Origin of the sequence: Thauera aromatica, assembly GCF_023093595.1 — a bacterium.
Taxonomy (GTDB): domain Bacteria; phylum Pseudomonadota; class Gammaproteobacteria; order Burkholderiales; family Rhodocyclaceae; genus Thauera; species Thauera aromatica_A.
Genome location: NZ_JALLIK010000082.1, coordinates 1 through 40,678, shown reverse-complemented (window position 1 = coordinate 40,678; position 40,678 = coordinate 1). Strand labels below are relative to the sequence as shown.

At 67.3% G+C, this 40,678-nt stretch carries 43 protein-coding genes; 27 read left to right on the top strand and 16 right to left on the bottom strand.

Annotated features, from left to right (window positions below; all coding sequences use genetic code 11):
• Positions 1 to 575, bottom strand: a 575-nt coding sequence (locus tag MXC99_RS03655) for a hypothetical protein (RefSeq protein ID WP_247724237.1), incomplete at its 3' end; no start/stop codon positions are given.
• 17 nt (positions 576 to 592) lie between these two features.
• Entirely contained in the window at positions 593 to 1,249 is a 657-nt protein-coding gene (locus MXC99_RS03650; RefSeq protein WP_247724236.1) for a hypothetical protein, read from the bottom strand.
• Positions 1,250 to 1,392: 143 nt separating this feature from the next.
• Between MXC99_RS03650 and MXC99_RS03645 the strand changes: the two genes are divergently transcribed.
• Positions 1,393 to 1,632 carry a helix-turn-helix domain-containing protein gene (locus MXC99_RS03645; RefSeq protein ID WP_011806687.1) on the top strand — a complete coding sequence of 80 codons (240 nt, stop codon included), beginning with the start codon at positions 1,393 to 1,395 and terminating at the stop codon, positions 1,630 to 1,632.
• 459 nt (positions 1,633 to 2,091) lie between these two features.
• On the opposite strand, the gene MXC99_RS03640 is transcribed toward MXC99_RS03645, so the two are convergent.
• Entirely contained in the window at positions 2,092 to 3,114 is a 1,023-nt protein-coding gene (locus MXC99_RS03640) for a replication protein RepA (protein WP_247724235.1), read from the bottom strand.
• 38 nt (positions 3,115 to 3,152) lie between these two features.
• Positions 3,153 to 3,365 (bottom strand): helix-turn-helix transcriptional regulator, encoded by a 213-nt coding sequence (locus MXC99_RS03635; RefSeq protein WP_017245590.1) that lies wholly within the window; start codon positions 3,363 to 3,365, stop codon positions 3,153 to 3,155.
• 374 nt (positions 3,366 to 3,739) lie between these two features.
• Here MXC99_RS03635 and MXC99_RS03630 point away from each other — a divergent pair, with 374 nt between their 5' ends.
• Entirely contained in the window at positions 3,740 to 6,013 is a 2,274-nt protein-coding gene (locus tag MXC99_RS03630) for a diguanylate cyclase (protein ID WP_247724234.1), read from the top strand.
• A 17-nt stretch (positions 6,014 to 6,030) separates the two neighbouring features.
• On the opposite strand, the gene MXC99_RS03625 is transcribed toward MXC99_RS03630, so the two are convergent.
• Both MXC99_RS03625 and MXC99_RS03620 read right to left on the bottom strand, forming a co-directional pair.
• Positions 6,031 to 6,570 (bottom strand): response regulator transcription factor, encoded by a 540-nt coding sequence (locus MXC99_RS03625; RefSeq protein ID WP_247724233.1) that lies wholly within the window; start codon positions 6,568 to 6,570, stop codon positions 6,031 to 6,033.
• Complete coding sequence (locus MXC99_RS03620) at positions 6,567 to 7,880, bottom strand: ATP-binding protein (protein WP_247724232.1); 1,314 nt, start codon at positions 7,878 to 7,880, stop codon at positions 6,567 to 6,569. Before MXC99_RS03620 ends, MXC99_RS03625 begins: the two co-directional genes overlap by 4 nt.
• A 234-nt stretch (positions 7,881 to 8,114) precedes the next feature.
• Here MXC99_RS03620 and nosZ point away from each other — a divergent pair, with 234 nt between their 5' ends.
• From nosZ to MXC99_RS03570, 10 genes are all read left to right on the top strand, one after another.
• Positions 8,115 to 10,058 (top strand): TAT-dependent nitrous-oxide reductase, encoded by a 1,944-nt coding sequence (gene nosZ / locus MXC99_RS03615; protein WP_247724231.1) that lies wholly within the window; start codon positions 8,115 to 8,117, stop codon positions 10,056 to 10,058.
• A gap of 160 nt (positions 10,059 to 10,218) precedes the next feature.
• Positions 10,219 to 12,402, top strand: coding sequence for a NosR/NirI family protein (locus tag MXC99_RS03610; protein ID WP_247724230.1), 2,184 nt, complete (start codon positions 10,219 to 10,221; stop codon positions 12,400 to 12,402).
• An 18-nt stretch (positions 12,403 to 12,420) separates the two neighbouring features.
• Positions 12,421 to 12,849: a transcription regulator gene (locus MXC99_RS03605; protein ID WP_247724229.1), complete on the top strand. Its 429-nt coding sequence runs from the start codon at positions 12,421 to 12,423 to the stop codon at positions 12,847 to 12,849.
• An 8-nt stretch (positions 12,850 to 12,857) separates the two neighbouring features.
• Positions 12,858 to 14,159: a nitrous oxide reductase family maturation protein NosD gene (locus tag MXC99_RS03600; protein WP_247724228.1), complete on the top strand. Its 1,302-nt coding sequence runs from the start codon at positions 12,858 to 12,860 to the stop codon at positions 14,157 to 14,159.
• Positions 14,131 to 15,081: an ABC transporter ATP-binding protein gene (locus MXC99_RS03595; RefSeq protein WP_247724227.1), complete on the top strand. Its 951-nt coding sequence runs from the start codon at positions 14,131 to 14,133 to the stop codon at positions 15,079 to 15,081. The genes MXC99_RS03600 and MXC99_RS03595 overlap by 29 nt, the downstream gene beginning before the upstream one ends.
• Before the next feature lie 11 nt (positions 15,082 to 15,092).
• A complete protein-coding gene (locus tag MXC99_RS03590) occupies positions 15,093 to 15,908 on the top strand; it encodes an ABC transporter permease (protein ID WP_043742279.1) in 816 nt (271 codons plus the stop codon).
• Positions 15,909 to 15,941: 33 nt separating this feature from the next.
• A complete protein-coding gene (locus tag MXC99_RS03585; protein ID WP_247724226.1) occupies positions 15,942 to 16,481 on the top strand; it encodes a nitrous oxide reductase accessory protein NosL in 540 nt (179 codons plus the stop codon).
• 5 nt (positions 16,482 to 16,486) lie between these two features.
• The gene (locus MXC99_RS03580; RefSeq protein ID WP_247724225.1) at positions 16,487 to 16,759 is read left to right on the top strand and encodes a hypothetical protein; all 273 of its coding nucleotides are present in this window, start codon (positions 16,487 to 16,489) and stop codon (positions 16,757 to 16,759) included.
• Positions 16,756 to 17,127 carry a hypothetical protein gene (locus MXC99_RS03575; protein ID WP_247724224.1) on the top strand — a complete coding sequence of 124 codons (372 nt, stop codon included), beginning with the start codon at positions 16,756 to 16,758 and terminating at the stop codon, positions 17,125 to 17,127. Before MXC99_RS03580 ends, MXC99_RS03575 begins: the two co-directional genes overlap by 4 nt.
• Positions 17,124 to 17,756, top strand: a complete 633-nt coding sequence (locus MXC99_RS03570; RefSeq protein ID WP_247724223.1) for a nitrous oxide reductase accessory protein NosL — start codon at positions 17,124 to 17,126, stop codon at positions 17,754 to 17,756. The genes MXC99_RS03575 and MXC99_RS03570 overlap by 4 nt, the downstream gene beginning before the upstream one ends.
• A 112-nt stretch (positions 17,757 to 17,868) precedes the next feature.
• Here the strand turns inward: MXC99_RS03570 and MXC99_RS03565 are convergent, their stop codons facing one another.
• On the bottom strand, positions 17,869 to 18,273 hold the full coding sequence (locus MXC99_RS03565; protein ID WP_247724222.1) for a c-type cytochrome: 405 nt from the start codon (positions 18,271 to 18,273) through the stop codon (positions 17,869 to 17,871).
• Between the two features lie 140 nt (positions 18,274 to 18,413).
• Between MXC99_RS03565 and gluQRS the strand changes: the two genes are divergently transcribed.
• Both gluQRS and MXC99_RS03555 read left to right on the top strand, forming a co-directional pair.
• Positions 18,414 to 19,328 (top strand): tRNA glutamyl-Q(34) synthetase GluQRS, encoded by a 915-nt coding sequence (gene gluQRS / locus MXC99_RS03560; protein WP_247724221.1) that lies wholly within the window; start codon positions 18,414 to 18,416, stop codon positions 19,326 to 19,328.
• Between the two features lie 65 nt (positions 19,329 to 19,393).
• Positions 19,394 to 19,819 carry a CoA-binding protein gene (locus tag MXC99_RS03555; RefSeq protein WP_247724220.1) on the top strand — a complete coding sequence of 142 codons (426 nt, stop codon included), beginning with the start codon at positions 19,394 to 19,396 and terminating at the stop codon, positions 19,817 to 19,819.
• A 5-nt stretch (positions 19,820 to 19,824) separates the two neighbouring features.
• On the opposite strand, the gene clsB is transcribed toward MXC99_RS03555, so the two are convergent.
• From clsB to MXC99_RS03535, 4 genes are all read right to left on the bottom strand, one after another.
• On the bottom strand, positions 19,825 to 20,979 hold the full coding sequence (clsB, locus tag MXC99_RS03550; RefSeq protein ID WP_247724219.1) for a cardiolipin synthase ClsB: 1,155 nt from the start codon (positions 20,977 to 20,979) through the stop codon (positions 19,825 to 19,827).
• On the bottom strand, positions 20,979 to 21,728 hold the full coding sequence (locus MXC99_RS03545) for an endonuclease/exonuclease/phosphatase family protein (protein WP_247724218.1): 750 nt from the start codon (positions 21,726 to 21,728) through the stop codon (positions 20,979 to 20,981). The genes clsB and MXC99_RS03545 overlap by 1 nt, the downstream gene beginning before the upstream one ends.
• Before the next feature lie 27 nt (positions 21,729 to 21,755).
• Positions 21,756 to 22,856 (bottom strand): quinolinate synthase NadA, encoded by a 1,101-nt coding sequence (gene nadA, locus MXC99_RS03540; protein WP_247724217.1) that lies wholly within the window; start codon positions 22,854 to 22,856, stop codon positions 21,756 to 21,758.
• Between the two features lie 98 nt (positions 22,857 to 22,954).
• Positions 22,955 to 23,407, bottom strand: coding sequence for a rhodanese-like domain-containing protein (locus MXC99_RS03535; RefSeq protein WP_247724216.1), 453 nt, complete (start codon positions 23,405 to 23,407; stop codon positions 22,955 to 22,957).
• A gap of 61 nt (positions 23,408 to 23,468) precedes the next feature.
• On the opposite strand from MXC99_RS03535, the gene MXC99_RS03530 reads away from it, so the two are divergent.
• The 12 genes from MXC99_RS03530 to MXC99_RS03475 all read left to right on the top strand — a co-directional run bounded on the left by MXC99_RS03530 (position 23,469) and on the right by MXC99_RS03475 (position 35,214).
• Positions 23,469 to 24,650 carry a cation diffusion facilitator family transporter gene (locus tag MXC99_RS03530; RefSeq protein ID WP_247724215.1) on the top strand — a complete coding sequence of 394 codons (1,182 nt, stop codon included), beginning with the start codon at positions 23,469 to 23,471 and terminating at the stop codon, positions 24,648 to 24,650.
• A gap of 221 nt (positions 24,651 to 24,871) precedes the next feature.
• Entirely contained in the window at positions 24,872 to 26,281 is a 1,410-nt protein-coding gene (gene glnA, locus MXC99_RS03525; RefSeq protein WP_075147033.1) for a type I glutamate--ammonia ligase, read from the top strand.
• A gap of 136 nt (positions 26,282 to 26,417) precedes the next feature.
• Positions 26,418 to 26,891 carry a DUF4124 domain-containing protein gene (locus tag MXC99_RS03520; RefSeq protein ID WP_247724214.1) on the top strand — a complete coding sequence of 158 codons (474 nt, stop codon included), beginning with the start codon at positions 26,418 to 26,420 and terminating at the stop codon, positions 26,889 to 26,891.
• Between the two features lie 54 nt (positions 26,892 to 26,945).
• A complete protein-coding gene (gene glnL / locus MXC99_RS03515; RefSeq protein ID WP_247724213.1) occupies positions 26,946 to 28,007 on the top strand; it encodes a nitrogen regulation protein NR(II) in 1,062 nt (353 codons plus the stop codon).
• 67 nt (positions 28,008 to 28,074) lie between these two features.
• On the top strand, positions 28,075 to 29,493 hold the full coding sequence (ntrC, locus tag MXC99_RS03510; protein WP_247724212.1) for a nitrogen regulation protein NR(I): 1,419 nt from the start codon (positions 28,075 to 28,077) through the stop codon (positions 29,491 to 29,493).
• Positions 29,494 to 29,667: 174 nt separating this feature from the next.
• Positions 29,668 to 30,504, top strand: a complete 837-nt coding sequence (locus tag MXC99_RS03505; RefSeq protein WP_247724211.1) for a biotin--[acetyl-CoA-carboxylase] ligase — start codon at positions 29,668 to 29,670, stop codon at positions 30,502 to 30,504.
• Positions 30,501 to 31,232, top strand: coding sequence for a type III pantothenate kinase (locus MXC99_RS03500; protein ID WP_247724210.1), 732 nt, complete (start codon positions 30,501 to 30,503; stop codon positions 31,230 to 31,232). Before MXC99_RS03505 ends, MXC99_RS03500 begins: the two co-directional genes overlap by 4 nt.
• Positions 31,233 to 31,264: 32 nt before the next feature.
• Positions 31,265 to 32,629 (top strand): TrpB-like pyridoxal phosphate-dependent enzyme, encoded by a 1,365-nt coding sequence (locus MXC99_RS03495; RefSeq protein ID WP_247724209.1) that lies wholly within the window; start codon positions 31,265 to 31,267, stop codon positions 32,627 to 32,629.
• A 45-nt stretch (positions 32,630 to 32,674) separates the two neighbouring features.
• Positions 32,675 to 33,451, top strand: coding sequence for an SPOR domain-containing protein (locus MXC99_RS03490; RefSeq protein ID WP_247724208.1), 777 nt, complete (start codon positions 32,675 to 32,677; stop codon positions 33,449 to 33,451).
• Positions 33,452 to 33,467: 16 nt separating this feature from the next.
• Positions 33,468 to 34,091, top strand: a complete 624-nt coding sequence (gene coaE / locus MXC99_RS03485; protein WP_247724207.1) for a dephospho-CoA kinase — start codon at positions 33,468 to 33,470, stop codon at positions 34,089 to 34,091.
• A gap of 87 nt (positions 34,092 to 34,178) precedes the next feature.
• Entirely contained in the window at positions 34,179 to 34,934 is a 756-nt protein-coding gene (gene zapD / locus MXC99_RS03480; RefSeq protein WP_247724206.1) for a cell division protein ZapD, read from the top strand.
• Positions 34,935 to 34,998: 64 nt separating this feature from the next.
• Entirely contained in the window at positions 34,999 to 35,214 is a 216-nt protein-coding gene (locus tag MXC99_RS03475; RefSeq protein WP_247724205.1) for a DNA gyrase inhibitor YacG, read from the top strand.
• Positions 35,215 to 35,224: 10 nt separating this feature from the next.
• Here MXC99_RS03475 and MXC99_RS03470 read toward each other — a convergent pair whose 3' ends face one another.
• The 3 genes from MXC99_RS03470 to MXC99_RS16905 are packed head-to-tail and all read right to left on the bottom strand — an operon-like array spanning position 35,225 to position 37,171.
• Entirely contained in the window at positions 35,225 to 36,172 is a 948-nt protein-coding gene (locus tag MXC99_RS03470) for a Nudix family hydrolase (protein WP_247724204.1), read from the bottom strand.
• On the bottom strand, positions 36,169 to 37,047 hold the full coding sequence (locus tag MXC99_RS03465; protein WP_247724203.1) for an ATP-binding protein: 879 nt from the start codon (positions 37,045 to 37,047) through the stop codon (positions 36,169 to 36,171). Before MXC99_RS03465 ends, MXC99_RS03470 begins: the two co-directional genes overlap by 4 nt.
• Complete coding sequence (locus tag MXC99_RS16905; RefSeq protein ID WP_282100127.1) at positions 37,040 to 37,171, bottom strand: hypothetical protein; 132 nt, start codon at positions 37,169 to 37,171, stop codon at positions 37,040 to 37,042. Before MXC99_RS16905 ends, MXC99_RS03465 begins: the two co-directional genes overlap by 8 nt.
• Positions 37,172 to 37,247: 76 nt before the next feature.
• Between MXC99_RS16905 and mltA the strand changes: the two genes are divergently transcribed.
• Positions 37,248 to 38,489 (top strand): murein transglycosylase A, encoded by a 1,242-nt coding sequence (gene mltA, locus MXC99_RS03460; protein ID WP_247724202.1) that lies wholly within the window; start codon positions 37,248 to 37,250, stop codon positions 38,487 to 38,489.
• 111 nt (positions 38,490 to 38,600) lie between these two features.
• On the opposite strand, the gene MXC99_RS03455 is transcribed toward mltA, so the two are convergent.
• Together MXC99_RS03455 and MXC99_RS03450 are read right to left on the bottom strand one after the other, a co-directional pair.
• Positions 38,601 to 39,311 (bottom strand): DsbC family protein, encoded by a 711-nt coding sequence (locus tag MXC99_RS03455; protein WP_247724238.1) that lies wholly within the window; start codon positions 39,309 to 39,311, stop codon positions 38,601 to 38,603.
• 39 nt (positions 39,312 to 39,350) lie between these two features.
• Positions 39,351 to 40,514, bottom strand: coding sequence for a UbiH/UbiF family hydroxylase (locus MXC99_RS03450; RefSeq protein WP_247724201.1), 1,164 nt, complete (start codon positions 40,512 to 40,514; stop codon positions 39,351 to 39,353).
• Positions 40,515 to 40,678 lie beyond the last annotated feature (164 nt).

The window sequence follows — 40,678 nt, the reverse complement described above, 5'->3', positions numbered from 1 at the left end:
TTACAAACGTGCCACCACAGCACTTTTGCGATCATGGCCTTCAAACCCGCGCCGGAACTGGAGTCACTTTCCGAAAAGGCGCGAAAATCGGGGTTAAGTGTCGAACCCCGGTGGCCACTGGTTTTGCCGGAGATGGAAAAGCTCTTCCAGGTCAGCACGAAGTTGTTTGACTGTTTCGGCAGCTCCGGCGCGCAAAGCGACAGATTGCTGAAGCGCTCGGAGCGCTTGGCGTCATGCCAGAGCACTGCGTCAAAGCGAATGCAATCACTGGCTTTGAGCGTGAGGCTACGGGTCAGGGTCATCTGATCCGCCGGAATTTGCAGATTGCTGATCACCACCTTGGGCCACTCCGGGGCGCGACCGTCGGTAGACAGATTCTGGCGCAAGGCGTTATGCAGTGGAGTGCCCAGCAAGCTGTTGCGGTTTGCCGCGCTTGCGGGCGTAGCAACTTGCGACAGACTGGTTCCAATGGAGTGTCCTATTCCGTTCAGGGAGTCCAGCGCCCCCTGCATGTCGGTTGTGGCACAACCTGTCAATACAAAAGGCAGAAGCAGCAAGCTCCGGTAGTGTTTCATCGCAGTTCCTCGCGAGGTTATCCGTTGAAGATGGCATTGAGCCGGGCACACCAGGTTTCCGCCGCCCGACGGCTCATGGGAAAACTGAGCAGTGGTCGTTGCGGGTCGGCGGTTTGCAACTCGATGGCGAAGTTTTTGGCGCGTACCGTGCGCTCGAAGGTCGGCACGCTCATGCCGCTGGCGTTGACCTGACGGCTACCGCCGTTCATCTCCATGCTCTCGATCTCGCGCCAGGTCATCCGCCAACCAAGCAGCCAGGAGAAATCGTGGATGCGCCAGGCTTCATCCACAATTGAACAGACAGCCAGTTTGCGATGTTGCCGGTCAAACACCAGAAAGGCCGGCGCGGGGTAGCCCAAGAGATGCCCAGCATCGAATGACAGCCCCTGCTGTGCGTTGAGCTTGGCTACAAGTGCCTGACAGCGGGCCTGCAAGCGCGCCAGAAAGCGGAAGGACAGCGTGAAGACCACCAGTGAAATCAGCAGATAAAGCATCAGCTCACTGGTCAGCAGCCCCCAAAGAGATGTCTGTGACAGGCGCGCAGGCCCCACGCCGACCATCGCCAGTACAAGAATCAGCGTAAGACCAGCGGCAGCGAGACCTGAAAGCCCAGCCACCGGAACAGCAAGCCCCGCAGCCGCTCCCATCCCAGCAGTCTTCCAGACACTTGTCATAGGTCATCATCTCCATTTTGTTACTCATAGAGCTCATTCTATGGCGCTTGAATTAAATTGTCACTTATAGTGCGGGTGCTTATAAGGCGTAGCCCTATAGAGGGGGTACTCATAGAGTCATTTCTCTTTAAGAAGAGAGAAATATGGCCCTTGATCCCCGACTACGCTTCGGCCTGAAGCTGATAGAAATCAGAAAGACCAGAGGGTGGTCGCAAGAACGCCTGGCACTGGAAAGTGGCTTGGCACGCAGCTATCTGGGGGGTGTTGAGCGTGGGCAGCGCAACATCGCATTGCTCAACATCTTCAAGCTGGCCGAGGCGCTGGGGGTGGAGCCTTCAGTACTGCTGGAGGCACCGGCTGCCGGACAGGAGCCTGCACCGTAACATCGTAACGCTACGGTATCGTAACGTTACGATGTCATCTGAAAGGGGCGAGTGGGCTCCGGGCAGGCCCACCGAAGGCATATTGGAAACAGCCGACGCCAAGTAGCCCTGCTATTTTTAAATAACGAGTAGCCGCGCAGCGACCGGAGGGAGCGAAGGATTGCCCACAGCCGAAGAGCGGCAGCTACTAGGTTTTTTTATAAATACTAGAAAAGCCTAAAAGCAGAACTACTAGGGGCGGTCTCTCCATTTCGCTGAATCCCCGTCCCAGTGGGGTTTACACGCGATTCCGCACGTCGGCCTTGACTAGCGATGTCACGTAAAACGGCTAGCGATGTCACGTACCGATGACTAGCAATGTCACGTGGACAACTTGCAGAAATGGCACCAAAGCCAGCTCTGGCAAGGGTTTCCGTCTTGCTAGTGATGTCACGTGGACAACCTGAAAAGCCCACAGGCTTATCCCCTCCTCTTGGTCGCTGCGATATGTAGGCGTGCAGGGGTGAGGATCAGCTGGTCTTTCGTTTCCTCGATGTGGTTCCGAGCCTCGGGATAGAACAGCAGCGCTTCATTTAGCCGGAGGCGGAAATTGGTCTTGAAGTTAGCCAGCCCCTTGGGAGTATTTGCATAGCCAGAGCCGAACTGCATCATCAGGCCAGTCCATGGCACGTGAACAAGCCGTTTGCCTCCTTTGCTTGCCCCAACATTCAGGGTGAACATGCGATAGACCAACCATGTGTAGATGTCCATCGCTAGAGGCGACTTTCTGAGCGCGCGTAGCGCCTCCATCTTGATTGGTACCGGGGCATTGATCAGACGTTTGAAAAAGTCTGTGCTCAAGGTGATCGAGCCTTCCCATGCCCCTCGTCGCACCGTATCGCGAGAGCTCCAGAAGACGAACGCCTCCTCCGCGATGAGGATGTTTCTGACATGCAGCGCATCTCCATCTGCACCACCGACGGTAATCATCGAATGCACCAGCCGCAAGCTCTGGTCACGCACTCGCGCGATGTACCGGCCATCATTGTGCAGATCGAGGCTTTGCAAGAATGCCGCCTGGGAACGTCCAAGCGATAGATCGGGACTACCTGTGCGAACGGCTTCAGTACACATCCACGCCAGCAGCAGGCGCGGCAGCCCGCCATACGGTACGCCATAGTCGGGGTTGGCTACGATGGAAAGGCTCAGCTTGCCCGTGCCGCGTTTGAAATGGTTGGTCTTGGGGTCTGTATGAGGAAGCGTGGCCTGCGCTAGAAAGTGTGCGATGTAGCCTGTAGCGCCTGCGTTGCGGGCCTGCTCGATCTCCAACTCCACGGCTTCGTCGATCAGGTGACGCACCCGTGGAGTCAATGCATGGGCAGCGTCGTGCTGCTCCGCCTGTTTCGTCACTTCGGCAGCTTTCTGCTTGATCCACGGCAGCGGATCGCGCTTGGGCGTGGCTTCTGCCAAGCCAGTGTCCAGCAAACTGCCCATGCTGCGCATCGTCGAATCCTGACCCTTGGCCTGCGAGATCGCGGCGATCAGGGATGGACAGCGTTGTTGCTGGCGGTACGGGCGGCTGCGGCCTTCTGTCCGAGCCAGGTATCAATTTCGTGTTCCAGCCATCCGACAACCCGCTTGTTGATCTGGATGCATACTGGGAATGTCGGATCATCGCGTGTGATCCGCCAGAGCGTTACGTCATTGATGCCGCCAAGCTTTTCGCAGACGGCCTTGCGGCGTAGAATTTTCATCGTCCCCACCTCCTGCACATTGAAAGTCGATGCAGGAAGTTTCAGGCGACGACCCGGCAGCGGTCACGGACTCTCAGAAGGGAATTTTTGCAGGAAAAAATCCGACAGCAGCGATGCGGGTCAGGCAAGTGATGCGCGGGCCTCACTCCAGGTAGCTGCGGTCAAAGTGTATATGGAAGTGACTACAAGATGAGCAAAAACAGAGGCAATGCCGCTTCTATGGACGCTTTACGGCCAGATTTTAGGTTTAACGTGTGACTTTTTAGTTTCAACGTCCGAGCCCCGGAGGCGCCCCTCCGAAACCCCGCGGATCCCGCCGATCCCGGGGTTTTTATTTCTGTCCGGCGCCATTCTCGGCCCCCCGCATCCCGCGGATGCCCCCGTATCCGGGCACTTCCTGGCCGAAGTCCATCGACGCCGCGCGGCAGAGGGCAAGGAGATGGCCTGCGAGCCCCGGACAGCGGCGGGCGCGGGGCGAAGCGTGCGGGGTACGCGTCGGGACGCCTCCCGGCCAGGATCGCCCGTTTCGCCAAGTTATTCACGGGATCGCGTATCGGATCTGGATACACTGTCGTCCTGCATACAGGATCGCGCCCGCCTCCATGCCGTTCTATCAGAACATCAAATTCCGCCTGATGGGCCTCGGTCTCTTGCTCATCGCCATCGGCGTCTCGGCGCGCCACCTTGTTTTCCTGCCGGCGGTGCAGGAGCGCGTGCAGGAAGTCGTGGCGGGCGCGCATGTATCGATCGCTACTTACATCGCCCACGACATCGATCACAGCATCCGGATACGCCGCGACCTGATCCGCGAGCTGGCGGACACCCTGCCGTCTTCACTGCTGGCGCAGCCGGAAGACCTGGCCCAGTGGCTCGGAACACGGGAGCGCCTGAATCCGCTCTTCGACCGCGGCATCCTGGTGCTGCGGCCCGACGGCCACCTGCTGGCACGCTCGCCGCTGGCCGGCGGCGGGGATCCGGCCGCCCCGTTCGATGCCGGCGGGCTCGCCGCGGCACTCCAGTCGGAGCAGGCGGTGATTGGCAAACCCCGGCGCGATGACGCCGGCGGCACCTCCGTCCTGACCGGGGTGGCCGCGGTGCGTGGCGCAGACAAGCGCGTGCTGGCCGTCCTCGCGGGCGTGGTCAGCCTCGAGGCTCCCGGCTTCCTCGACGATTTGCAGCAAACCCGGCTGGGAGCCAGCGGCGGCTTCTTGCTGATATCGCCGGCCGACAAGTTGTTCATCACCGCCAGCGACCCGGCACTGGCACTGCAGCCGACGCCGCCTCCCGGCGCCGATCCACTGCTCGATCACGCCATGGCGGGTTATCGGGGCACGGGCATCACCTCGCGCAGCAACGGCGCCGATGCCCTTTTTTCGATCGCCGCGGTACCCAGCACAGGGTGGCTCGTCGTCGCCAGCGCACCGGCGGTGGAAGTGTTCCAGCCGGTCGAGGAACTGCGCCGCCTGCTCTGGCGCAACACCTTCGCAACCGTCGCCGGGATGCTCATCCTGTTGTCGCTGTTGCTGCCGCGCATGCTCCGGCCGCTGACCGACGCCGCCCGTTCGATCCGCGAAATGGCCGACGGCGGACGCGAACTGGCACCGCTGCCCATCCCCCGTCATGACGAGGTGGGCGCGCTGGTGCTCGGCTTCAACAAGCTGGTGGCGAAGCTGCGCGAAAAGGAACAGGCGCTCCTGCAGACGATGGCAAAGCTCGACCGGCTCGCCGGCACCGATGCGCTGACCGGGGCCTGGAACCGGCGCCAGTTTTACGAGGCCGTGGAGCACGAGCTCGAGCGCTTCAGGCGTTACCGCCGGCCGCTCGCGCTGGTGATGCTCGACGTGGACCTGTTCAAAACGGTCAACGACCGCTATGGCCACGCCACCGGAGATCTCGTCTTGCAGCAGATCGCGCACTGCATCCGCGGCACGCTGCGCAAGCCGGACTCGCTGACCCGCTGGGGCGGAGAGGAGTTCCTCGTGCTCTTGCCCGACACCGGGCTCGCGAGCGCGGCCGCGCTCGCCGAACGCATGCGGGCCTCGATTGCGGCACATCATGTCGACGGTGTCGGCTGCGTGACCGCGAGCTTCGGTGTCGCCGAACTGGGCGAGTCCGAATCCCGCGATGAATGGGTGGCGCGCGCCGATGCCGCGCTATACCGTGCCAAGCAGGGCGGAAGAAACCGGGTCGAGGCCGACCACACGGGAAGGCCCGCAGCGGGTGCGCAGGCGGGCCTAGTGCAGCTGAGCTGGGACACGTCCTTCGAGAGCGGCAACGGGATACTGGATGCCGAGCACCGGGACCTCTTCGACGACGTCAACCGGCTGCTGACGACCCTGCTTTCCGGAGCGTGCGGCGCAGAAATTCAGCCGGCGATCGATGCCCTGCTCGGGAAGCTGAAGCGTCATTTCCATGACGAAGAGCTGTTCCTGCAGGCCGCGGGCTATCCCGAACTGGGCGCACATGCCGTACTCCACCGCGCCCTCACCCAGCGTGCAGAAGCGCTGGTCGACCGCTTCCGCAGCCACCAGGCTGGAGCGAGAGCGCTGTTCACGTTCCTCGCACACGACGTGGTCGCGGAACACATCGTGCTTGAAGACCGTAAATATTTCCCCCACCTGGCGGCGAACGCGGGCACGCACGCGTAAGCGCCGGGCGCCTGCGCTCAGGAGGCCGGCGGTCGCGCCAGCTTGCGCTGCAGGGTGCGCCGGTGCATCTGCAGCGCGCGCGCGGTGGCCGAGATGTTGCCGTCGTGCGCGGCGAGGACGCGCTGGATGTGTTCCCATTCGAGGCGATCGACCGACATCGGCAGATCGGGAACGGCGCTCTCGGCAGCGTCCTCCCCGACCTCCAGCGCCTGGATGATGGCATCGACCGCAGCGGGCTTGGCGAGGTACTGGACCGCCCCCAGCTTCACCGCATCGACCGCGGTGGCGATGCTGGCATAGCCGGTGAGGACCAGAATGCGGGCTCCGGGGCTGGCTGCGAGCAGCGGCCGGATCAGCTTCAGCCCGGACGCTCCGCCGATGTTCAGGTCGAGGACGATGAACTCTGGAGCATGGTCGTGGGCAAGCTCCAGCGCCCCTTCACTGTCGGTGGCGCCATAGGTATCGAAGCCGCGCTGGGCGAGCGCACGGACCAGCACGCGGTTGAAGGCGGGGTCGTCATCGACGACCAGCAGGCGGGGGGTGTGATCGCGGTTCACGTGCGGGCACTCCGGGCCGGAATACGCAGGCAGGCGATGGTGCCACCACCAGGCCGCGGGCGGAACTCCAGCCACCCTCCATGGGACTCGAGCGCGGCCTGGGCCAGGATCAGGCCCACGCCCATTCCCTCACCATGAGCGCCGGGCGGGACGGCGCGCGCCGCCTGCACCGGCTCGATGCCAGGACCGCGGTCGGCCACCTCCACCACCACATCCGCCCCCTCGACGCATATCCGCAGCTCGACCGCTGCATCCCGCACGGCCGATCGGGCATTGGCGTTGGCGGCGTTATCGACCAGATTGTGCAGTGCTTCGCCGAGCGACGCATCGGCCACGATCGCACTCCGGACACCGTCCTCATCGGCTTCGACCGTCACCGCGGCGCCGGGGCGCAGCCGTTGCCAGCGGCCGACGATCTGCTCCACCCAGGCCTGTACGCCGACCACCCCCCCTTCCTGCGCGCGCGGCTGCCCCGCCTCGCGCGCCAGACCGTTGAGGATGTCCCGGCAGTGGCCGACCTGCGCACGCATCAACTCGAGATCTTCGCGCACTTCGGCGGCCAGGTCGGAGCGGCGCAGGAGCTCATCGGACAGGATGCACAACGTACCCAGCGGCGTACCGAGGCGATGGGCCGCGCCCGCCGCCAGCGTGCCCAGGCCGACGACATAGGCGTCGCGGGCGCGCGCCGCATTGGCCACGGCCAGTTCGTCCTCGCGACGGGCAAGCTCCGTGTTCAGGCGGACGATGAACCACACCATGGTGGCCGCAGAAAAACCGAAGCTGATCCACATCCCGGCCAGGTGCCAGTGCATGGCCAGTTCGGCGTCGGCGAGCACGACCGGCTGGTGAAACGTCCACAGCAACGAGTAGACCCCGACGGCGAGCCCCGCCAGCAGCCAGGCCTGTGCTGCCGGCAGGATGGAAGCACCGACCGCCACCACCGGCAGCAACAGCGCGATCGCCGGATTGGTCACGCCTCCGGCGAAGTAGAGGAAGCCCCCCCAGGCCGCCAGATCGATCACCAGCTGCAGGAAGGCCCCCCAGCGTCCCACCAGCCAGCGTGCCGCACCGGCCTGTAAGGCCAGGTTCACCGCGAGCAGGGACAGGGTGACGCCGGCCAGCGGCGCCCTCGCCTGCGCCGGCGCCAGCCACGGAAAGATGATGAAGGCGACCGCCGCCATCGCCAGCAGGGACGCCCAGCGCAGTTGCAGCAGGCGGTTCCGGTCGGTGCGCACTGCGCTGGAAGACGGCTCCGGCGACGCCGCGGCGGGCACCTCGGGGATCGGATCGGGTTGCGGGAAAAATTTCATCCGGGGTATGAACACACAGTAAAAAACCCTGTAGCCGCAAAGACCTGGGTTCGATGTTTGCGTTATATCAATGTTTACCCAACTGCATCTTCCTAGAATCCAGGCTGCGACAAAATGCCACAGGACAATTTGCCACAGGTACACTGCGCGGACAGTTCGGCGCGAGGGGCGCAAAAACCGCGATCCCCCTGGGCGAGACACCGATTACACGTAGAACACGGGAGCGATCAAATCATGGATGAAGCGAAGATGAATACGGCCGAGGCGATGCCCGATCCGAGCCGGCGCAAGTTTCTGAACACCGCGGCGCTGGCCGGCCTGGCTGGCGCGGGCCTGTCGGTCGGCTTGTCGGCCTGCAACAACGAGTCGGGTTCGAAGCCGGCCGCTCCCGCCGCTGCCCCCGCTGCTGCTCCCGCCGCCGCGCACCGGGAGCCCCACCTGAAGCCGGGCGAGCTCGACACCTACTACGGCCTGTGGTCGGGCGGCCACACCGGCGACTTCCGCGTCCTCGGCCTGCCTTCCGGGCGCGAACTGCATCGCGTGCCGTGCTTCAACGCCGACCCTCTGATCGGCTGGGGCATCACCAACGAGTCCAAGGCGGTGATGGGCACCAAGGCCGACGGCAGCCTGAAATACACCGTCGCCGACACCCACCACACCCACGCCTCGTACAAGGACGGCAACTACGACGGCCGCTACGCCTGGATCAACGACAAGATCAACAGCCGCATCGCCCGCATCCGTCTCGATTACTTCATCTGCGACAAGATCACCGAACTGCCCAACGTGCAGGGCTTCCACGGCATCTTCCCGGACAAGCGCGACCCGGTCGACCCGGCGATCAACTACACCACGCGCGTGTTCTGCGGCGCCGAATTCCACACGCCCCTGCCCAACGACGGCCGCGACCTCGACAGCCTGGACAAATACCGCACGCTGTTCTCCTGCGTCGACGCCGAATCCATGGAAGTGCGCTGGCAGGTGCTGATCGACGGCAACTGCGACCTCGTCGCCACCTCGTTCGACGGCAAGCTCGCCGCGACCAACCAGTACAACACCGAAGGTGGCGCGCGCTACGAGGACATGATGTCGGCCGAGCGCGACGCCTGCCTGTTCTTCAACATCGCCCGCATCGAGCAGGCGGTCAAGGACGGCAAGTTCAAGACCTACGGCAGCTCCAAGGTGCCGGTCGTCGACGGCACCAAGGCCGCCAACGCCGACCCGAAGACCGCGCTCACCGCCTACGTCACCGTGCCGAAGAACCCGCACGGGGTGAACGCCTCGCCCGACGGCAAGTACTTCATCTGCGCCGGCAAGCTCTCGCCCACCGGCACCGTCATCGAACTGGCGAAAGTGCTCGACTGGTTCGACGGCAAGCTCGACGAGCTCGACAAGGCGATCGTCGCCGAAGTCGAAATCGGCCTCGGCCCCCTGCACACCGCCTTCGACGGCCGCGGCAACGCCTACACCACGCTGTTCCTCGACAGCCAGATCGTCAAGTGGAACGTGGAAGCAGCGATCAAATTCCACGCCGGCGACAAGAACGCCCAGTACGTCGTCGACCGCCTTGATGTCCATTACCAGCCCGGCCACATCAACGCCTCGCAGTCGGAAACCATGTTCGCCGACGGCCAGTGGCTGGCGGTGGGTTGCAAGTTCTCCAAGGACCGCTTCCTGCCGGTCGGCCCGCTGCACGCCGAGACCGAGCAGCTGGTCGACATCTCGGGCGAGAAGATGGTGCTCGTGGCCGACCACCCGGTCCGCCCCGAACCGCACGACTTCATCATCTTCAAGCGCGAGCTGCTGCAGCCCAAGCAGGTCTACGATCTCAACGAGTTCCCGCTCGCGGTCAAGGATCCGAAGGAAGCCGGGGTGTTCCGCGACGGCAACAAGGTCACGGTCAAGATCACCTCGATGGCCCCGGCGTTCGAGCCCCGCGAGTTCCGGCTCAAGGTCGGCGATGAAGTCACCCTGATCATGACCAACCTCGACAAGATCGAGGACCTGACCCACGGTTTCGCCATTCCGAAGTACAACATCAACTTCATCTGCAACCCGCAGGAAACCAAGTCGGTCACCTTCAAAGTCGACAAGCCGGGCATTTTCTGGTGCTACTGCACCCACTTCTGCCACGCCCTGCACCTCGAAATGCGCTCGCGCATGATCGTCGAAGCCTAAGCCGGCCCGCTTCCCGGTCCGCCGAGCACACAAGGGGCGCAAGCCCCTTGTGTGCTTTGTACTTATGGCCTTACCGCGACAGGGGTGAATTGATCGCGAACAATTACAATGGCTCCCCTTGTTTCTTAGACTCCATCATACTTTCCTTATGGAGTGCATCATGAAGCTGTTCACCGCCTTGCGAGGCGCCGCCTGCGCGGCCGTCCTCGCCCTCGTCGCGGTGGCGACCCCCTCCGTTCACGCCCAAAGCGCCTACGCGGCCAAACTGCCACCGGAGCTGAACACGGCTCCCGCGCTGTGCGACTACGTCCCCTGCGGCGAAGTCCTGCCCGGCGCCACCCATTTCTCCGAACGCAAGGGCCAGCCGCGCTACGTCGAGGGCTATGCGGATGAAAACGGCACGCGCACGCTGCTCGGCTACGTGATGCTGTCGACCGACATCACCGACACCCCGGCCTACTCGGGCAAGCCGGTGGTCACGCTGATCGGCATGAACACCGAAGGCCGCTTCGTCGGCGTCAAGATCCTCAAGCACTCCGAGCCGATCCTGCTGCTCGGCATTCCCGAATCGTCCCTGATCAAGTTCAACGAGCAGTACCTGGGCAAGTTCGTCGGCGACAACATCGAGATCGGCCGCTCCCGCCCCGAAGAGGACATCATCGGCCTGGACGCCATTTCCGGCGCCACGGTGACCGTCATCGCCCAGAACCAGGTGATGATGACTTCGGGTGCGGCGGTCGCCCGCCAGGTCGGCATCCTCGAACCGACCATCCGCCCGCAGGCGCGCTTCGCCGATGCCGGTCGCCAGCTCGACTGGGCCACGCTGGTCGACGAAGGCGCCGTCCAGCGCCTGACCGTCAGGCCCGAACAGGTTGGCCTCGAGCGCAGCGCGACGCCGTTCATCGAGTTGTGGTTCGGCTACCTGAACCATCCGGAAATCGGCCGTGCGATCCTCGGCGAAGCCGGCTGGCGCTCGCTGATGTCGCGCCTGGCCGAAGGCGAGCATGCCCTGTTCGTGATCCGCACCGGCGGCCGGGAGTCGTTCAAGGGCTCGGGCTTCGTGCGCGGCGGCATCTACGACCGCGTCCAGATCCGCCAGGGCCAGGACGCATTCACCTTCCGCGACCTCGACTACCTCAACCTCTACGGCGTCAGCGCCGCCGGCGCCCCCGCCTTCAGCGAGTCGGGCATCTTCATCGTGCGCTCTGCAGCCTTCTCCGGCGCCTTCCCGTGGAAGTTCATCTTCCTCGGCAACCGCGTCGACCGCGAGACCGGCGCGCGCACCTTCGTGAACTTCGACACCGAGTACTGGCTCGCCGACCGCTACCTGGAAGGCGGCCGCCCCGAAGTGAACAAACCCGATGCCCCCTGGGTGCGGGTATGGAAGACGCGCGCGGTGGAAATCGCCCTGTTCGCCGCCCTGCTCGTAGCGGTCGCCGCCATCTATGCGAACCGAGACACGCTCACCCGGCGCTCGACGCGCAAGAACAAATGGCCGGTCAACGTCTTCAAGTACGGCGCCTGGATCATCAGCATCGGCTTCGTCGGCTTCGGCCTGCTCGCCCAGCCCTCGATCACCCAGGTGCTGACCTGGTTCCACTCGCTGCTGTTCCAGTGGCAGTGGGAGCTGTTCCTGACCGACCCGTTCATCTTCCTGTTCTGGATCTTCATCATCGTCACCGTGTTCATCTGGGGGCGCGGGCTGTTCTGCGGCTGGCTGTGCCCGTTCGGCTCGCTGTCGGAGATGATCTACAAGGTCTCGCGCGCGATCGGCCTGCAGCGCTTCCAGTTCGCACTGCCGATGAAATGGCACAACCGCCTGAAATGGGTGAAGTACGGCGTGTTCTTCGGCCTGCTCGCGGTGTCGATGTTCTCGATCGGGCTGGCGGAGAAGCTCGCCGAAATCGAGCCGTTCAAGACCACCTTCCTCGTCGGCCTGTTCAACCGCAGCTGGCCCTACACCCTGTTCGCCGCCGGCCTGCTCGGCCTGTCGATCTTCATCGAGCGTCCGTTCTGCAAGTATCTGTGCCCGCTCGGCGCCGCGCTGGCGATGCCCTCGACCTTCCGCTGGTTCGGTCTGCGCCGCAAGCAGGAATGCGACAGCTGCAAGGCTTGCGCGAAGGGCTGCGGCTCGCTCGCGATCGACGACAAGGGCCGCATCGACCACCGCGAATGCATGCTGTGCATGGACTGCATGGTGCTGTACACCGACAACCATGTCTGCCCGCCGCTGGCCGACGAGCGCAAGCGCCGCGCCAAGGCCGGCCAGCCCCTGACGCCGATCGGGGCCGATGGCTACTACATCCCGATCACGCCCGTGCCCGCGCGGGCACCGAACGCCTGATCCGGCAAGGAGAGAATCATGGTCGATCCGCGCATGCTGACCGAACCGGTCCACCCCCCTTACGCAGCCGAAGGCAGCCTGCTCAAGCGTCTCGCCGCCGAAGCCTGGGACCACCTGTGGCCGTGGAGCCGCAGCGCCTTCCAGCGCCAGCGCGCGGTACAGGCCGCAAGTCTGGCGCTCGCCGCGGCGGCGAGCGTGGCCTGGATCCTCGCGGCGATGGGCCAGCTCAGCGCCGGCGCCATCATCGGCTGGTGGTTCGGCTGGAGCGTGTTCGAAGTGCTGGTGCGCCTGGGCGCCAAGCCCTACGTCAAGGAAGGCCCGTGGTGGGGGCGGCGCTACCGCCGCGCCAGCCGCATGGACATGGTGTGCTACGTCGGCTTCAAGAACCTGCTGATCGGCGCGGCGCTGTTCATCGGCCTGAAATCGGCCGGCCTGCTGCTGCTCTGAGCTCGGTGATGCCCCTGAACCACGCCCGGCGCCTGCGCGCACTGGCGGCCACCCTGCTTCTCGCGGTGCTCGGCCTCGTCGCCGGCGGCGACGCCCAGGCCGCGACGCTGCGCGTCGCCGCGGGGGAGTCGATCCAGGCCGCGATCGACCGCGCCCGGCCCGGCGACGTGGTCGAGATCGAGCGCGCACGCTACGCCGAGAACCTCCTCATCGCCCAGCCGCTGACCCTGCGCGGGCTCGACCGGCCGACGATCTCGGGCGGCTTCAAGGGCGACACGATCCGCATCACCGCCGAGGACGTCACCATCGAAGGCCTGATCGTGACCGACTCGGGCGACAGCCTGCGCGACCAGAACGCCGGCATCTACGTCTTTCCCGGCTCGCACCGCACCGTGGTGCGCAACTGCGACCTCGCCTACAACCTGTTCGGTCTCTGGATCGAGAAGGCCAACGACGTGCGCATCGAAGGCAACCTGATCACCGGCAAGCGCGACTACCAGTCCTCGCAGCGCGGCAACGGCATCCAGCTCTACAACACCCACCGCGCGCAGATCCTCGGCAACAACATCAGCTTCGTGCGCGACGCGCTCTACGTCGATGTCTCGCACGACGCCGTGTTCCGCGCCAACCGCCTGCACCACAGCCGCTACGGCACGCACTACATGAACGCCTACGACAACGTCTGGGAAGGCAACGACACCTGGATGAACCGCGGCGGGCTGGCGCTGATGGAAGTGCGCCGCCTCACCGTGCGCAACAACCGCGCCTGGGCCAATTCGGATCACGGCATCATGCTGCGCACGATCCAGGACTCGACCATCGAAGGCAACGTCGTCGCCGGCAACCAGCGCGGCTTCTTCATCTACGACGCCGAATACAACACCCTGCGCGGCAACACCGTGGTCGACAACGTCGTCGGCGTGCACCTGTGGGCGGGCTCGAAGAACAACGAAGTCGAAGGCAACGACTTCATCCTCAACCGCGAGCAGGTGCGCTACGTCGGCGCCCGCGACCTGCCCTGGGGCGAGCAGGCGGGCAACTACTGGAGCAACTACCTGGGCTGGGACCGCGACGGCGACGGCGCCGGCGACGTGCGCTACGAGGCCAACGACCTCGTCGACCGCCTGTCCTGGCGCCACCCGCTGATGAAGCTGCTGCTCGCCAGCCCGGCGGTGCAGACCCTGCGCCTGGTGGGCCAGCAGTTCCCGCTCCTGCGCGCGCCGAGCATCGTCGACCCGAATCCGCGCATGCAGCCGCACAACCCCGACTGGAGCCAATGGCGTGGCCGACACTTCCCCCGCCCCCAATGACGCCGCCGCGCCGCTGATCGCGGTGCGCGGCGTGCACAAGCACTACGGTCCGATCCGCGCCGTCGACGGCGTCGACCTGGAAATCCGCCGCGGCGAGCTGTTCGGCCTGATCGGCCACAACGGCGCCGGCAAGAGCACGCTGTTCAAGATGATGCTCGGCCTCATCCCCGCGACCGCGGGCGAGATCCGCATCGACGGCGCCCGCGTCGGCGGCGGCACCGGCGGCGAATTCCGCGCGGTGCGGCGCAAGCTCGGCTACCTGCCGGAGAACGTCGTCCTCTACGACAACCTCACCGGGCTGGAGACGCTGCAGTTCTTCGCCCGCCTGAAGGGAGTGCCCGCGGTGCGCAACGGCGAACTACTCGAGCGCGTCGGCCTCGCCCACGCCGCCCGCCGGCGCGTCCGCGAGTATTCGAAGGGCATGCGCCAGCGCCTCGGCTTCGCCCAGGCCCTGCTCGGCGACCCCAAGCTGCTGTTCCTCGACGAACCCACCACCGGCCTCGACCCGGAGGCGATCCGCGGCTTTTATACGATCCTGCGCCAGCTGAAGAGCGAAGGCGTGACCATCGTCATCACCTCGCACATCCTCGCCGAGATCCAGGAGCGCGTGGACCGGCTGGCGATCATGGCCGCCGGCAAGGTGCAGGCCAGCGGCACCGTGCAGGCGCTGCGCGAGCAGATGGACCTGCCGCTGTGGTTCGCCGTGCGCGTGGCGCCGGCCGACTTCGCCGCGGTGCGCGCCGCGCTCGGCCACCTGCCGGTGGGCGCGGTCGAGGCGCGCGACGACCACGTCGCGGTGCAATGCCGGCGCGAAACCAAGATGGCGGTGATCGTCGCACTCGCCGGCCTGGGCGGCACGGTGCTCGATCTCACCGTCCACGAACCTTCGCTCGAAGACGTGTTCTTCGGCTTTTCCGACTGAAAGGAGCAGGCATGGAGTTCGCGCAGATCGCCGCCATCGCCGGCAAGGAATTCTGGGACCGCATCCGCAACCGCTGGGTGCTGGCGGTGGCGCTGGTGTTCACCGCGTTCGCGCTGTCGATCGCCTACTTCGGCGCGGCCCAGCAGGGCGCGGTGGGTTTCCGCTCGATCGAAGTCACGATCGCCAGCCTGGTCAGCCTGGTGATCTACCTGATCCCGCTGATCGCGCTGCTGCTGGGGTTCGACGCCATCGTCGGCGAGCGCGAGCGCGGCTCGCTCGAACTCCTGCTGTCGATGCCGATCACCCGCGGCGAGCTGCTGCTGGGCAAGTACCTCGGGCTCGCCGCGGCGCTCGCCTTCTCCACCGTGGCGGGCTTCGGCCTCGTCGGCCTGGTGCTCTCCGCCCAGCTCGATCTGGCCGCGCTGTTCCATTACTTCGGCTTCATGGCGAGCTCGGTACTGCTCGGCTGCGCCTTCCTGAGCCTGGCGGTGATGCTGTCGGTGTTCGCTGCCGACCGCACCCGCGCTTCGGGGCTGGCGATCGCGCTGTGGTTCTTCTTCGTCCTCGTGTTCGACCTGCTGCTGCTCGGCGCGCTGGTGCTGAGCGGCGGGCAGTGGGGCGGCGAGGCCCTGCCCTACCTGCTGTTGCTCAATCCGGCCGACGTATTCCGCATCCTCAACATCTTCAGCCTCGACGACGTGCGCACCCTATATGGGCTGTCCACCGTGTTCCCGCCGGCGCTGGCCCGCCCCGGGCTGCTCGGCGCGGTCATGGCGGGCTGGATCGTCGGCCCGCTCGCACTCGCCGCCTGGCGCTTCCGCCGCTGAGCCCCCACCCCACGAGAAACGGAGAACCTCTTCATGTGCACTCATCAGCGCTGCCTTTCCCGCCGCCGCTTCCTGCTCGCTGCCGCGGCGAGCGGCCTGCTCGCCGCCTGCGGCCAGGGCGACGGCGGCAAAGCCGCGGTCGTCGCACGCGAAATCGAGCCCGGCACCAGTTGCGCCCTCGACGGCATGCTGCTCGCCGACTACCCCGGCCCCAAGGCGCAGATCCACTACGCCGGGGTAGCCGAGCCGGACTGGTTCTGCGACACCGTCGAGATGTTCAATATCTACCTCAATCCGGAACAGGCGCGGGCCATCGCAGCGATCTTCGTCCAGGACATGGGCCAGGCCGAGTGGAACGCCCCGCAGGGCCACTGGATCGACGCCAAGGCCGCATTCTACGTTTTCGGCTCGAAGCGCCTGGGCTCGATGGGCCCGACCGCCGCCTCTTTCGCCAACGAGGCCGATGCGAAAGCCTTCGCCGCCGAACACGGCGGCACCGTCCTGCGTTTCGATGAGGTCACCCCCGACCAGGTCGTCCTCGACGGCGGCGCCCTCCACGACCAGAGGATGTAAGGACCATGAACTCCATCTACGACGCCCTTTCACCGGACACCGCCGCCGAAGTGCAGCAGCTCGCGCGCCTGATCTACGAGACGCGGGAAAACCGCCGCGCGGTGCTCGCCGCCGCCGGTGCGAGCGATCCCGCACAACTGATCGAGCGCATCGCCGCCGGCGAGCTGGCCGAGCACCCCGCCTACGAGCACTACCTCGCCGCCCGCATCCTCGCCGACACGCACCAGGCCGCACGCCAGGCCATGGCCCAGCGCCTACAGGAGGTCAACGGCCGATGAACCTGCATCCCCTGCTCGCCGAGCACATTGCCGCCGACTGCGCCGAGGCGCTCGCCTGCCCGCCGCGGCTGACCCAGGACGCCCTCGTTCTGGACCTGAACAACGGCGTGTCGCTGACCATCCGCTATGCCGCGGCCGATGCCTATTCACTGCGCTGGCGCATCGACCCGGCGCCGGAAGGGGTGGAGCTGGGCATCGACACTGCACCGACCCATCCCGCGCTGGCAACGGTGCCGAACCATTTCCACCGTGCCGACGGCAGCGTCGTCGCCGATCCGGTCACGCGCACCGACGCCCCCCCGGAGGACAACCTGCGCCGGCTCGTCGTCGCCCTGCTGCGCGATCCGCAGCTCGGCGGCGGCCAGTGAGCGCCAGCAACCCGATGCGCAGGCTGCTGCTCGCCGGCGCCGTGCTCGCGGCGGGGGCCGGTGCCACGCTGTTCTGGCAGCACGGCCAGCGCGAGGCGAACGCCGTCGAGCCGCCGATCGACGATATCTGCGTGGTTCCGCCGACAACCCGGCCTTCCGCCCACGCCTACGACCCGGCCTCCGGGCGCGGCATCCATGAAGCGCGCCCGATCCCGACCGATGCCCGCTGCGCGGTGTGCGGCATGTATCCCGCGCGCTTCCCGCGCTGGGCGGCGCAGCTGATCTTCGCCGACGGCACCGCCCATTTCTTCGACTCTCCAGTCGATCTGTTCATCTTCCTCGCCGATCCCCGCCGTTTCGGCTCGACGCGCGACGCCGGGGAAGGCGCCGCACGCTACGTCGCGAACTTCGACGATGGCCGCTGGCTGGATGCGCGGACGGCGAGCTTCGTCCTCGGCTCCAGCATCCGCGGCCCGATGCGCGGCCCCGACCTGCCCGCGTTCGCCGACGCGGCCGCCGCCCAGGCCTTCATTGCCAGACACGGCGGCCGCCTGCTGCACTTCGACGAGGTCGATCTCGCGGTCGTCGACGGGCTGCGCAGCGCCAACCACGCCCATCACACCCACTGAAAGGCGGACACGGAGCCGCGCCGCGACGCCAGTGCCGTTGTTGCCCTGGCCGTCAACGCGAACAGGGCCCCGCAGGGCCCTGTTCGCGCTACAGACGGGAAACGCGTCCGGCTTACTTCGACTTCGCCACCATGTAGTCGACCGCGGCCTTGACTTCGTCGTCGCTCAGCGAGGTGCCGCCACCGCGTGCCGGCATCATTCCCTTCGCGCCGGTGAAGCCCTCGAGCGCATGCTTGTAGAGCGTTTCCTCGCCCTGGGCAATGCGCGGCGCCCACTCGTCCTTGTTGCCGGGCATCGGCGCACCGGCCACACCGGCGGCGTGGCACAGGGCACAGACTTTCTTGTACACCCCTTCGCCGACGGCATTGGCCGGGGCGGCAGGAGCGGCCGGCGCGGCCGCGACCGGCGCGGGGGCGGGAGCGGCGGCAGGCGCGGCAGGCGCACCCGAATCGGAACCACCACATGCGGCCAGCAGGACCGAAACCGCCGCGGCGAGGAGGAAGGGGGATTTGTTCATGGATAATCTCCGTTTTATCATGTCCAATCGCCGCGTGGGCACGGCGAATCTTTCGGACACTAGCAATTATCGGCGGCAATTGACTTGATGGGAATCAAATAGATCGTGTCGTGACTCGACCCCGATCACGCCATACGGATATGACTTCCAGCCCCCGCCTGTATGCTGGCCGCTTCGCTCCCTCACCCACCGGGGCGCTGCACTTCGGCTCTCTGGTGGCCGCCGTCGGCAGTTTTCTCGAGGCCCGCAGCCATCAAGGGCGCTGGCTGCTGCGCATCGAGGATATCGACACGCCGCGCTGCGTCCTGGGCGCCGCCGAGGGCATCCTCGCCACGCTCGAGCGCTTCGGCTTCGAATGGGACGAGGCCCCGATCTGGCAAAGCCGCCGCGGCGAAGCCTACGAAGCCGCCCTCGAGCAGCTGAAGGCACGCGGATTCGCCTATCCCTGCGCCTGCACCCGGCGCGATCTGGCCGCCGCCCCGGCCGCACGCGACGGCTCGCGCCGCTATCCCGGCACCTGCCGCGACGGCCTGCCGCCCGGACGCAGCGCGCGCGCCTGGCGCGTGCGCGCCGATGGACGGATCCACTTCATCGACGCGGTGCAAGGCCCGCAGGAGCTCGATCTCGCCGCCGACGCCGGGGACTACATCGTCCGGCGTGCGGACGGGTTGTTCGCCTACCAGCTCGCGGTCGTGGTCGATGACGCCGCTGCCGGCATCACCAACGTGGTGCGCGGCGCCGACCTGCTCGATTCGACCGCCCGCCAGATCCATCTCCAGAGCCTGCTCGGCGCACCGCGGCCGGAGTACGCCCACCTGCCGCTGGCGACCAACATCGCGGGCGAAAAGCTCTCCAAACAGACGCTGGCGCGCGCCATCGGCGACCGTCCTCCAGCCGCCGCCCTGGTGGCCGCACTGCGCTTTCTCGGCCAGAATCCCCCCGACACCCTCGCCCATGCCTCCCTGACCGAGCTCTGGCAGTGGGCGCGAGCCCATTGGTCACTTTCTGCCGTGCCGCGCTGCCGCCAGGCGGTCGCCAACGGTTTTTTTCGCTGACCCTGCCCTGCCGCGACCGGAGAACGTGCCGCCAGGACACCCCCCTTCGCCCGAGGACTCCCACGATGCACCCGAACGACATCAGCGCCGATCCCGCAGCCATCCGCCGCCTGCTCCAGGACAGCCGCAACATCGCGGTCGTCGGCCTTTCGCCCAAGCCCGCGCGGCCAAGCAACGAAGTGGCGCACTATCTGCGCGCCGCCGGCTACACCATCCTCCCGGTCAATCCGCTCCACGATGAAGTCATGGGCGAACGATGCTATCCGAGCCTGCGCGACGTTCCTCAGCCGATCGACATCGTCGACATCTTCCGCAAGCCCGAAGAAGTGATGCCGATCGTCGACGAGGCGATCGCCGTCGGCGCCCGCAGCGTCTGGTTCCAGCTCGGCGTGATCGCCCCGGAAGCGGCGGCCAGGGCCGCAGCCGCCGGCCTCGAAGTGGTGATGGATCGGTGCACCAAGATCGAGCATGCGCGCCTGCTCGCGCGCTGAACGCCTCAGTGCCGGCCGCGATAGCCGGCGATCCCGATCCCCAGCCGCAGCAGCTGGTAGGACAGCCAACTCAGGGCCCGGCGCAGGATCGGCTGGCGGCGCCAGTCGGCGGCGTTCAGCTCCCGGGCACCGGAGCGGATCGCCGCCTCCAGGCTCGCATGCAGCGCGCTGGCAAAGGCGACGTCATCGACCACGACGTTCGCTTCACGCGCCATCAGCAGGCTGAAAGGGTCGATGTTGCTCGAGCCCACGGTCGCCCAGTGGCCGTCGACCACCGCGACTTTGGCGTGCAGGTGGCTGCGGTGGTACTCGAACAGGCGGATGCCGCGCTCAAGGAAGAACGGGTACAGGGCACGGGTCGCGTAGGCCTGCATCGGGTGATCGGACACCCCTTGCAGCAGCAGAGTGATGCGCACTCCGCGCGCCGCCGCCTCGGCGAGCGTCTGGCGAAAACGCCGGCCGGGGAAGAAATAGGCGTTGGCAATGACGATTTCCTTTTCTGCGCCGGCGATCGCCTCGAGGTAGGCGTCTTCGATCGCGCGCCGGTAGCGCAGATTGTCGCGCAGCACGAAAGCGGCGCGGATGGTGCCGGCCGGAGCGCCGTACGGCGGCGCGAGCAGGGGAAGCGCTTCGCGCCGGCGAAAACTCGCCCACGCCACCAGCCGCCACAGGCGGTGGGCCGAGGCGACGATCGGCTCGAGCAGCGGCCCTTGCACATGGACCGCGTAGTCGTAACGCGGATGCGGGCCGCCCCCCGGCTCGAAGTCGTCGACGATGTTGATCCCGCCGACAAAGGCCTCCCGGCCATCGACCACCACGAGCTTGCGGTGCAGGCGGCGCAGGCGGTGGCGGCGCAGCGACAAGGGGCGCAGTTCGCGGCGATAGACCAGCACCTGCACTCCGGCCGCGGCGAGCTCGGGCATCAGCCCGGCGACGAAGCTGCGCGCACCGAAGCCGTCGACCATCAGCCGCACCACCACGCCACGCCCGGCCGCACGGCACAGGGCCGCGGCGATGCGCCGCCCGATGCGGTCGTTCTCGAAGATGTAGCTCTGCAGGAAAATCTCGCACCGGGCGCGATCGATCGCCGACTCCAGCGCGGGAAAATATTGCTCGCCGTTTTCCAGCAGCGCCACCGCGTTGCCGGCCAGAAAGCGCATCAGGACACCGGCTCCAGGTCGGCGGTGAGCGCGGCGTGATCCGAAATCCGCGCCCATGGCGCACCGTAGTGCACCTGCGCCTGACGGACGCGGAAGCCGCGCACGTAGATGCGGTCGAGGCGGAACAGCGGCAGCGTGCTCGGATAGCTGCGCGCCGGCCGCCCGCGACCGCTGCCGAACACTTCGGTGAGGCCGAGCCGGCGGCCGATCAACTCGTCGGCCCGGTTGTGCCAGTCGTTGAAGTCGCCGGCGATGATCAGCGGCGCATTGCCCGGCGCCAGCTGTTCCATGCGCTCGGCGAGCGCGGCCATCTGCCGCCGGCGGCTGCCCGCGATCAGCCCGAGGTGCACGCACACACAGTGCACCGGCACGTCGAACCGCGGCAGTTCGATCTCGCAGTGCAGCAGGCCGCGGCGCTCGAAGCGGTGGTCGGAGACGTCCTGGTTGGCAGCGCTGAGGATCAGGTGGCGGCTGAGGATGGCGTTGCCGTGGTGACCATGGTCGTACACCGCGTTGCCGCCATAGGCGGTCTGCTGCCAGGCGTCTTCGGCGAGGAACTCGTGCTGCGGCTGCAGCGGCCATTCCGGGTGGCGCGCCGGATGCCCCAGGTGCAGCCCCTGCACCTCCTGCAGGAAGACGAGATCGACGTCGAGGCTGCGCAGGCGTTCGCGCAGCTCATGCACCACCATGCGGCGGTTGAACTGCGAGAACCCCTTGTGGATGTTGTAGCTGCACACGCGCAGCGTCATGGCTGCCCGCCCCGGCGAAGCGCGGCCTCAGGACACCGCGAGCATGCGGTCGAGGGCGATGCGGGCAAGCTCGGCCTCGTGCGCGGGCACCTTGATCTGATTCACCACCTTGCCCTCGGCGAGGTTTTCCAGCGTCCATGCCAGGTGCTGCGGGTCGATGCGCTGCATCGTCGAGCACATGCACACCGTGGGCGCCATGAACTCCACGGTCTTGCCCTGCGGCTTCATCTCCTCGGCCAGCCGGCTGACGAGGTTGAGTTCGGTGCCGACCAGCCAGCGGGTATTGGCCGGCGCCGCGGAAATGGTGTTGATGATGTACTCGGTGGAGCCGACGTAGTCCGAATTGCGACAGACCTCGAGGCTGCTCTCCGGGTGCGAGATCACGAAGCCGTCCGGATGCTGCTTGCGCCAGCGCTCGATGTGGGCGGGCTGGAACATCTGGTGCACCGAGCAGTGCCCCTTCCACAGCAGGATCCTGGCGTTGTGGATCTGCTCGGGCGTGAGGCCGCCGTATTCGAGGTCGGGGTCCCACACCACCATCTGCTCGAGCGGAATGCCCTTCTTGAAGCCGGTCCACCGCCCCAGGTGCTGGTCGGGGAAGAACAGCACTTTCTCGCGCCGGGAGAACGCCCAGTCGAGGATCGTGGGCGCGTTGGTGGAGGTGCACACGATGCCGCCGTGCTCACCGCAGAAAGCCTTCAGGTCGGCCGCGGAGTTGATGTAGGTTACCGGCGCGACCCGCTCGTCGGGCGCGCCGAGCACTTCGCCCAGCTCGCGCCAGCAGCGCTCGACCTTGGCGAGGTTGGCCATGTCGGCCATCGAGCAGCCCGCGGCGAGGTCGGGCAGGATCGCGATCTGGCTCGGTTTGGACAGGATGTCGGCAACTTCGGCCATGAAGTGCACGCCGCAGAACACGATGTACTGGGCATCGGTCTGTGAGGCCAGACGGGCGAGCTTGAGCGAGTCGCCGGTGAGGTCGGCATGCTGGTAGACATCGGCGCGCTGATAGTGGTGGCACAGCAGCACCGCCTTGTCGCCGAGGCGGGCGCGGGCGGCGCGGATGCGCGCCTGGGCCTCGTCGTCGGCGAGCACGTTGAAGCGATCGAAGCTGATGGTGGCGGCTTGCATGATGCGAATCCTGCTCCTGGAGGAATTTCCGTTGACTCGGTGGAATTTCGGACCTGGCGGCAGACACTCCGTTCCGCCGGCGAAGCCCGCGCGATCGGTCAGCCCTGATGCCAGGGCAGGCCGGCGTGGCGCCAGCCGCCGATGCGGTTGCGCTGGCCATTGGCGTCACGGTCGCCCTCGAAGCCTTCGAGGACGTTGTAGCAGTTGCCGTAACCGGCGGCGCAGGCGGCCCGCGCCGCCGAATCGGAACGCACGCCCGAGCGGCAGAGGAACAGCACCAGCGCCTCGGAATCGACCTGGTGCTTGAGCTGCGCCATGAAGTTCGGGTTGTCCTGCATCGACGGATAGGATTTCCATTCGATCTCGACCGCGCCGGGCACGCGCCCGACCCAGTCGAGTTCGGCGCGGGTGCGCACATCGACCAGCCTGGCGCCGGGGGCGAGCTGCCACACTTCCCAGGCTTCGCCCGGCGTCAACGCGCCCTGGTAGGGCAGGCCGAAATTTTCGGCGCGCTCGTGCGCCAGGGACAACAGATCCGACAGGGTTCCCATTCGAACATCCGTCTAGAATTGCGAATTGCCGAAGTATAGCGCGTCCGCCCCACCGTTCCCCATGCCCCTCCCCGCCCCCATCGCCCCCTCCCCGCCCCCCGGCGACACCGACGCCGCACGCAGCCGCGACATCCAGCGCGCGACGCTGACCGCGATCCTGACCAATGCCACCCTCACCCTGGGCCAGGTCCTCGTCGGCCTGTTCGCCAACGCCTTCAGCCTGGTCGCCGACGCCGCCCACACCCTGTCCGACCTGGTGACCGATTTCATGGTCCTGATCGCCGGACGGCGCGGCGCGGATCCGGCCGACACCGCCCACCCTTACGGCCACGACCGCATCGAGACGGTCACCACGATGGTGCTGGGCGCGGTCCTCGCCGCGGTCGGCATCGGATTCCTGTGGAGTTCGGGCGTCCGCCTGCAGAACATGGCCGCCGCGCCGCCGCTGCACCCCGCGGCGCTGGCGATGGCGCTACTCACCCTGGGCGCCAAGGAAGGGCTGTTCCGCTTCACCCTGGCGGCCGCACGCCGGCTGCGGGCACCGATGCTCGAAGCCAACGCCTGGCATGCGCGCTCGGACGCGGCGTCTTCGCTGGTCGTGGCCGCCGGCATCGGCGGCAGCCTGGCGGGCTACCCTTTTCTCGAACCGCTCGCTGCCGCCGTGGTCGGCTTCCTGATCCTGAGCATGGGACTCAAGCTGGCGTGGAAAGCGGTCCGCGAACTGATCGACACCGGCCTGCCGGAGGAAGAACTCGCCCGCCTGCGCCACACGATCGAAACCACGCCGGGAGTGATCGGCCTGCACGACATGCGCACCCGGCGCATGGCCGGGCGCGTGCTGTGCGACGCCCATGTTCAGGTCGACCCCCGGCTCACCGTGTCCGAAGGCCATCGCGTCTCCGACGCGGTCTATCTGCGGGTGCGCAGCGCCCATCCGGAAGTCCGCGACGTGCTGGTGCACATCGACCCCGAGGACGATGCCGACCTGCAGGCCGCGCCCCCCGGCCCGCTGCCCGAGCGGGCCGAGATCCTGGACGAGGTGCGCACGCTGCTCGGCGCCGACGCGCCGGCGCCGAAACGGGTGCAGATCCATTACCTCGGCCAGCGTGTGGAAGTCGAGATCATCCTCGCCACGCCGCTCGCCCCTGCGGCGCTGGACGCCCTCGCCCGGCGCCGGGAAGCCTGCCTCCGCTCCCACCCCCGCTACCGTGCGATCCGCGTCTATTGCCAGCTCGCACCATGACGGGGCGCGACGCTCTGCAGGAGCACCGATATGGTGCGCACGGCATCGCCAACCGGCACCGCTTTCGGGCATTTCCCTTGTGGCACAATGTCCGACGAACTAAAACGAACTTGGCACGCTTAGTGCTTAAACCTTTTCACCCGAATCCTGGCGCATCGCCCTCCGGCCGCTGCTCCACCCGCTCAACGCAATCAAAACGCCTCATCTCACCAGGAGTGAACATGAACGCCCAAGACGTCATGAAGCTGATCCAGGAAAACGAAGTGCGCTTCGTCGACCTGCGCTTTACCGATACCCGCGGCAAGGAGCACCACGTCGGCCTGCCGGTTTCGGCCTTCGAGGAAGATCACTTCGAGCACGGCCACCCCTTCGACGGCTCTTCCCTGGCGGGCTGGAAAGGCATCCAGGCCTCCGACATGGTCCTGCTGCCCGAAGCCGGCTCGGCCTACATCGACCCCTTCTTCGACGAAACCACGCTGGTGCTGACCTGCGACGTCATCGAGCCGTCCGACGGCAAGGGCTACGACCGCGACCCGCGCTCGATCGCCAAGCGCGCCGAGGCCTACCTGAAGAGCACCGGCATCGGCGACACCGCCTTCTTCGGCCCCGAACCCGAGTTCTTCATCTTCGACTCGGTCGAATGGTCGGTCGACATGTCGGGCGTGTATAGCAAGATCATTTCCGAAGAGGCCGCCTGGTCCACCGCCGACAAGTTCGAAGGCGGCAACACCGGCCATCGTCCGCGCGTCAAGGGCGGCTACTTCCCGGTGCCGCCGGTCGACAGCCTCAACGACGTGCGCGCCGCGATGGTGCTCGCCCTCGAAGCCTGCGGCGTGCCGGTCGAAGTGCACCACCACGAAGTCGCCAACGCCGGCCAGTGCGAGATCGGCACCAAGTTCAGCACGCTCACCCAGCGCGCCGACTGGACCCAGGTGCTCAAGTACATCGTGCACAACGTCGCCCACCAGTACGGCAAGACCGCCACCTTCATGCCCAAACCCATCGTCGGCGACAACGGCTCGGGCATGCACGTCCACCAGTCGATCTGGAAGGACGGCCAGAACCTGTTCGCGGGCAACGGCTACGCCGGCCTGTCGGAGACCGCGCTGTACTACATCGGCGGCATCATCAAGCACGCCCGCGCGCTCAACGCCATCACCAACCCCGGCACCAACTCGTACAAGCGCCTGGTGCCGCACTACGAAGCCCCGACCAAGCTCGCCTACTCGGCGCGCAACCGTTCGGCCTCGATCCGCATCCCCTACGTCGCCAACCCGAAGGGCCGCCGCATCGAGGCGCGCTTCCCGGACCCCCTGGCCAACCCCTACCTCGCCTTCTCGGCCCTGATGATGGCGGGCCTGGATGGGATCCAGAACAAGATCCACCCGGGCGATCCGGCCGACAAGAACCTGTACGACCTGCCGCCGGAAGAGGACGCGCTGATCCCGACCGTGTGCACCAGCCTCGACCAGGCGCTCGAGTACCTCGACAAGGACCGCGAGTTCCTCACCCGCGGCGGCGTGTTCTCGAACGACTTCATCGACGCCTACATCGCGCTCAAGATGGAAGAAGTCGACCGCATGCGCATCACCACCCACCCGGTGGAGTTCGACATGTACTACAGCCTGTGATCTCCGGATTGCACCAAGGTCGAAAAGGGACGGGCATTGCCCGTCCTTTTTTTCTGGGGTCTAATCGGCCTTCATTCCGCAAGGGGCAGGGAGTCCGCCAGACGGCCTGTCCGCCGACGGCTTCCCGGAAACACGCATGCGACCGTTCCGACTCCTTCCGCTGTTCCTGTTTGCGAGTGCGAGCACTCTGGCCCACGCCGAGGTCTACAAGTGCATCGACGCCAGCGGCCGGGTGACCTATACCAACGATCACACCCTGGCACGCAACTGCGTCCGCCTGCAGTCCGACCAGGCCGTCTCCTCGGTGCCGGCCCCGACGTCACGCCCGGCCGCAGGCGCCGCACCGGCGGCCGCCTTTCCGCGGGTGAATCCGGCCGACCAGCGCGCACGCGACGACACCCGGCGCCAGGTTCTGGAGAACGAGCTGAGCACCGAGGAAAGCGCGCTCGCCGCAGCCGAGAAGGCGCTCGCCGAACAGGAAGCGGTCCGTTTCGGCGGCGAGCGCAACTATCAGAAGGTGCTCGACCGCCTGCAGCCGTTCAAGGACAAGGTCGAACTGCACAAGCGCAACATCGAAGCGCTGCGCCGGGAGATTTCCGCTCTTCGATGACCCCGGCCTGGCGCGTATCTTGCATGTCGATTGGAAGACTCCCAGGACGCGCTCATGTCACCTCCTCCTTCCGCCAGTGGTCCTTTCGCCGGACTCGAGCTGCTGTCTTCCGCCGTCGTCCTCGTCGATGGACGGCAGCTCATCCGCTACATCAATCCCGGCGCGGAAAACCTGTTCGCGATCAGCCAGCGCAAGCTGCTCGGCCAGCCCCTCGCCCGCCTGCTCGGCGCCCCGCCCGGGCTGGGCGCCGCCCTCGACAACGCCCTGCGCACCAACTGGAGCTATACCGGGCAGGACCTGACGATCGGCCGCAGCGGCGCCGAACCGATCCGGCTCGACTGCACGGTGACCCCGGTGGAAGCCGCCGGCGTGCGTCTGCTGCTCGAGTTCCGCCCGATCGACGCCCAGCTGCGCGTCGCCCGCGAGGAGCAGCTGCTGCACCAGCAGCAGGCCAACCGCGAGCTGATCCGCAACCTCGCCCACGAGATCAAGAACCCGCTCGGCGGCATCCGCGGCTCGGCCCAGCTGCTGCAGCACGAACTCGACGACCCGCAGCTGCGCGAATTCACCGACGTCATCATCGCCGAAGCCGACCGCCTGCAGGAGCTGATGAACCGCCTGCTCAGCTCCCACAGCATGATGCGCCCCGCGCCGCTCAACCTCCACGACGTCCTCGAGCGCGTGCGCCGGCTGATCCTCGCCGAGTTCCCCGCCCTCGACATCCACCGCGACTACGACCTCAGCCTGCCCGAACTCACCGCCGACCGCGAACAGCTGATCCAGGCCGTGCTCAACATCGTGCGCAATGCCGCCCAGGCGCTCGGCGGCAGCGGCGAGATCCGCCTGCGCACCCGCATCGCCCGCCAGGTCACGCTCGCCAAGCGCCGCTACAAGCTGGCACTGGAATTGCAAGTGATCGACAACGGCCCCGGCATCCCGGCGGAAATCCGCGACAAGATCTTCTACCCGCTGGTCTCGGGGCGGGACGGCGGCAGCGGACTGGGACTTTCCCTGGCGCAGAGCTTCATCGAGCAACATCAGGGCATGATCGACGTAGATAGCCGCCCGGGGCGGACCTGCTTCACGATCCTGCTGCCGATTACCGACCGCGCCTGAACGCGGTTCCGGCCCGCCTGCCCGGCCGCAACCGCGTTCAGGGCGCACCACAATAGTGCATACGAAAATGAATACCGTCTGGATCATCGATGACGACCGCTCGATCCGCTGGGTGCTGGAAAAAGCCCTCGGCCGGGAAGGCATCGAGCACCTCAGCTTCAGCTCGGCGCACGACGCCCTCGCCGAACTCGAGCGCGTGCCGCAGCCTCCCGCGGTGCTCCTGTCCGACATCCGCATGCCCGGCGAATCCGGCCTCAACCTGCTGGCGAAGGTGAAAACCCGCTACCCCCAGCTGCCGGTGATCATCATGACCGCTTATTCCGACCTCGACAGTGCGGTGGCGGCTTTCCAGGGCGGCGCGTTCGAATACCTGCCCAAGCCTTTCGACGTCGATCAGGCGGTGGCGCTGGTGCGACGCGCCCTCGAGCAAGGCGCGCACCACAACGGTGCAGCCGAGGAAACTCCGCTCGCGCCGGAAATCCTCGGCCAGGCGCCGGCGATGCAGGAAGTGTTCCGTGCCATCGGCCGCCTCGCCCATTCCCACGCCACGGTGCTGATCAACGGCGAGTCGGGCAGCGGCAAGGAGCTGGTCGCGCGCGCCCTGCACCGCCACAGCCCGCGCCGCGACGCTCCCTTCATCGCGATCAACACCGCGGCGATTCCGCGCGACCTGCTCGAATCCGAACTGTTCGGCCACGAGCGCGGCGCGTTCACCGGCGCCGCCACCCAGCGCCGCGGCCGCTTCGAGCAGGCCGACGGCGGCACCCTGTTCCTCGACGAGATCGGCGACATGCCCGCCGAGCTGCAGACGCGGCTGCTGCGCGTCCTGTCCGACGGCCACTTCTACCGCGTCGGCGGCCAGCAGCCGATCCGCGCCAACGTCCGGGTGATCGCCGCCACTCACCAGGATCTCGAAGAGCGCGTGCATCGGGGCCTGTTCCGCGAAGACCTGTTCCATCGCCTCAACGTCATCCGCCTGCGCCTGCCGCCGCTGCGCGAACGCCACGAGGACATCCCGCTGCTGGTGCGCCATTTCCTCCAGCGCAGCGCGCAGGATCTCGGCGTCGAGCGCAAGCGCATTTCCGACACCGCACTCGAGTACCTGCAGAGCCAGCCCTTCCCCGGCAACGTCCGCCAGCTCGAGAACCTGTGCCACTGGCTGACGGTGATGGCGCCGGCCCAGATCGTGGAAGTGGCCGATCTGCCGCCGGAAATGCGCGACCAGCCCGGGCGCGAAACGCCGACGAGCTGGCTCGAAGGCCTGGGCACGGAAACCGACCGCCTGATCGCCGCCACCCCCGGCAAAGTGTTCGAGCGCCTGACCCACGAGTTCGAGCGCACCCTGATCCGGCGCGCCCTCGCCGCCACCGGCGGCCGCCGCATCGAGGCCGCCCACCTGCTGGGAATCGGCCGCAACACCATCACCCGCAAGATCCAGGAACTCGGCATGGACGAGGAGCGCGGCGCGGACGGCGCCCCGCACTGAAGCCGGTGCGCCGCCGCTAGGCTGGGAGCCGGCGGCGGCGCGGGCGCCCCCCCTGCGCCTTCCGCGCCCCGGGCTCGTGCGCTGCCGCGGGATGACGGATAATGCCGCTTCTGCTTTCTCCGCCGGATCACTGTCTTGCCGCCCGCCGCCTCTTCGTTCCCCGCCCCGCCGTCGATGCCCACCTCGCCCCAGGCCGGCGAACACCTCGACGCCCTCGCCACCGGCCTCGGCAGCCTGGCGAGCGCGTTCGAGATCCGCTGGGTGGCCGAGTGCGCTTCGACCAACAGCGCGCTGCTCGACGCCCCCCCGGCCGATGATGGCCGCATCCATGTGCTCGTCACCGACCGCCAGCGCGCCGGACGCGGACGCCGCGGCCGGCCGTGGCTGTCGTGGGGCGACGCCAGCCTGACCTTCTCGGCGCTGTGGTGCTTCCCCCCCGGCGCCCCGGCGCCCGCCGGCTTGTCGCTGGTCGCCGGCCTGGCGCTCGCGCGCGCGCTGGAGCACCTCGGCGTGCCCGGCGTGCAGCTCAAGTGGCCGAACGACGTGCTGGTCCACGGCGCCAAGCTCGCCGGCATCCTGGTCGAATTGCTCCCCGGGCGCGGACGCACCCGCGCTGCGGTGATCGGCATCGGCATCAACCTGCGCCTGCCGGCGGACATCGATCTGCCCGCATCGATCCCGGTCACCGCGCTCGACCGGGTTCTCGAACAGCCCCCCGGCTCCCCCCCGCCGACCCGCAGTGCCGTGCTCGCCGCCGTGCTCGGCGAACTCCACCCGCTGCTCGACATTTTCGCCGCTGCCGGTTTCCCCCCCCTGCGCAGCGCCTGGCAGCAGCGCAACGCGTTCGCCGATCTGCCAGTCTGCATCAGCGGCGAAAACGACACCCTCACCGGCCTCTGCGCCGGCGTCGACGCCGATGGCGCCCTGCTGCTGCGGACCGGACACGGCGTCCAGCGCGTGCTCGCCGGCGACGTTTCGCTGCGCCCGGAGCCGCCCGGAGCCGGCACATGATCCTGCTCATCGACGCCGGCAACACCCGCGTCAAGTGGCGCGTCGTCGCCGCCGCCGAGCCGCTGCAGGCGCTCGACGAAGGGGCGCTCGCACGCGACCGGCTCGCCGCACTCACCGCCGTCCGCAGCCGCCATCCCGGCCTGCGGCGCGCGTTCGGCTGCAACGTCGCCGGCGCCGAAGTCGCCGCCGTCATCGCCCGCGCCTGCACCGGGCTGGCCCTCGACTGGCTGCGTCCGAGCGCCGCATGCTGCGGCGTACGCAACCTCTACGAGGACCCGGCCCGGCTCGGCGCCGACCGCTGGGCCGCCCTCATCGGCGCCCACCGCCTGCACCCGCACGCCTGCCTGGTGGTGAGCGCCGGTACCGCGACCACGGTCGACCTGCTTGCCGCCGACGGCGACTTCCTCGGCGGCCTGATCCTGCCCGGCGTCGAGCTGATGCAGCAGGCCCTGGCCCACGGCACGGCGCAGCTGCCGCTGGCCGAAGGCCGTTTCACGCCGACGCCCCGGCGCACCGTCGACGCCATCCGCTCGGGCTGCCTGCAGGCCCAGGCCGGCGCCGTCGAGCGCATGTTCCGCCAGATCGCCGGGGAGCCGCAGGCGCTGTGCCTGCTCGGCGGCGGCGCCGCCGACAGCTTCGCCGGGCTGCTCGAAATTCCGCTGCGCCGGGTGGACAACCTGGCGCTGTCCGGCCTCGGCGCGCTCGCTGCCGCACACGACGGACACTGAACCACAACGCATCCGCGAAGGGAGAACACACGATGGAAGCCACCCGCATCTTGCTCGACGCCGCCGACATTCCGACCCACTGGTACAACGTCGTCGCCGACCTGCCCACCCCACCCGCCCCGCCGCTGGGCCCCGACGGCAAACCGGCCACGCCCGAGCAGATGGGGGCGATCTTCCCCGGCGCCATCCTCGAACAGGAAATGAGCGCCCAGCGCTGGATCGCCATTCCCGAGGAAGTGCGCGAAATCTACCGCCTGTGGCGGCCCAGCCCGCTGGTGCGCGCGGTGCGCCTGGAACAGGCGCTGGGCACCCCGGCGAAGATCTTCTTCAAGTACGAAGGCGTCTCGCCGGCCGGCTCGCACAAGCCCAACTCGGCGGTGCCGCAGGCCTATTACAACCGCCAGGCCGGCATCAAGCGCCTGACCACCGAGACCGGCGCCGGCCAGTGGGGCTCGTCGATCGCCTTTGCCGGGCAGATGTTCGGGCTGGAGGTGCGCGTCTACATGGTCAAGGTCAGCTACGGGCAAAAACCCTATCGCCGGCTGATGATGCAGACCTGGGGCGCGGAAGTGTTCGCCAGCCCGTCCGCGCTCACCGACACCGGCCGCCGCCTGCTCGCCGAGGATCCCGACAACCCGGGCTCGCTCGGCATCGCGATCTCGGAAGCGGTGGAAGAGGCCGCCAGCCGCGCCGACACCAACTACACCCTGGGCTCGGTGCTCAACCACGTGGTGCTGCACCAGAGCATCATCGGCCTGGAAGCGAAGAAGCAGTTCGACAAGGTCGGCCTCTACCCCGACATCGTCATCGGCCCCTGCGGCGGCGGATCGAGCTTTGCCGGCATCGCCTTTCCCTTCCTCGCCGACCGTGCCGCCGGCGACCGGCGCGCGCAGGATCTGCGCTGCATCGCGGTCGAACCGACCTCGTGCCCGACCCTGACCAAGGGCCAGTACGCCTACGACTTCGGCGACGCGTCGGGCTTCACGCCGCTGATGAAGATGTACACGCTGGGCCACAACTTCATGCCGCCGGGCATCCACGCCGGCGGCCTGCGCTACCATGGCGACTCGCCGCTGGTATCGCAGCTGTTCCACGAAGGCCTGATCGAAGCCGCCGCCGTGCCCCAGCTCGCCACCTTCGAGGCCGGCGTGCAGTTCGCCCGCGCCGAAGGCATCATCCCGGCGCCGGAGTCCTGCCATGCGATCCGCGCGGCGATCGACGAGGCGCTCGCGTGCAAGGCGCGCGGCGAAAGCAGGACCATCCTGTTCAACCTCACCGGCCACGGACATTTCGACATGAGCTCGTTCGAGCGCTACTTCTCCGGCCAGCTCGAAAACTACGACTACCCGGCCGACGCCGTCGCCGCCTCGCTCGCTCATCTGCCCCGGCTGGGCTGACCAAAGCCTGCCGGCAGAAGCCACCGCGCGGGCAAGACCGGACGAATGACGAACGTGCGCCTCCTGATCATCCTGCTGCTGTTGCTCAACGCCCTCGCCCTCGCCGCCATCCGCGGCGGGCTGGGCGGCGCCGCAGCGCGTGGAGAGGCGGAGCGCCTCGCCGCCCAGCTCGCCCCCGAGCGCATCCGGCTCGCCGGTGACGCCGTAGCGCAGCCCGCCGCCGGCGACACCGAAGCCGTCCCCCGCACAGCGGTCCCGGCCACCGATGGGCTGCCGCCTGCCGAAGAAGCCGGACACGCCGCCGCGGCCGCCGATGAACCCGTCGCCGGGAGCGACCCAGCCGGCGACTCCGCCCCGCCTCCTCCCGCCTGCCTGGCCTGGGCAGAGCTCGGCGAGGAAGAGGCCGCACGGCTCGCCGACCGGCTGCGCGAGCAAGGGGTGGAGCCCGTTCGCCACGCCGACTCCCGGATCGAAGCCTGGTGGGTGCGCATCGCCCCCGCACGCAACCGCAGCACCGCCGAACAGCACGAGCGCAGGCTGCGCGCCCAAGGCATCCGCGACACCTTCATCGTCCAGGAAGCCGGTCCCAGCCAATTCGCGATCTCGCTCGGCGTATTCAAGACCGAACGCCGCGCCCACCGGCTACTCGAGCAGCTCTACGCCAAAGGCATAGACGACGCCGCCATCGAGCCGCGCACCCGAACCGTCTACCGGATCGAGGCCCGGCTCCCGCCCGCCGCCGTATCCGGAATCGAATCGGCTGCGGGCGGCTTCGAGCAGCACCGCCGGAGCTGCGAAGCCCTCCCCTCGAACACCGACTGAAGCACGGCTACGCCCTATGTCCGAACCTTCCTTCCGTCCTTTCATTGTCGGTCTCACCGGCGGCATCGGCAGCGGCAAGAGCGCGGCGGCCGAGCGCTTCGCCGCACTCGGTGCGAGCATCGTCGACACCGACCGGATCGCACATACCCTGACCGCAGCGGGCGGCGGTGCCATCGAGGCGATCCGCCGCAGCTTCGGCAACGCCCTGATCGCCGCCGACGGCAGCCTCGACCGGGCGGCGATGCGCTCGCGGGTGTTCGCCCACGCCGAGGCGCGACAGCAGCTCGAGGCGATCCTCCATCCGCTGATCCGCGACGAAAGCGCGCGCCTGTGTCGCGCGGCCAACGGCCCTTACGTGATCCTCGCGGTTCCCCTGCTGGTCGAGTCGGGCCGCTATCGCGAGCGCTGCGACCGCATCTGCGTGGTGGACTGCCCCGAAACCCTGCAGATCGAACGGGTGATGGCGCGCAGCGGCCTGCCCGAGAGCCAGGTCCGGGCGATCATGGCGGTGCAGGCCAGCCGCGCGGACCGTCTCGCCGCAGCCGACGACATCATCGACAACAGCGGCTCGCTCGCCGCGCTCCAGCGCCAAGTGGACGCTCTGCACTCGGCCTACTGTGCCGCCGCCGCGCGCCCTTGAGGCGGCGGCGCGGCGCCCGGCGGACGACAGGCGCTGTGCTATCATCGGCCGAATTTTCGAGGGCGCGAAACTTGCGGATAGAGTGCAGTGATTAGCTACGAATATCCTCTCAACGAACGCATCCGCACCCTGCTGCGTCTCGAGGATCTGTTCCTGAAGCTCGGGCACTTCTGCACCAGCGATGCCCCGCAGGACCATCACGTCGCGCTGTTGACGATCTTCGAGACACTGGAAGTGGCGGGGCGCGCCGACCTGAAGGTCGATCTCGTGCAGGAACTCGAACGCCAGCGCCAGATCCTGATGTCCTTCCGCGACAACCCCGACATTTCGGAAGAAGCCCTGTCCGGCGCACTCTACGAAATCGAGCAGGCTTCTTCCGGGCTGCTGGCGATGGCGGGAAAGATCGGCCAGTACCTGCGCGAGAACGAATGGCTGATGAGCATCCGCAGCCGGGCCGCGATTCCCGGTGGCGTGTGCCAGTTCGACCTGCCCTCCTACCATTACTGGCTGAACCGCGACCCCGAGGCGCGGCGCCGTGACCTGGCGACCTGGATGCAGCCGATGACGCCGATCCGCGACGGCATCGAGATCGTGCTGCGCCTGCTGCGGGCGAGCAGCCGCCCCGAAACCCATCTGGCGCGCAACGGTGCCTTCCAGCTGACGATGGCCGGACGCAGCGCACAGATGGTGCGCCTGCGCCTGGCCCCGGCCGAAGCGGCGGTGCCCGAGATCAGCGCCAACAAGTACGCACTGAACATCCGCTTCATGCTCCCCGAAACGATCGCCCGCCCGCGCCAGGCCGAGCGCGATGTTTCCTTCGAACTCGCCTTCTGCAGCTTGTGACGCCTTCCCGCCCGCCTTCCCGTCCATCACCGCGCGCATGCCGGCCCTGCCCATGAACCCCGCAATGAACGACACGATCCGCACGGTCAACTGCCCCAGCTGCGGAAAACCGGTCGCCTGGCAGGCCGAAAGCCGCTACCGGCCGTTCTGCTCGGCCCGCTGCCGCCAGCTCGACCTCGGGGCCTGGGCCTCGGAGGCGTACCGCGTCCCGACTTCGCCGCCGGACGGCGACAGCACCGGCGGCGATCACCGCCTCCCCGGCAGCACCCCAGGCCGCTGAGGCCGAACGCTCAGTCCGCCACTGCCCAGGCCCCGCGGATCGCGGCGATGCCGTGGGCACCGGCCTCCCGGGCCGGCTCCATGTCTTGTTCCCCCAGCCCCCCCAAGGCGAACACCGGCACCGGCAGACCTGCCGCCAGACCGGCGAACCCCGGCCAGCCCAATGCCGGCTCACCGGGATGGGTCGCGGTCGGCCGCACCGGGCCGAGCAGCGCGTAATCCAGCCCGAGGGCAGCAGCATGTTCGAGCTCGGCGCGCGAATGGCACGAGGCCCCCACCCATTCAAATCCGGGCCGAGCACTCGTTGCCATCAGGCGATCCGCCGGCAGGTGAACGCCATCCGCGCCGAGGCGCTGCGCCAGCCCGGCGTCGGCGTTGATCAGCAGCAGCCCGCCGTGGGCATGGACGCGCGCCAGCGCCGCGCGCGCGAAGTCTTCGCGCGTTGCCGGGTCGAGCCCGCGCTCGCGCAGCTGCACCAGCCGCAGTCCGCATCCCAGCGCCCGCTCCAGCGCGGTGAGCTGGGCATCGACGCCGACCTGCGCCGCCCGGGTAATGCCCATCATGCGCGGCAGGCGCAGCGCTTTCAGAATCGGCCCGTTGGCCGGCAGCATGGGCTCGGGCGCCGCCTCTCCGGGGCGAATCCAGGCCAGCGCGCGGTGCACCTTGTCGTCGAGCTCGCCTTCCCAGGCGGCCACCTCGAAAAAGTGCAGGCGCACATGGGCGTGCTCGTAGCGGTGCTCGCGCAGCAGCCAGGGACGCAGGCGGGTGACGCGGATGCCGAGTTCCTCGTCGAGCTCACGGCACAAGGCCTGCGCCGGGGTCTCGCCCGGCTCCACCTTGCCGCCGGGGAATTCCCAGTAGCCGGCATACACGGTTTCCGGCGCGCGCTGACCGAGCAGATAGGCGCCATCGGCGCGCAGCAGCACTCCGGCGGCCACGTCCACCCGCTTGCGCGTCATCGCCCGCGCCCGTCGTTTTCGAGCCGGCCGGCGTGATCACGGGCGAACTGCCAGGCCACCCGCCCCGAGCGCGAGCCGCGCATCAGCGCCCACTGCAGCGCCTCCTGGCGGGCGGCGACGATCGCCTTTTTCGGCACGCCGAACGCCTTCAGCCAGTGAGCGACGATGTCGAGATACTGGTCCTGGGTGAAAGGATAGAAGGAGACCCACAACCCGAAGCGTTCCGAGAGCGAGATCTTCTCCTCTACCGCCTCGCCCGGATGGACTTCACCATCGAGGTGACGCGCCTGCAGGTTCTCGTCGTGATACTCAGGCATCAGGTGGCGGCGGTTCGAAGTCGCATAGACCAGGACGTTGTCCGACAGCGCCGCTACCGAGCCGTCGAGCACGCTCTTCAAGGCCTTGTAGGCATCCTCGCCTTCCTCGAAGGACAGGTCGTCGCAAAACAGGATGAAGCGTTCCGGACGGCCGGCGAGGAGGTCGACGATGTCCGGCAGGTCGACGAGGTCGGCCTTGTCCACCTCGATCAGGCGCAGCCCCCGTGCTTCGTACTCGTTGAGCAGCGCCTTCACCAGGGAAGACTTGCCGGTTCCGCGGGCACCGGTCAAGAGGACGTTGTTGGCGCGGCGCCCGGCAAGGAACTGCCGGGTGTTGCGGTCGATCCGCGCTTTTTGCTCATCGACATCGTGCAAATCCTTGAGGGCGATGCGATGGGGCTGGCGTACCGGCCTGAGCTCGCTGCGGCCGTGGCGGCGCTGCCAGCGGAAAGCGGTCGCCGCGGCCCAGTCGGGGGCGCGCAGCGGCCCGGGCAAAAGGGCTTCGAGGCGCTCGAGGACACATTCGGCGCGGCTCAGCAGATCGGTGAATTCATTCATGGTCGTGCTCGCCGGAGTCGTCCCGGCTCGTCCGTCCGGGCCGGGAGCGCTTCGGCCACGTGCTCCAGACCATCAGCGCGAGCAGCAGCAGGGCGAGCCCGGCCTCGAGCAGGATCAACCACATCGCGCGCCTCCGGGCTCCGGTCCGCGACCGGATATACTGGAAAATTGAAAGCTTTCGAGTTTAACCGATCCGCCCCATGATTCAGCCTCTTGCGCGCTACTTTGCCGCAGCCTTGGTGACCGGCCTGCTCGCTGCCGGCTGCGCCCACCAGCCTGCCCCCTCCGCGGCCGATACGCCATCCTGCCCGCCGCCAGCGCCCTGTCCGAGCTGCCCGGTCTGTCCCGCTCCGGCCCAGCCCCCCGCGGCAGCCCCTGTGCCGCCGGCTCCCGCGCTACAAGTCGGCCGCTGGGAAGAACTCCCCGGCTGGAAGGAGGACGATCCCTCCGCGGCCTGGCCCGCCCTGCGCCATTCCTGTTCCACCCTGCGCCGGCAGCCGCCCTGGCAGAAGGTCTGCGAAGCCGTATCGGACATCGGCCCAGCTCCGTCGGGAAGCAGCGCGCGGCGTTTTTTCGAGCATCATTTCGTCCCCTGGCGCGTGCTCAATCCCGACGGCAGCACCACCGGCCTGGTCACCGGGTATTACGAACCCCTGATCCGCGGCAGCCGCACGCGCAGCGCGCGCAGCGCCTGGCCGATCCACGGCGTACCCGCGGACATGCTGACGATCGAACTCGGCGACGTGCATCCCGAACTCAAGCACCTGCGCCTGCGCGGCCGCCTGATCGGGAACAAAGTCCTGCCCTACTGGAGCCGCGAAGAATTTAGCGCACGAGCGGAGCACATCCCCGCGCCGGTGCTGCTGTGGGCCGACGACCCGCTCGATCTGTTCTTCCTCCAGGTCCAGGGCTCGGGCCGGGTGCAGCTTCCCGACGGCAGCATGGTCCGTGTCGGCTACGCCGATCAGAACGGCCACCCCTACCAGTCGATCGGTCGCTGGCTGGTCGCACAAGGCGAACTGAGTCTCGACCAAGCATCGATGGAGGGGATCAAGCGCTGGGCCCGGGACAATCCCCAGCGCCTGACGGCGCTGTTGAATGCGAACCCGAGCTACGTGTTCTTCCGCGAACTTCCAGCCACGGATGGCGGCCCGCTGGGCGCGCTCGGCGTCCCCTTGAGCGCGGGACGCAGCATCGCCGTGGACCCGCGCTACATCCCCCTGGGCGCCCCCGTTTTTCTCGCCAGCACCTACCCCCTGAGCGGACGGCCCTTGAATCGGCTGGTTCTCGCTCAGGACACCGGCGGAGCGATCAAGGGTGGAGTGCGCGCCGACTTCTTCTGGGGCTTCGGCCCCGATGCCGGACGAGAAGCCGGACGGATGCGCCAGCAGGGCAGCATGTGGGTGCTGCTGCCCAAAGGCATGGCGCCGCCAAAGCCGTGAGCGCACCGGCCGGAAAGAGGATGAGCCCAGACCAAGTTCGCAGGAGCGGCGAAGGGGGAAACGGCGAAGGGGAAAAATCTTCAGCCGTCGGTCGAGCCGCGGTAGTGCGCTTCAGCGGCTCGGCTTGTCGAGCGCCTTCTCGAGTTCGGCAGCGGGAATATAGCCGCCGATGCGGGTGCCGTTGGCGAGGAAGATCGTCGGGGTGCCATTGATCCGCAGGCTCCGGCCCAATTCGACGTTGCGCGTGATCGCGCTCGCATCGCAGTCCGCCTTCTCCGGCACCTTGCCATCGACCATCCAGTCGGTCCAGGCCTGGGCGCGCCCCTGCCCCTTGGCGCACCAGATATTGGTCGACTTGAGCGTCGAGTCTTCGCCCAGGATCGGGTAGAGGAAGGTATACACGGTGACGTCGTCCATTCGGGCGACCTCCTGGGCCAGGCGCTTGCAGTACGAGCAGTTCGGATCCTCGAAGGTCGCAATCACCCGCGTGCCCTTGCCCTTGACCAGTTTCACCGCCTGTTCGAGCGGCAGCGTTGAGAAGTCGATCGCCGAGAGCTGATTCATCCGCGCCTGGGTCACGTCAAGGCGGGTCGCAGTATCGATCAGGCTGCCATCGATGATGAAACGGGTTTCGGCATCCGTATAGACCAGCTGGCCGTTCTTCAGCACCACTTCGTACAGGCCGCCATATCCGGTGCGAGCGACGGATTCGACTGCCGGTGCGCCGATGAAGGCTTCCATTCCCTTCTTCACCTCGGCCTCGCCCGCATGAGTGAAGCCGGCAAGACCGGTTGCGAGGAAGAGTGCAAAAAACTTGGACATGCGGCGCATGGAAAAATGGGGCATCGGATTCTCCGGGGATCAGGAACGCTCATTCGCCGCATAGCGGACGAGCATGTTCGTTACGACCGGCAAGCGGGCAGTGAGGTTCAGCCCGGCATTGCGCAGCACGCTGATAAAAGGGTTGTCGGTGGTAAACAGCCGGTTCAGTCCATGCGTTGCATACTGCAGCACGAAAGGCTCTTCCGCCCGCCGGCGTGCATAGCGCCGCAATACGACATAGTCACCCGGATCCTGCCAGGACGGCAAAGCAGCCAGTTCTTCGGCGAGAACTCGTGCATCCTGGAAACCCAGGTTGATGCCGTGCCCCGACAAAGGATGGAGAGCGTGCGCGGCATCTCCGATCAGCGCCACTCGCGGACGGACCACTTCGGCAAGGCGCATCAGGCTCAGGGGAAAAGCCGCTCGCGGCGTAAGCAGTTCGAGGCGGCCGAGCCTGCGCTCTCCGGCCAGTGCGACCCTCTCGCAGAAGGATTCTTCATCGAGCGCCATCAACTCGTCGGCAAGAGCATCCTTTACCGACCACACCATCGACATCCCCCCTTGCGGCAGCGGTAGCCACGCCAGGATGCCATCCTCGCGGAACCACTGGTAGGCCGTTCCGCGCGGAGAAATGGCGCAACGGAAATTCGCCACCACGCCTTTTTGGTGGTAGGGCTCGACCGTCGCAGTGATGCCCATCTTCTGCCGCACCCACGAATCCCGCCCATCGGCGCCGACCACCAGCGCAGCCTTCAGGACTCGCCCGTCAGCCAGTTCGAGGACAACCCCGTCATCCTGCACGCCCAGTTCCTTGGGATGCGCTGGGCAGAATAGTCCGACGTTATGCTGACGCTTCAACCCTTCCCACAACTCGACGTGAACGAGGCTCGACTCGCCGATCCGTGCGAGTTCTGCGAGCCCGCTTTGATGGGCGGAAAAGCATAACTTCCCTCCAGCATCGCCGCGCACCTGCATTTCATCGACCGACGCCAGCCGGCTATGGTCGATATGCGCCCACACTCCCAACTCCTCGAGAAAACGCACGCTCGCAGGGCTGTAAGCGTAGATTCGCGGATCCCAACCGGCTGGCCGCACGGGAGCGGCATGCTCGACCAAGGCGATCCGGAGCGAAGTGCCTCGCAGAGCAACCGCCAGCGCCGCTCCGGCAAGCCCACCGCCGACAATGATAAGGTCGTATTTCATGTCATTACTGCTTCGCCAGGAGGGTTTGATTGTGCCCTAGTATGGATTTCGATGTAGACGCAAAAACGCCCAGAGTTGTGTTCTCTGGGCGTTTTTTTGTGGGTTAGTCTGACGATGACCTACTTTCACGAGGGCATGCCTCACTATCATCGGCGCGAGTGCGT

What these genes read in the sequence shown, in the direction of transcription:
- MXC99_RS03650 (WP_247724236.1), bottom strand. Translation starts at nt 1,249, where the DNA reads ATGACAAGTGTCTGGAAGACTGCTGGGATGGGAGCGGCTGCGGGGCTT.
- MXC99_RS03645 (WP_011806687.1), top strand. Translation starts at nt 1,393, where the DNA reads ATGGCCCTTGATCCCCGACTACGCTTCGGCCTGAAGCTGATAGAAATC.
- MXC99_RS03640 (WP_247724235.1), bottom strand. Translation starts at nt 3,114, where the DNA reads ATGCGCAGCATGGGCAGTTTGCTGGACACTGGCTTGGCAGAAGCCACG.
- MXC99_RS03635 (WP_017245590.1), bottom strand. Translation starts at nt 3,365, where the DNA reads ATGAAAATTCTACGCCGCAAGGCCGTCTGCGAAAAGCTTGGCGGCATC.
- MXC99_RS03630 (WP_247724234.1), top strand. Translation starts at nt 3,740, where the DNA reads ATGCCCCCGTATCCGGGCACTTCCTGGCCGAAGTCCATCGACGCCGCG.
- MXC99_RS03620 (WP_247724232.1), bottom strand. Translation starts at nt 7,880, where the DNA reads ATGAAATTTTTCCCGCAACCCGATCCGATCCCCGAGGTGCCCGCCGCG.
- nosZ (WP_247724231.1), top strand. Translation starts at nt 8,115, where the DNA reads ATGGATGAAGCGAAGATGAATACGGCCGAGGCGATGCCCGATCCGAGC.
- MXC99_RS03610 (WP_247724230.1), top strand. Translation starts at nt 10,219, where the DNA reads ATGAAGCTGTTCACCGCCTTGCGAGGCGCCGCCTGCGCGGCCGTCCTC.
- MXC99_RS03605 (WP_247724229.1), top strand. Translation starts at nt 12,421, where the DNA reads ATGGTCGATCCGCGCATGCTGACCGAACCGGTCCACCCCCCTTACGCA.
- MXC99_RS03600 (WP_247724228.1), top strand. Translation starts at nt 12,858, where the DNA reads ATGCCCCTGAACCACGCCCGGCGCCTGCGCGCACTGGCGGCCACCCTG.
- MXC99_RS03590 (WP_043742279.1), top strand. Translation starts at nt 15,093, where the DNA reads ATGGAGTTCGCGCAGATCGCCGCCATCGCCGGCAAGGAATTCTGGGAC.
- MXC99_RS03585 (WP_247724226.1), top strand. Translation starts at nt 15,942, where the DNA reads ATGTGCACTCATCAGCGCTGCCTTTCCCGCCGCCGCTTCCTGCTCGCT.
- MXC99_RS03580 (WP_247724225.1), top strand. Translation starts at nt 16,487, where the DNA reads ATGAACTCCATCTACGACGCCCTTTCACCGGACACCGCCGCCGAAGTG.
- MXC99_RS03575 (WP_247724224.1), top strand. Translation starts at nt 16,756, where the DNA reads ATGAACCTGCATCCCCTGCTCGCCGAGCACATTGCCGCCGACTGCGCC.
- MXC99_RS03565 (WP_247724222.1), bottom strand. Translation starts at nt 18,273, where the DNA reads ATGAACAAATCCCCCTTCCTCCTCGCCGCGGCGGTTTCGGTCCTGCTG.
- gluQRS (WP_247724221.1), top strand. Translation starts at nt 18,414, where the DNA reads ATGACTTCCAGCCCCCGCCTGTATGCTGGCCGCTTCGCTCCCTCACCC.
- MXC99_RS03555 (WP_247724220.1), top strand. Translation starts at nt 19,394, where the DNA reads ATGCACCCGAACGACATCAGCGCCGATCCCGCAGCCATCCGCCGCCTG.
- clsB (WP_247724219.1), bottom strand. Translation starts at nt 20,979, where the DNA reads ATGCGCTTTCTGGCCGGCAACGCGGTGGCGCTGCTGGAAAACGGCGAG.
- MXC99_RS03545 (WP_247724218.1), bottom strand. Translation starts at nt 21,728, where the DNA reads ATGACGCTGCGCGTGTGCAGCTACAACATCCACAAGGGGTTCTCGCAG.
- nadA (WP_247724217.1), bottom strand. Translation starts at nt 22,856, where the DNA reads ATGCAAGCCGCCACCATCAGCTTCGATCGCTTCAACGTGCTCGCCGAC.
- MXC99_RS03535 (WP_247724216.1), bottom strand. Translation starts at nt 23,407, where the DNA reads ATGGGAACCCTGTCGGATCTGTTGTCCCTGGCGCACGAGCGCGCCGAA.
- MXC99_RS03530 (WP_247724215.1), top strand. Translation starts at nt 23,469, where the DNA reads ATGCCCCTCCCCGCCCCCATCGCCCCCTCCCCGCCCCCCGGCGACACC.
- glnA (WP_075147033.1), top strand. Translation starts at nt 24,872, where the DNA reads ATGAACGCCCAAGACGTCATGAAGCTGATCCAGGAAAACGAAGTGCGC.
- MXC99_RS03520 (WP_247724214.1), top strand. Translation starts at nt 26,418, where the DNA reads ATGCGACCGTTCCGACTCCTTCCGCTGTTCCTGTTTGCGAGTGCGAGC.
- glnL (WP_247724213.1), top strand. Translation starts at nt 26,946, where the DNA reads ATGTCACCTCCTCCTTCCGCCAGTGGTCCTTTCGCCGGACTCGAGCTG.
- ntrC (WP_247724212.1), top strand. Translation starts at nt 28,075, where the DNA reads ATGAATACCGTCTGGATCATCGATGACGACCGCTCGATCCGCTGGGTG.
- MXC99_RS03505 (WP_247724211.1), top strand. Translation starts at nt 29,668, where the DNA reads ATGCCCACCTCGCCCCAGGCCGGCGAACACCTCGACGCCCTCGCCACC.
- MXC99_RS03500 (WP_247724210.1), top strand. Translation starts at nt 30,501, where the DNA reads ATGATCCTGCTCATCGACGCCGGCAACACCCGCGTCAAGTGGCGCGTC.
- MXC99_RS03495 (WP_247724209.1), top strand. Translation starts at nt 31,265, where the DNA reads ATGGAAGCCACCCGCATCTTGCTCGACGCCGCCGACATTCCGACCCAC.
- MXC99_RS03490 (WP_247724208.1), top strand. Translation starts at nt 32,675, where the DNA reads ATGACGAACGTGCGCCTCCTGATCATCCTGCTGCTGTTGCTCAACGCC.
- coaE (WP_247724207.1), top strand. Translation starts at nt 33,468, where the DNA reads ATGTCCGAACCTTCCTTCCGTCCTTTCATTGTCGGTCTCACCGGCGGC.
- MXC99_RS03475 (WP_247724205.1), top strand. Translation starts at nt 34,999, where the DNA reads ATGAACGACACGATCCGCACGGTCAACTGCCCCAGCTGCGGAAAACCG.
- MXC99_RS03470 (WP_247724204.1), bottom strand. Translation starts at nt 36,172, where the DNA reads ATGACGCGCAAGCGGGTGGACGTGGCCGCCGGAGTGCTGCTGCGCGCC.
- MXC99_RS03465 (WP_247724203.1), bottom strand. Translation starts at nt 37,047, where the DNA reads ATGAATGAATTCACCGATCTGCTGAGCCGCGCCGAATGTGTCCTCGAG.
- MXC99_RS16905 (WP_282100127.1), bottom strand. Translation starts at nt 37,171, where the DNA reads ATGTGGTTGATCCTGCTCGAGGCCGGGCTCGCCCTGCTGCTGCTCGCG.
- mltA (WP_247724202.1), top strand. Translation starts at nt 37,248, where the DNA reads ATGATTCAGCCTCTTGCGCGCTACTTTGCCGCAGCCTTGGTGACCGGC.
- MXC99_RS03455 (WP_247724238.1), bottom strand. Translation starts at nt 39,311, where the DNA reads ATGTCCAAGTTTTTTGCACTCTTCCTCGCAACCGGTCTTGCCGGCTTC.
- MXC99_RS03450 (WP_247724201.1), bottom strand. Translation starts at nt 40,514, where the DNA reads ATGAAATACGACCTTATCATTGTCGGCGGTGGGCTTGCCGGAGCGGCG.